Source organism: Massilia sp. NP310 (assembly GCF_019443485.1).
GTDB classification, from domain to species: Bacteria; Pseudomonadota; Gammaproteobacteria; order Burkholderiales; family Burkholderiaceae_D; genus Telluria; species Telluria timonae.
Window position 1 is genome coordinate 2,007,572 of sequence record NZ_CP080379.1, and the last position, 55,775, is coordinate 2,063,346.

General features: G+C 65.6%; 52 protein-coding genes and 5 tRNA genes (2 of these 57 running past the window's edge). 11 read left to right on the forward strand and 46 right to left on the reverse strand.

What is annotated here, in order from left to right:
* Window positions 1-566, reverse strand: partial view of a PHB depolymerase family esterase gene (locus KY496_RS08615; RefSeq protein WP_229520482.1) — the 5' portion only. The gene continues 301 nt to the left of window position 1, outside the view; only the first 566 of its 867 coding nucleotides appear in the window; it begins with the start codon at window positions 564-566; its stop codon lies beyond the left edge, outside the window.
* Window positions 567-666: 100 nt separating this feature from the next.
* Window positions 667-1,284 carry a TIGR01841 family phasin gene (phaP, locus tag KY496_RS08620; RefSeq protein ID WP_267877518.1) on the reverse strand — a complete coding sequence of 206 codons (618 nt, stop codon included), beginning with the start codon at window positions 1,282-1,284 and terminating at the stop codon, window positions 667-669.
* A 424-nt stretch (window positions 1,285-1,708) separates the two neighbouring features.
* Between phaP and KY496_RS08625 the strand changes: the two genes are divergently transcribed.
* On the forward strand, window positions 1,709-3,802 hold the full coding sequence (locus KY496_RS08625) for a bifunctional diguanylate cyclase/phosphodiesterase (protein ID WP_219864492.1): 2,094 nt from the start codon (window positions 1,709-1,711) through the stop codon (window positions 3,800-3,802).
* Between the two features lie 427 nt (window positions 3,803-4,229).
* Here the strand turns inward: KY496_RS08625 and KY496_RS08630 are convergent, their stop codons facing one another.
* Window positions 4,230-4,496, reverse strand: a complete 267-nt coding sequence (locus tag KY496_RS08630; RefSeq protein WP_157225561.1) for a transcriptional regulator — start codon at window positions 4,494-4,496, stop codon at window positions 4,230-4,232.
* Window positions 4,497-4,826: 330 nt separating this feature from the next.
* Between KY496_RS08630 and KY496_RS08635 the strand changes: the two genes are divergently transcribed.
* A complete protein-coding gene (locus KY496_RS08635) occupies window positions 4,827-5,846 on the forward strand; it encodes a chemotaxis protein CheB (RefSeq protein ID WP_005667008.1) in 1,020 nt (339 codons plus the stop codon).
* A gap of 214 nt (window positions 5,847-6,060) precedes the next feature.
* Here the strand turns inward: KY496_RS08635 and KY496_RS08640 are convergent, their stop codons facing one another.
* The gene (locus KY496_RS08640; protein WP_005667006.1) at window positions 6,061-6,432 is read right to left on the reverse strand and encodes a hypothetical protein; all 372 of its coding nucleotides are present in this window, start codon (window positions 6,430-6,432) and stop codon (window positions 6,061-6,063) included.
* Window positions 6,433-6,728: 296 nt separating this feature from the next.
* Between KY496_RS08640 and KY496_RS08645 the strand changes: the two genes are divergently transcribed.
* Together KY496_RS08645 and KY496_RS08650 are read left to right on the forward strand one after the other, a co-directional pair.
* Complete coding sequence (locus tag KY496_RS08645; protein WP_184238896.1) at window positions 6,729-7,037, forward strand: hypothetical protein; 309 nt, start codon at window positions 6,729-6,731, stop codon at window positions 7,035-7,037.
* 115 nt (window positions 7,038-7,152) lie between these two features.
* Window positions 7,153-8,121: an IS1595 family transposase gene (locus KY496_RS08650; RefSeq protein ID WP_005667005.1), complete on the forward strand. Its 969-nt coding sequence runs from the start codon at window positions 7,153-7,155 to the stop codon at window positions 8,119-8,121.
* Window positions 8,122-8,251: 130 nt separating this feature from the next.
* Here the strand turns inward: KY496_RS08650 and KY496_RS08655 are convergent.
* The 29 genes from KY496_RS08655 to KY496_RS08795 all read right to left on the reverse strand — a co-directional run bounded on the left by KY496_RS08655 (window position 8,252) and on the right by KY496_RS08795 (window position 29,273).
* Window positions 8,252-8,325 (reverse strand) — tRNA-Cys (locus KY496_RS08655).
* A 77-nt stretch (window positions 8,326-8,402) separates the two neighbouring features.
* Window positions 8,403-8,478, reverse strand: a tRNA-Gly gene (locus tag KY496_RS08660).
* Between the two features lie 31 nt (window positions 8,479-8,509).
* Window positions 8,510-8,585, reverse strand: a tRNA-Gly gene (locus KY496_RS08665).
* Window positions 8,586-8,632: 47 nt separating this feature from the next.
* Window positions 8,633-8,708 (reverse strand) — tRNA-Gly (locus tag KY496_RS08670).
* Window positions 8,709-8,775: 67 nt separating this feature from the next.
* Window positions 8,776-8,851 (reverse strand) — tRNA-Gly (locus KY496_RS08675).
* A gap of 87 nt (window positions 8,852-8,938) precedes the next feature.
* On the reverse strand, window positions 8,939-9,517 hold the full coding sequence (gene pgsA, locus KY496_RS08680; protein WP_071362188.1) for a CDP-diacylglycerol--glycerol-3-phosphate 3-phosphatidyltransferase: 579 nt from the start codon (window positions 9,515-9,517) through the stop codon (window positions 8,939-8,941).
* Window positions 9,518-9,757: 240 nt separating this feature from the next.
* Complete coding sequence (gene uvrC, locus KY496_RS08685; RefSeq protein ID WP_219865088.1) at window positions 9,758-11,632, reverse strand: excinuclease ABC subunit UvrC; 1,875 nt, start codon at window positions 11,630-11,632, stop codon at window positions 9,758-9,760.
* Window positions 11,633-11,736: 104 nt separating this feature from the next.
* The gene (gene acpS, locus KY496_RS08690) at window positions 11,737-12,156 is read right to left on the reverse strand and encodes a holo-ACP synthase (protein WP_219864493.1); all 420 of its coding nucleotides are present in this window, start codon (window positions 12,154-12,156) and stop codon (window positions 11,737-11,739) included.
* Window position 12,157: 1 nt separating this feature from the next.
* Window positions 12,158-12,937: a pyridoxine 5'-phosphate synthase gene (gene pdxJ, locus KY496_RS08695; RefSeq protein ID WP_219864494.1), complete on the reverse strand. Its 780-nt coding sequence runs from the start codon at window positions 12,935-12,937 to the stop codon at window positions 12,158-12,160.
* 10 nt (window positions 12,938-12,947) lie between these two features.
* Entirely contained in the window at window positions 12,948-13,742 is a 795-nt protein-coding gene (recO, locus tag KY496_RS08700; RefSeq protein ID WP_219864495.1) for a DNA repair protein RecO, read from the reverse strand.
* A 24-nt stretch (window positions 13,743-13,766) separates the two neighbouring features.
* Window positions 13,767-14,663, reverse strand: coding sequence for a GTPase Era (gene era, locus KY496_RS08705; protein WP_219864496.1), 897 nt, complete (start codon window positions 14,661-14,663; stop codon window positions 13,767-13,769).
* On the reverse strand, window positions 14,660-15,460 hold the full coding sequence (gene rnc / locus KY496_RS08710) for a ribonuclease III (protein ID WP_219864497.1): 801 nt from the start codon (window positions 15,458-15,460) through the stop codon (window positions 14,660-14,662). Before rnc ends, era begins: the two co-directional genes overlap by 4 nt.
* 50 nt (window positions 15,461-15,510) lie before the next feature.
* Entirely contained in the window at window positions 15,511-15,909 is a 399-nt protein-coding gene (locus tag KY496_RS08715) for a DUF4845 domain-containing protein (protein WP_219864498.1), read from the reverse strand.
* Between the two features lie 12 nt (window positions 15,910-15,921).
* A complete protein-coding gene (gene lepB / locus KY496_RS08720; RefSeq protein WP_005666821.1) occupies window positions 15,922-16,851 on the reverse strand; it encodes a signal peptidase I in 930 nt (309 codons plus the stop codon).
* Complete coding sequence (lepA, locus tag KY496_RS08725) at window positions 16,851-18,644, reverse strand: translation elongation factor 4 (RefSeq protein WP_005666820.1); 1,794 nt, start codon at window positions 18,642-18,644, stop codon at window positions 16,851-16,853. The genes lepB and lepA overlap by 1 nt, the downstream gene beginning before the upstream one ends.
* Window positions 18,644-18,817 (reverse strand): hypothetical protein, encoded by a 174-nt coding sequence (locus KY496_RS08730; protein WP_177185531.1) that lies wholly within the window; start codon window positions 18,815-18,817, stop codon window positions 18,644-18,646. The genes lepA and KY496_RS08730 overlap by 1 nt, the downstream gene beginning before the upstream one ends.
* Before the next feature lie 64 nt (window positions 18,818-18,881).
* Window positions 18,882-19,196, reverse strand: coding sequence for a glutaredoxin family protein (locus KY496_RS08735; protein ID WP_219864499.1), 315 nt, complete (start codon window positions 19,194-19,196; stop codon window positions 18,882-18,884).
* Window positions 19,193-20,647, reverse strand: a complete 1,455-nt coding sequence (locus KY496_RS08740; RefSeq protein ID WP_005666818.1) for a DegQ family serine endoprotease — start codon at window positions 20,645-20,647, stop codon at window positions 19,193-19,195. Before KY496_RS08740 ends, KY496_RS08735 begins: the two co-directional genes overlap by 4 nt.
* A 141-nt stretch (window positions 20,648-20,788) precedes the next feature.
* Window positions 20,789-21,088: a sigma-E factor negative regulatory protein gene (locus tag KY496_RS08745; protein WP_005666817.1), complete on the reverse strand. Its 300-nt coding sequence runs from the start codon at window positions 21,086-21,088 to the stop codon at window positions 20,789-20,791.
* A 60-nt stretch (window positions 21,089-21,148) separates the two neighbouring features.
* Entirely contained in the window at window positions 21,149-21,751 is a 603-nt protein-coding gene (rpoE, locus tag KY496_RS08750) for an RNA polymerase sigma factor RpoE (RefSeq protein WP_040776532.1), read from the reverse strand.
* 74 nt (window positions 21,752-21,825) lie between these two features.
* Window positions 21,826-22,521: a protein YgfX gene (locus tag KY496_RS08755; protein WP_219864500.1), complete on the reverse strand. Its 696-nt coding sequence runs from the start codon at window positions 22,519-22,521 to the stop codon at window positions 21,826-21,828.
* A gap of 79 nt (window positions 22,522-22,600) precedes the next feature.
* Entirely contained in the window at window positions 22,601-23,848 is a 1,248-nt protein-coding gene (fabF, locus tag KY496_RS08760; RefSeq protein WP_005666813.1) for a beta-ketoacyl-ACP synthase II, read from the reverse strand.
* Between the two features lie 31 nt (window positions 23,849-23,879).
* On the reverse strand, window positions 23,880-24,119 hold the full coding sequence (gene acpP / locus KY496_RS08765; RefSeq protein ID WP_005666812.1) for an acyl carrier protein: 240 nt from the start codon (window positions 24,117-24,119) through the stop codon (window positions 23,880-23,882).
* Window positions 24,120-24,312: 193 nt separating this feature from the next.
* On the reverse strand, window positions 24,313-25,050 hold the full coding sequence (fabG, locus tag KY496_RS08770) for a 3-oxoacyl-ACP reductase FabG (protein ID WP_005666811.1): 738 nt from the start codon (window positions 25,048-25,050) through the stop codon (window positions 24,313-24,315).
* A gap of 16 nt (window positions 25,051-25,066) precedes the next feature.
* Window positions 25,067-26,002, reverse strand: a complete 936-nt coding sequence (fabD, locus tag KY496_RS08775; RefSeq protein WP_005666810.1) for an ACP S-malonyltransferase — start codon at window positions 26,000-26,002, stop codon at window positions 25,067-25,069.
* A 43-nt stretch (window positions 26,003-26,045) separates the two neighbouring features.
* Complete coding sequence (locus KY496_RS08780) at window positions 26,046-27,032, reverse strand: beta-ketoacyl-ACP synthase III (protein ID WP_005666809.1); 987 nt, start codon at window positions 27,030-27,032, stop codon at window positions 26,046-26,048.
* Between the two features lie 20 nt (window positions 27,033-27,052).
* Entirely contained in the window at window positions 27,053-28,141 is a 1,089-nt protein-coding gene (gene plsX, locus KY496_RS08785; RefSeq protein ID WP_219864501.1) for a phosphate acyltransferase PlsX, read from the reverse strand.
* Window positions 28,142-28,345: 204 nt separating this feature from the next.
* Window positions 28,346-28,528, reverse strand: a complete 183-nt coding sequence (gene rpmF, locus KY496_RS08790; protein ID WP_005666806.1) for a 50S ribosomal protein L32 — start codon at window positions 28,526-28,528, stop codon at window positions 28,346-28,348.
* Between the two features lie 247 nt (window positions 28,529-28,775).
* Window positions 28,776-29,273, reverse strand: a complete 498-nt coding sequence (locus tag KY496_RS08795) for a DUF177 domain-containing protein (RefSeq protein ID WP_208277943.1) — start codon at window positions 29,271-29,273, stop codon at window positions 28,776-28,778.
* 96 nt (window positions 29,274-29,369) lie between these two features.
* On the opposite strand from KY496_RS08795, the gene KY496_RS08800 reads away from it, so the two are divergent.
* Together KY496_RS08800 and KY496_RS08805 are read left to right on the forward strand one after the other, a co-directional pair.
* Window positions 29,370-29,966, forward strand: coding sequence for a Maf-like protein (locus KY496_RS08800; protein ID WP_219864502.1), 597 nt, complete (start codon window positions 29,370-29,372; stop codon window positions 29,964-29,966).
* Window positions 29,967-29,984: 18 nt separating this feature from the next.
* On the forward strand, window positions 29,985-30,734 hold the full coding sequence (locus KY496_RS08805; protein ID WP_219864503.1) for an SAM-dependent methyltransferase: 750 nt from the start codon (window positions 29,985-29,987) through the stop codon (window positions 30,732-30,734).
* Between the two features lie 27 nt (window positions 30,735-30,761).
* Here KY496_RS08805 and KY496_RS08810 read toward each other — a convergent pair whose 3' ends face one another.
* The 4 genes from KY496_RS08810 to clpB all read right to left on the reverse strand — a co-directional run bounded on the left by KY496_RS08810 (window position 30,762) and on the right by clpB (window position 37,740).
* A complete protein-coding gene (locus tag KY496_RS08810; RefSeq protein ID WP_219864504.1) occupies window positions 30,762-32,054 on the reverse strand; it encodes an EAL and HDOD domain-containing protein in 1,293 nt (430 codons plus the stop codon).
* 132 nt (window positions 32,055-32,186) lie between these two features.
* A complete protein-coding gene (locus KY496_RS08815; protein WP_219864505.1) occupies window positions 32,187-33,362 on the reverse strand; it encodes a 23S rRNA (adenine(2030)-N(6))-methyltransferase RlmJ in 1,176 nt (391 codons plus the stop codon).
* A 168-nt stretch (window positions 33,363-33,530) separates the two neighbouring features.
* Complete coding sequence (gene aceA / locus KY496_RS08820) at window positions 33,531-34,829, reverse strand: isocitrate lyase (RefSeq protein WP_005666794.1); 1,299 nt, start codon at window positions 34,827-34,829, stop codon at window positions 33,531-33,533.
* Window positions 34,830-35,130: 301 nt separating this feature from the next.
* Window positions 35,131-37,740 carry an ATP-dependent chaperone ClpB gene (clpB, locus tag KY496_RS08825; protein ID WP_219864506.1) on the reverse strand — a complete coding sequence of 870 codons (2,610 nt, stop codon included), beginning with the start codon at window positions 37,738-37,740 and terminating at the stop codon, window positions 35,131-35,133.
* Between the two features lie 191 nt (window positions 37,741-37,931).
* Here clpB and KY496_RS08830 point away from each other — a divergent pair, with 191 nt between their 5' ends.
* From KY496_RS08830 to KY496_RS08840, 3 genes are all read left to right on the forward strand, one after another.
* Window positions 37,932-38,219 carry a hypothetical protein gene (locus KY496_RS08830; RefSeq protein WP_219864507.1) on the forward strand — a complete coding sequence of 96 codons (288 nt, stop codon included), beginning with the start codon at window positions 37,932-37,934 and terminating at the stop codon, window positions 38,217-38,219.
* Window positions 38,220-38,338: 119 nt separating this feature from the next.
* On the forward strand, window positions 38,339-40,054 hold the full coding sequence (locus KY496_RS08835; protein WP_219864508.1) for a diguanylate cyclase: 1,716 nt from the start codon (window positions 38,339-38,341) through the stop codon (window positions 40,052-40,054).
* Window positions 40,055-40,130: 76 nt separating this feature from the next.
* Window positions 40,131-40,340 (forward strand): hypothetical protein, encoded by a 210-nt coding sequence (locus KY496_RS08840; RefSeq protein ID WP_219864509.1) that lies wholly within the window; start codon window positions 40,131-40,133, stop codon window positions 40,338-40,340.
* Window positions 40,341-40,410: 70 nt separating this feature from the next.
* Here the strand turns inward: KY496_RS08840 and crcB are convergent, their stop codons facing one another.
* The 5 genes from crcB to KY496_RS08865 all read right to left on the reverse strand — a co-directional run bounded on the left by crcB (window position 40,411) and on the right by KY496_RS08865 (window position 45,987).
* Window positions 40,411-40,797, reverse strand: a complete 387-nt coding sequence (gene crcB, locus KY496_RS08845; protein ID WP_219864510.1) for a fluoride efflux transporter CrcB — start codon at window positions 40,795-40,797, stop codon at window positions 40,411-40,413.
* A complete protein-coding gene (locus KY496_RS08850; RefSeq protein WP_219864511.1) occupies window positions 40,782-41,240 on the reverse strand; it encodes a molybdenum cofactor biosynthesis protein MoaE in 459 nt (152 codons plus the stop codon). Before KY496_RS08850 ends, crcB begins: the two co-directional genes overlap by 16 nt.
* On the reverse strand, window positions 41,237-43,891 hold the full coding sequence (locus KY496_RS08855) for a DUF349 domain-containing protein (protein WP_219864512.1): 2,655 nt from the start codon (window positions 43,889-43,891) through the stop codon (window positions 41,237-41,239). The genes KY496_RS08850 and KY496_RS08855 overlap by 4 nt, the downstream gene beginning before the upstream one ends.
* Window positions 43,892-43,970: 79 nt before the next feature.
* Window positions 43,971-44,555, reverse strand: a complete 585-nt coding sequence (locus KY496_RS08860; RefSeq protein ID WP_219864513.1) for a hypothetical protein — start codon at window positions 44,553-44,555, stop codon at window positions 43,971-43,973.
* Between the two features lie 220 nt (window positions 44,556-44,775).
* A complete protein-coding gene (locus KY496_RS08865; protein WP_219864514.1) occupies window positions 44,776-45,987 on the reverse strand; it encodes a winged helix-turn-helix domain-containing protein in 1,212 nt (403 codons plus the stop codon).
* Between the two features lie 120 nt (window positions 45,988-46,107).
* Here KY496_RS08865 and KY496_RS08870 point away from each other — a divergent pair, with 120 nt between their 5' ends.
* Both KY496_RS08870 and KY496_RS08875 read left to right on the forward strand, forming a co-directional pair.
* Window positions 46,108-47,379 carry an exonuclease SbcCD subunit D C-terminal domain-containing protein gene (locus KY496_RS08870; protein WP_219864515.1) on the forward strand — a complete coding sequence of 424 codons (1,272 nt, stop codon included), beginning with the start codon at window positions 46,108-46,110 and terminating at the stop codon, window positions 47,377-47,379.
* Window positions 47,376-51,125, forward strand: coding sequence for an AAA family ATPase (locus KY496_RS08875; protein ID WP_219864516.1), 3,750 nt, complete (start codon window positions 47,376-47,378; stop codon window positions 51,123-51,125). The genes KY496_RS08870 and KY496_RS08875 overlap by 4 nt, the downstream gene beginning before the upstream one ends.
* Window positions 51,126-51,138: 13 nt before the next feature.
* On the opposite strand, the gene KY496_RS08880 is transcribed toward KY496_RS08875, so the two are convergent.
* The 4 genes in view from KY496_RS08880 to KY496_RS08895 are tightly spaced (at most 26 nt apart) and all read right to left on the reverse strand, a layout consistent with a single transcriptional unit that may run on beyond the window.
* Window positions 51,139-52,929 (reverse strand): IlvD/Edd family dehydratase, encoded by a 1,791-nt coding sequence (locus KY496_RS08880; protein ID WP_219864517.1) that lies wholly within the window; start codon window positions 52,927-52,929, stop codon window positions 51,139-51,141.
* 19 nt (window positions 52,930-52,948) lie between these two features.
* A complete protein-coding gene (locus tag KY496_RS08885; RefSeq protein ID WP_005666774.1) occupies window positions 52,949-53,821 on the reverse strand; it encodes an SMP-30/gluconolactonase/LRE family protein in 873 nt (290 codons plus the stop codon).
* Window positions 53,818-54,624, reverse strand: coding sequence for an SDR family NAD(P)-dependent oxidoreductase (locus KY496_RS08890; protein WP_219864518.1), 807 nt, complete (start codon window positions 54,622-54,624; stop codon window positions 53,818-53,820). The genes KY496_RS08885 and KY496_RS08890 overlap by 4 nt, the downstream gene beginning before the upstream one ends.
* Before the next feature lie 26 nt (window positions 54,625-54,650).
* A protein-coding gene (locus KY496_RS08895) for a fumarylacetoacetate hydrolase family protein (RefSeq protein ID WP_219864519.1) crosses the window boundary here: on the reverse strand, window positions 54,651-55,775 show its 3' portion. It continues 60 nt past the right edge of the window; the window shows 1,125 of its 1,185 coding nt (coding positions 61-1,185); its start codon lies beyond the right edge, outside the window; the stop codon is at window positions 54,651-54,653.

A 55,775-nucleotide genomic window follows, 5' to 3' on the forward strand; every position in this document is an offset into this window, starting at 1 on the left:
AGCAGCGCGTCGGCGTCACTGCTGGCGCTGCCATGCGCCAGTCCCGAGTGACAGCCGACCGCGCTGAACAGGTCGGGATAGGTACGTCCCAGAATGACTGCCATGGCGCCGCCAGCGGACAGGCCCGCGACCGCGACGCGTCCGGGATCGACAGCATGCTCGGCCATGATGCGATGGGTGAGTCCCGCGATCAGTGCCGGCTCGCCCTCGCCACGCCGGTGATGGGTCCGGTCATACCAGTTCCAGCACTTGTTCCAGTGCGCGCTGCACGACTGTTCCGGATACAGGACCAGGCAACCCTGCTCGTCGGCGAGCGCATTCATGCCGGTGCCCGCGGCGAAATCGGCGGCGTCCTGGCCGCAACCGTGCAGCATGACGACCATCGGCATGGGGCCCCGCTCGCCGCCGGGAATGAACAGGCGGTAGTGCAGCGCACGCTTACCGTCGTCGTGCAATCCGTGAACGAACCGGCTGCCGGAAACGCCCGGGACGGGCGCGCCGGTCCAGGGCAAGGCCATCGATGACCAGGCATCGAGAAAGGCGTTGAACATGGTTTGATTGCCCAATGAGGTGATCCAAAAAAGCCGTGCACATGCAAGCGGCGGCGCGACCGCATGGTCGGCGCCGCCGCAAGGCCTGCCCCCGGGGCCGGGGGAGGATGGGAGATCAGCGTGGCGGCGACTCCGCCATGTTGTCGGCCTGGCTGTTGCCGCCTTGCCCGTTGCCGGGGTTGCGCGGCGGGCCGGCCTGGCCATCGGGCGTCGCCCCTGCGGCTTCGCCCTGGAGCTGGTTCAGGTAATGGGCGCCGATGCTGGCGCCGCGCTGCGCCTCTTGCAAGAACGCGTCGCGCGAATTCTTGACGGTTTCCTCCTGCTGGCGCAGGCCCTTGTCGGCTTCCCCGGCCGACATGCGGGTAACTTCATCGGCCAGCGTGCGCGCGGTACGCGAGGTCTCCTGCACATGCTGCCCGCTCGCGCGGCTCAGGTCGACCTGGGTGGCGGCGGCAACTGGCGACAGTTGCTGCTGGTACGAGCGCAGCTTGTCGGTGGCGGGCTGGGCGTGCGAGGCCGCCGCCGACAGGGCGTCGGCGGGACGATCGACGCTCAGCATGCGCTGGGCCGCGCCAGTGGCCTCCTCGAGCAGGGTCTGGCCCAGCTGCATATTGAGCTGGAAGAGCTGCTGGAAAGAGCGCAGCACTGTTTGCGACAGCTCGTTCATGAATGCGGTCCGGGCCTCGATATGCGAACGCAGGGCGGGATTGACGGATTGGGGAAACGGATACATGGCGTACCTTTCAAGGCATGAAGATCGAATGGGATTGGATGCAAGCGCCGGACGCAATGCGTTGACAAGTCTGGCGGGAATGGCAGCGTGGCAGGTGCCCGCTGGGAGAGAACGATCAGGTCGGATCGCGTTTGACCTCCACACTATGCGCTCTTTTCTCGCGTCCATGTGGCCGATTCGCCCATGTATTTTCAGACCATGTCAGGCGGCAAGACCTTGCTCGGGAATACACCCGGAATGGATGGTCACATGCGGGCGCGGCAGCGCCGTTGACAGTCCCACGGAGTACTGCTGCGCTATTTATTTTTGTTAATTTGACAATAAAATGCCGGCCGCTATAATGTGTTTTGCTCCACATCGGCCCATGCGAAGCAGGTTGTAGGATGCGCGATGAGGTTACCCACCGATGCCAGCCGGAGACGCCATGTCTTATCGAGTGCTCATCCTCTCTCCCGATGCGAACGACGTCCGCATCCTGCGCCAGGCGCTGGGCAATGCACGCGATGGGCCCTTCGTACTGGAAGACGCCGCCACCCTGGCAGATGGACTGCGCCGCATCCAGGGCGGCCAGATCGATGCGATCCTGGTCGATCTGCTGCTCCCGGACAGCCAGGGCCTGGATTGCTTCGACCGCTTGTACGCAGCAGCACGTCATACACCGATCCTCACACTATGCGGACTCGACAACGAGGCCGATGCCGTCGAAGCGGTCCAGCGCGGGGCGCAGGGCTGGTTGTCAAAGGGTTTCTTCGACAATTATCTGGTGCCGCAGTCGCTGCGCAACATCATCGAACGCATGAAGGTGGAGCGGGGTTGGTACCTTGCCCAGGCACGTGCCGAAATCACGCTGAACTCGATCGGCGATGCCGTTGTCTCGGTCGACATGGCCGGGCGCGTGGATTACCTGAATGTTGCGGCCGAACTGGCCTGCGGCTGGTCGCGTGTAGAGGCACGCGGACGGCCCGTCGCGGAAGTGATCGATCTGGTCGACGCGGACAGCGGACGCACGATCACCAGCCCCGCCGACGCCATCTTGCATACCAACCAGCCCGCGAACCTGAGCGGCAACGCGATACTCGTTTCACGTCAGGGCCTGCGCATTCCGATCGAAGACTCCGCCGCACCCATCCACGACTGGGATCGGCAGCTCGTTGGCGCCGTGATGGTGTTCCGGAATATCTCCGAGGCCGTGGCACTGACGGCCAAGATGCGGCACCTGGCGCAGCACGATTTCCTCACCAACCTGCCCAACCGCGCCCTCCTGAACGACCGCATCACCCAGGCCATCGCCATGTCAAGGCGCAACGACACCTCACCGGTGCTGCTGTTCCTGGACCTGGACAAATTCAAGCACGTCAACGACTCCCTGGGACACTCGGTCGGCGACCGCTTGCTGCAGGCGGTATCGCAGCGCCTGGTCGCCTGCGTTCGTACGTCCGACACGGTCAGCCGCCATGGCGGAGACGAGTTCGTGATCCTTCTGGCAAATGAACGGCGTGCGCGCGATGCGGCGTCGGCGACCGACAAGATCCTGCTGGCACTGTCGGCGCCATTCGTGATCGGCGCGCACGAACTGCATACCTCGACCAGTATCGGCATCAGCACTTTTCCGCTCGACGGGACCGATGCCGCCACCCTGATCAAGAACGCCGACACCGCCATGTACCACGCCAAGGACCTGGGGCGCAATAACTACCAGTTTTTCCGCCAGGACATGAACACCCGCGCCGTCGAGCGGCAACTGATCGAGACCAGCTTGCGCCGGGCGCTGGAACGCGGCGAATTCACGCTGCACTACCAGCCCAAGATCGACCTGCAAACCGATTGCATAACCGGTGTCGAAGCCCTGCTGCGCTGGGAGCACCCGGAATGGGGACTGGTCATGCCGGAGCGTTTCGTATCGATTGCCGAGGAATGCGGCCTGATCGTTCCAATCGGACGCTGGGTATTGAGTGAAGCATGCGCGCAGCTGGTACGCTGGCGCGACATTGGAATCTCGAACATTTCGCTCGCGGTGAACATCTCTGCTGTGGAATTTCGCCATCGGGATTTTTTCGCTCACGCGCTCGCGATCTTCGATGCCACCGGCGTGGACCGGGCCCATATCCAGCTCGAACTGACCGAGAGCGTGCTGATGCACGATGTCGCCGCCAGCGCCCTCCTGCTGGCCAGGTTCAAGGCAATGGGCCTACAGATCGCGGTCGACGACTTCGGCACCGGGTACTCCAGCCTCAGTTACCTGCATGAATTCCCGATCGACGTACTGAAGATCGACCAGTCGTTCGTCAAGGCGATCGAGTCGGGAACGGGCGCGGGACGCAACGGCGCGATCGTCATCGCGGTCATCGACATGGGCAAGAACCTGAACCAGCGCGTGATCGCCGAGGGTGTCGAGGACGAGGCGCAGCTCGCTTTTCTCAAGGACCACAACTGCAACGAAGGCCAGGGCTACCTGTTCAGCCAACCGGTGAACGCGGTGCAGATGCAGGCAATGCTCGACAACGGAGGGTGTGGCTGAGCGCCCTGCACTGCGCCATGTCACGGTGTCGATGCCATGGCATCGTCCACTGCCGCCGGCAAGCGCGCAAACTCGTACCGGCGTTTTTGCAACCCCGAACGAGGTGCGCGGTTCTTGTCGAGGCAACCTCTACCGGCGATGATTTCGCCATAAGGTCTTATTGCTGGCGCAATTTCTCCGCTTTCTTTATTTTCTTGTCCGCCTTTTTTTCCTTTGGCGTCTTGGCAGGTTCTTTTTTGGTGGTTTTCTTTGCTTCCTGACTTTTGCTCATGATCTTCTCCGTTTGAATATGGCTATATCGCCATGTGTGATCGAACATTTAATGTCCGGGAATTCGGTCGGAAATCGCTGGCGAGTAAAACAAAGGTGCAGCCCAAGGTCAGGCAAGCAACGCATGGACACGCCACCATCGGCGCTTCGGCATCCATCAGGCCGACCGGACCTGGCCAAATCGTCCTGCAGCCAGATCGCGTTCGAACGTCTCAACCCATGCCGTGCCGTCCCCGGTCGGATATTGCCTGCGTTGCGCAGTCGAATTGCGACGGATGTCGACATAACCCTTGATAGGGTACAACTCGTCACTACACGGATCGGTGATATCCACTTCATGCAGTTCAAAACCTGCAGGGTCGCAAGACCATGCTCTCAGAACCTGCCCATATCGCACCATCTCGTCAGGCTCGATCAGTTCCATGGCAGATCCCCGATAGTGGTAACAATGAATCCCATGCTAGCACGATGCAGGAATCGCCGTCTGCGCCTGCGAGGCATGCGCCCGCAGCCGCCCTGGTCGCGAGCCTGATCGATGCGCGCAAGGGCCGGCGGCAGCCAGAGCCGCGCGGACCACGGAACAACAACGTGTCACGCCTGGGTGACCGGGGGATGCATCGGCTAGAATCGCGCCGCTGCCGGCTTTATCCGCGCGCGGTACGAGACGCCTGGAGACCGCCAGCCCAGGCACCATGGCCCGCGCCCTCTGCTGATATTTTCCGGTAGCTTTGTCGGTATCACTACTGGAGGAACGATGACGAAAATTGTTGTTATCGGCGGGTCAGCCGGCGCGCTCGACGCACTCAAAATCATTTTGCCTATGTTGCCGCATGACTTTCCTTCGGCCATTCTCATTGTCACGCACATCGGTTCGCAAAAAAGCATCATTCCTGACATTCTGGGTCGCTGTTGCGCAATGCCGGTTCGACATGCGACTGACGACGAGCCGATCATCCCCGGACGCGTGCTCGTCGCGCCGCCCGATGAACACCTCACTGTCGTGACCAGAGACGGCAGATCTTACGTTCGGCTCTTGCATGGTCCAAGGGAGAACCACTGCCGACCGGCGATTGATCCGCTTTTTCGCTCGGCAGCGACAGCATTTCTGGCCGACACGATCGGTGTCTTGCTAAGCGGCTACCTGGATGATGGGACAGTTGGCTTGCAGGCCGTAAAAGCCTGCGGCGGCACGGTGATCGTGCAAGATCCGCTCGAAGCCAAAGCCATGGATATGCCTGCCAGCGCCCTGCAACACGTCGATGTCGACCGGGTACTGCGCACGGCTGACATTGCTCCAGCGCTGGTCGGGCTGGCCACGGCGAGCGTGCGGCCGGGAATCCGCGGCCATGACACGGCCGTACCCGATGTTCCGAAGTGGATAGGTGTCGAAAATCGCATCATCAGCAGGGATAGCGCTATGGATGATCTCGAGCAAATTGGCGAACCCTCCTCGCTCACCTGCCCGGAGTGTTCCGGTGCCTTATGGGAGGTCGGCCCTCAGGCGCCGATACGCTACCGCTGCCACACAGGTCACGCTTTCAGCGCCAAAGTGCTGGAGACACTCCAACGCGACGCGGTGGAAGATGCAATTTGGGGTTCGGTGCGCGCTCTCCATGAGCAGGAGCGGCTATTCAGCAAGCTGAGCGAAAGAGAGCGCCAGACAGGGCAGATGGAGCGCGCGGCTGAATACCAAACGAAAGCCATGCAGGCCAGGGAGCATTCGCGCATTCTTCGGGAAGTGGTGGTGAAGCGCGCGTTGGTGGTCAAGACATAAGGCTTGCCATACTAATCCGGCTCCACGAAAGCTGGCACGGCCCAACATGGTACGTACAATCGATTCCGCCAGCACTCGCGATATTACCCTTCGGGGATGAGCATCTCATCTTGAAATGCTCGAGCGTGATCGGTCCCATACGTGCGCCCTTGGACAATGCCGATATCGACAAGCATTTGACGGTGCGCATCATCGCGACGCTCATTCTACAGTTTCATCCTTGCCGACAAGTATGCCGAAGGACTTTGATAAGTGCTTCACCTACAGATTCCAGTATAAATGGCTTTGGCACATAGGCATCCACGAGGGAGGCATTTTGCCCCCGATCGGCAAGAGAGGACGCGATGATTACCTTGATCTCTGGCTGGGCCGCCTTTGCCTCAGCAGCATAGGCAGGATCACCGTCCCAGCCGCCCTTCACCGAGAGGATAAGGGCGTCGAACCCAATCCCATTCGTTAGCATAAGCCTCAGGGCGCGCGCGAAAGTGCTAACGCCGAGCACCCGGTAGTCCAACGATTTGAGCATGTCGCAGATCGACGCGCGAGTGAGGCGGTCTTCTTCGACGAGCAGGATTAAGGCTCGCATGTGACTACCCTCGGTGGATGTTGTTCACTGATCTTACGACACCCGTGGCGCCAACAGTCCCCACCCAGAAAATACACGTTGAGAGTGCACACTTTGCTAGTGGTCCGCCGGTTGATCAACGAGGCATTGAACCTGCCGAGACAAAATCGGCACTCCTAGCATACAAACCAGTCTCCACGAAAGCCGGGGCGACGCACCTGGCAAGCGCGCCGTGCCTGTGCCTGTTGGTCGACGGCGCCTGGTGCTGGTCACGCTTCATCTGCCGCACCCATGCCTCGGCCCACTCATAGTTCAGCATGCTGGTCGAGACCGTGGCGACGCTGGTTGGCAGCGTGTCGAGCAGCCTCTGGTCAGACAGTCGGGCCGGGTTGTGGCGGCCGTACTCAGCCACGCAGCGATGCGCCGTCCAAACCTCGCCCTTCGAGCTTTTCTTCTCCAGCGAGGACGCGGGGACGATGGGCCAGCAGGATTTCGACCTACCGTCCATACTGCTCGGCAGCCTCGTCGTCATCGAAGGTTATCCAGAGTCGCTTTGGAAGAAGCTTGCGGGCAACGCAAAGTTGATATCCGTAGGGTCGCTTGATGATGTTCGCCATGATGCCTGAACAATAGGATCCGACAGCGAAAATAAAGGCGCTGTAACCGTTAGATGTGGATGAGCATTGAACTGCTGAGCTGACCCGCGGTCCAATCCCAGTCCCCATCGATCGGGAGCGCGCCATGAAAGCACCGAAGTTTGCGAAGCTGTTCGCCCAGCTACCGCAACTGAATCAGCCGCAGCGCCAGCAGGTACTCGCCGCCCTGCATCCGGCAGCCGGGCTTGACCGGGTGATTGCCCTCATCGGCGAGATCCGGTCAGAGGGGCGGCGTTGTCCGGATTGCGCCTGCGAGCGATGCCACCGCCATGGCCAGGCCAACAACCTGCAACGCTATCGCTGCTGCGCATGCGGGCGCACTTTCAACGACCTGACCGGCACGCCGCTGGCGCGGCTCAGGCACAAGGGCAAGTGGCTCGAGTATCTGGAAACGGTGCTCGATTCGCGCACAGTCCGCCCTGCGGCCAAGCGTATCGGCGTGCACCGTAATACCGCGTTTCGCTGGCGTCATCGCTTTCTCGACCGGGTCAAGGACGACCGGCCAACCCGTCTTTCCGGCATCGTCGAGGCTGACGAAATGTTCCTGCTCGAATCGCAGAAGGGGTCACGCAAGCTCGATCGCCCGCCCCGCAAGCGCGGCGGCAGGGCTGCGCTGCGTGGCATCTCGCATCATCTCGACTGCATCCTGGTGGCGCGCGACCGCAGCGGCCAGACCATCGACGCCGTCACCGGACGCGGCGCCCTGAAAGTGGCCCAGCTGGTGAAACACCTGCTGCCGAAACTCGATCGGCAAGCGTTGCTGGTCACGGACGCCAACGCCGCCTATCCCGCCTTCGCCCGTGCCCATGGCATCGCGCACCAGGCCGTCAATGTCAGCGCCGGCGAACGGGTCCGCACCGGTGTCGAGGGCGCCATCCATATTCAAAATGTGAACGCCTACCATCGCCGTTTCAAGGAATGGCTGGTGCGTTTCCATGGCGTGGCGTCGCGCCGTCTGCCTAACTACCTGGGCTGGCATCGGGCGCTCGATGGCGGGCGGGTCGCTTCTGTCGAGCAATTGCTGCGTATTGCATTCGGGGTCATCAACAGATAACGAGTACAGCGCCAAAATAAACGGCCAGGCGACGGCCATTTGGCCGTTATCAAGTGCGGTGTCCCGCTCAAAATGAACGGTGTTGAACCCAATGCAAACGGGCCCCGATGGGGCCCGTACTATGAGGATCTGGAGGCGAGGACGGGAGTCGAACCCGTCTAGACGGCTTTGCAGGCCGCTGCATAACCGCTTTGCTACCTCGCCAGAGGATATAGTGCGCTTGATCGATGCGAACGGTTATGAAGCGCATCAATAAGGGAAGAAGGTGTCTTCCTGAATTCTGGAGCGGGAGAAGAGTCTCGAACTCTCGACCTCAACCTTGGCAAGGTTGCGCTCTACCAACTGAGCTACTCCCGCTTAGGAGTGTTGCCACTTAACTCGTAAAACCTGGAGCGGGAGAAGAGTCTCGAACTCTCGACCTCAACCTTGGCAAGGTTGCGCTCTACCAACTGAGCTACTCCCGCATGGAGCCTTACAATTTACTACCAACTACAGCGCCAGTCTTGACAACTGGAGCGGGAGAAGAGTCTCGAACTCTCGACCTCAACCTTGGCAAGGTTGCGCTCTACCAACTGAGCTACTCCCGCGTACAGAACAACGATTATGACAGAACTTTGACGTTTTTCCAAGATCGCTTTACAGCTTTGCAAGCTTTGGAGCGGGAGAAGAGTCTCGAACTCTCGACCTCAACCTTGGCAAGGTTGCGCTCTACCAACTGAGCTACTCCCGCTTTGTCTTTCATTCTGTTGCGTTGTTGTCGCAACAGGCAGGCATTATAGAGATTCTATTCTGTACGTCAAGGATGCCACCAAACAAATTAAATCGCCCCCGCCTTCTCCTTGATCAGGGGCCAGGCGCGGCGCAGATAATAGAACATCGACCACACCGTCAGCACGCCCGCCACCCACAGCAAGTACTCGCCCCAGAAGTGGATGTCGATGCCGAACAGGCGGTCATGGAACAGCAGCATCGGGATCGCCGTCATCTGGGCCGCGGTCTTGATCTTGCCGATCGAGCTGACCGCCACCGAGCGGGTGGCGCCGATCTGGGCCATCCATTCGCGCAGCGCCGAGATGGTGATCTCGCGGCCGATGATGATGCCGGCGATGATCGCGTCCACCCGGTCCAGCTGGACCAGCACCAGCAGCGCGCCGGCCACCATCAGCTTGTCCGCGACCGGGTCGAGGAAGGCGCCGAAGGCCGAGGTTTCGTTCCAGCGGCGGGCCAGGAAACCGTCGAACCAGTCGGTGACGGCGGCGATGATGAAGACGGCGGTCGCCGCGAGATTGCGCTCGGGGAGCGTCATCCAGTCAACCGGCAAGTAGAACAATCCGACTACGAGGGGAATGAGCGCGACGCGTAACCAGGTCAGGAGAATCGGTATATTGAAGGGCATGAGAGAGCTGATTACCGTGGAAAAATGCTTGGCCGTTAGTCTACATGGGTATGCTGGTTTGGGCCAGTTGACTCATCTGTATGGGGAGGCGCGGCGCCTGGCGGCTCAACGGTTGGCGGTTGTTTCGGGTTGACTGCATGGAAATATTGATGCCGAACGGGTAGTTCGCATGCTGGTTGAACGCGTAGACGGCAAGCCGCCCACCCCACCGTTGATTGAACGTAGGGTGGACGGGGTCATTCAATGCAGCTGCCTGTAAATCTCTTCCGCCAACGCGCTCGAAATGCCCTCCACCGTCATCAGGTCTTCGACACTCGCGTCGATCACGCCGCGCAGGCCGCCGAAGCGCGCCAGCAAGCGCTGGCGGCGCTTGGCGCCGATGCCTTCGATCTCTTCCAGGCGCGAGGCCTGGCGCGCCTTGGCGCGCTTGGCGCGCATGCCGGTGATGGCGAAGCGGTGCGCCTCGTCGCGGATCAGGGCCACCAGCATCAGCGCCGCCGATTCCTTGCCCAGCTCCTGGGCCGGGCGGCCGTCGGCGAAGATCAGGGTCTCCAGGCCCACGCGCCGCCCTTCTCCCTTGGCCACGCCGACGATCATCGAGATGTCCAGCCCCAGCTCGGTAAACACCTGGCGCGCCATCTCCACTTGCCCCTTGCCGCCGTCGACCAGCACGATGTCGGGCATCACGCCCTCCCCGCCCGCCACTTTCTCATACCGGCGCATCAAGACCTGGCGCATGGCGGCATAGTCGTCGCCCGGGGTGATGCCGTTGATGTTGAAACGGCGATACTCGCCGTTCTGCATCTGGTGGTGGTGGAACACCACGCACGAGGCCTGGGTCGCCTCGCCCGCCGTGTGGCTGATGTCGAAGCATTCGATGCGCAGGGCATCCAGGTCTTCGCTGTCGAGCTGCAAGGTATCGGCCAGCGCGCGCGTGCGCGCCTGTTGCGAGCCCTGCTCGGACAGCAGCCGCGCCAGCGCGATTTCTCCGCCCTTGCACGCCATCTCGAGCCACTGGCGGCGCTGGCCGCCCGGCTGCAGCACCAGGCTGATGCGGTGGCCGCACTGCTCCTGCAAGGCCATGATCAGTTCGGGCTGGTCGAATTCGACGTTCAGGATCAGGGTGCCCGGGATGAACTGGCCCGCATAGTGCTGGGCCAGGAAGGCGCACAGCACCTCGACCTCGATCGGGCATTCTCCCAGCGATTCGCCCACGTGGCTCGGGAAGTAGGCGCGGTCGCCCAGGTGGCGTCCGCCACGCACCATGGCCAGGTTGACGCAGGCGCGTCCGCCCTGCACCACCACCGCGATGACGTCCACGTCGGCGTCGCCCGTCGTCTCCATGCTCTGCGCATGCAGCACCTTCGACAGCGCCTGGATCTGGTTGCGCACCGACGCCGCCTGCTCGAACTTGAGCTCCATCGCGTAATCCTGCATCTTCTGCTCGAGGTCGGCCATCACCTCGCTCTGGCGTCCGCGCAGGAAGCGCGCCGCGTTCTCGACGTCGAGTTTGTATTCCTCCGGCGCGATCAGTTTTACACATGGCGCGCTGCAGCGGCCGATCTGGTGCAGCAGGCAGGGCCGCGTGCGGTTGGCGTAGACGCTGTCTTCGCAGGTGCGCAGCTTGAACACGCGCTGCAGCAGCTGGATCGATTCCTTGGCCGCCCAGGCGCTGGGGAAAGGACCGAAGTACTGGTTCCTCTTGTCCAGCGCGCCGCGGTAATACGCCATGCGTGGCGCCTCGCCGCCCGTGATCTTGATGTAGGGGTAAGACTTATCGTCGCGGAACAGGATGTTGTAGCGCGGCTTGAGCGTCTTGATCAGGTTGTTTTCCAGGATCAGCGCTTCGGCTTCGCTGCTCACCACGGTCGTTTCCAGGCGCGCGATCTGCGACACCATCATCGCGATGCGCGGGCTCGACAGGTTTTTCTGGAAGTAGCTCGAGACGCGGTTCTTGAGATTGCGCGCCTTGCCGACGTAGAGCACGTTGTCGGCCGCATCGAAGTAGCGGTACACGCCAGGCAGCCCCGGCAGGCGGTTGACGACGGCCAGCACTTGCGCGCGCACCTCAAGCTCCACCTTCGGGCTCAGTTCGCGGTTTGCTTCGGCGCGCATTTCCTCGCGCGCCTCCGACAGGCGCTCGCGGCCGAGCCGCGCGGCCAGTTCGGGGGTGAGTTCGACGGATGGGTTGCCAGCTGCTGCGGGTTTTGCTTCGGACATTACTCTGCCAATGATGATGATGCCAACGGCGCCTGGGTCACGATCACGAAGGCGACGCCGTAGTCGGCCTCGTCGCTGATTGTCACCTGGGCGCTGAGCCGGTGCTCGCGCATGAAGTCGCCAAGGGCGCCGCTGCAGACGATGACCGGTTTACCGCTCGGGTCATTCAGCATCTGGGCGGAACGCCAGGTCATGGGCATGCGCATGCCGAGACCAATGGCTTTCGAGAACGCCTCCTTGGCCGAGAAACGGGTGGCCAGGAAGCGCAGGCCGCGCACCGCGTTCTTGGCGCTGCGGGCATGGTATTTTTCCAGCTCTTGCGGGCCGAGGATTTTCTCGGCGAAGCGCGGGCCGCTGCGCGCGAGGGCAGCCTCGACACGCGAGATCTGGACGATGTCGGTGCCGATGCCGTAGATCATCTCAGGCCCCGGCTTTCGCGGTGTAAGTCACGCCCAGGCGCGCCGCGACCATGATCGCCTTCATCTCGCGCACCGCGTTTTCCCAGCCGGCGAACAGCGCATGCGCCACGATCGCGTGGCCGATGTTCAGCTCGTGCAGGTCCGGAATCGCCGCGATCGGTTGCACATTGGTGTAGTGCAGGCCATGGCCGGCATTCACGCGCAGGCCGCGTTTCGCGCCCTCATGCACGCCCAGCTTGATGCGTTCCAGCTCGTGCGCCACTTCAGCGCCTTCGGCCTCGGCATAACGGCCCGTGTGCAATTCGATCACGGTGGCGCCGACCGCGGCCGCCGCCTCGATCTGGCGCGCATCGGCATCGATGAACAGCGAGACGCGGATGCCCTCTTCCTTCAGCTGCTTCACGGCCGCCTCGACCTCGTTGCAGTAGCGCACCACATCCAGGCCGCCCTCGGTCGTGACTTCCTCGCGCCGCTCCGGCACCAGGCACACGTCCTGCGGTTTCACCTGGCAGGCGAAGTCGATCATCTCGCGGGTGACGGCCGCTTCCAGGTTCATGCGCGTGGCCAGCAGTGGACGCAGGGCCAGCACGTCGGCATCCTTGATGTGGCGCCGGTCTTCGCGCAGGTGCAGCGTGATCAGGTCGGCGCCCGCCTGCTCGGCCAGCAGCGCGGCGCGCAGCGGGTCCGGATACGTCGTGCCGCGCGCATTGCGCACGGTGGCGATGTGGTCGATGTTCACGCCCAGGTCGATCACCTGGCCGGCGGGTTGCAGGAAGCTCATAGTGTTCTTTTTACAGTTGCATCAAATCGATCAAAATCTGGCGCGTATTGAGCGGCTGTCCGCCCAGGTGGTGCGCCAGCAGGAAGCGCATCAATTGCTTGCTCTGCGCCTGGGTCGTCGGATCAGTATAGTCCTCGCGCTCCATATCGAGCAGGGTCTTGCCCAACACGACGGGCCAGACTTCGCCCGCGCCCGCCGCGCGCGCGCCGCGCTCCGGATCGACCACGTAATCGCGGCCAGGCTCGACCGGGGCGCGGCTGTTCGTGCAGCGGCCGAGATCGGCTGCCACGCCCGTTTCCTTAAGTAAGGCTCTTTCGAATTTTCGCAAGACGATTTGCGCCGGTTCGCCGTGGGCGAGCTGGTTCAGGGTCGAGACGTAGTGGTCGAACAGGGCCGGATGGCGGTCGTCGCGCGCCAGCAATTTGACGAGCAGTTCGTTCAGGTAGAAGCCGCACAGCAGCGCCGTGCGTTCCAGCGGCAGCATGCCGCCCACCCACTCGGCATCGATCAGGGTGCGCAGCTCGGACTTGCCACTCCAGGATACCGAGAGGGGCTGGAAGGTCTGCAGCACGCCGCGCAGCTTGGAAAACGGGCGCTTGGCGCCCTTCGCCACCACCCCCACCCGGCCATGGTCGCGGGTGAACATGTCGATGATGAGGCTGGTTTCTTTATACGGGTAGCTGTGCAGCACGAAACCGGGCTGGCCGACGATGCGACTATCGCGGCCCGGCGCGCGCGGGCGCTTGCCCGCGGCCGGCGTGCCCTGCTCCGGCAGGTCGTCGATGAATTGGTCGTGGCTGGACATGCGCGCGGCTAGCGTCCCTCGCCCTTACTCGTAACCGTAAGCGCGCAGGCCTGCTTCGTTGTCGGCCCAGCCGGATTTGACCTTGACCCAGATTTCCAGATAGATCGGGCCGCCGAACAGTTTCTCCATATCGAGGCGCGATTGGGTCGAAATCTCTTTCAGGCGCGCACCCTTGTTACCGATGATCATAGATTTATGGGTGTCGCGCTCGACCAGGATCGCGGCGAAGATCCGGCGCAGATTGCCTTCCTGTTCGAACTGTTCGATCAGGACGGTGCTGGTGTACGGCAGTTCGTCGCCCAGCAGGCGGAACACTTTTTCGCGCACGATCTCGGCCGCCAGGAATTTCTCGCTGCGGTCGGTGATGTCGTCCGGGCCGAAGACCGGCGGATTTTCAGGCAGGTGGCGCTTGATCTCGGTTTCCAGCGCATCGACCTGGAAGCGCAGCTTGGCCGAGACCGGCACGATGGCGGCGAAGTTGAACAGGGCCGAGATCTTTTGCGCGAACGGCATCAGGACCGCCTTGTCCTTCACGCGGTCCGATTTATTGATGACCAGGATCACCGGGACATTCTTTGGCAGCATGTCCAGCACTTGCTGGTCGGCCGGGCCGAAGGTGCCGGCTTCGACCAGGAACAGGATCGCGTCCGACGACGTCAGCGTGTTCGAGACGGTCTTGTTCAGCGTCTTGTTCAGCGCGTTGGCGTGGCGGGTCTGGAAGCCCGGGGTGTCGACGTAGATGTATTGCGCGTCGTCGCGGGTCTGGATGCCGGTGATGCGGTGGCGCGTGGTCTGGGCCTTGCGCGACGTGATCGACACCTTGGTGCCGATCAGGACGTTCATCAGGGTCGACTTGCCGACGTTCGGGCGGCCGACGATGGCGATATAGCCGCAACGGAAATTGTCGGGAGTGGCGTTCATGCTTTTTCTGTTCCTGGTTGTTCTGCTTGGGCGGCCGGTGCGGCGTCGCCCTGATTGGTGCCGATGCCGGCCAGTTTCAACTGGGCCGAGCGCTGGCGTGGCTTGCGCGCGCCGGGCGTCTTGGTCAGCGCCTTCTGGGCCGCGTCGAGCGCCAGGCTGGCGGCGGCCTGCTCGGCCGCGCGGCGGCTACCGCCGCGGCCGAACACCTGCACGTTCAGCTTCGGCACCAGGCATTCGACTTCGAATTCCTGGCTGTGGGCGGCGCCGTGGGTGGCCACCACATTATAGGTTGGCAGCGCAATACGCTTGGCCTGCAGGAATTCCTGCAGCAGGGTCTTGGCGTCCTTGCCGAGCGTGGCCGGGTCGACCGTCTCCAGCAGCGGAATATAAAACGCGCGGATCACGTCGCGCGCGCTGTCGAAGCCGCTGTCGAGGAAGATCGCGCCGAGCAGCGCTTCCAGGGTGTCGGCCAGGATCGAGGGCCGGCGGAAGCCCCCGGACTTGAGCTCGCCCTCGCCCAGGCGCAGGAATTGCGACAGGTCGAGCTTCTGGGCGATCTCGAACAGCGCCTGCTGCTTGACCAGGTTGGCGCGCAGGCGCGACAGGTCGCCCTCGTCGAGCGTGCCGAAACGTTCGTACAGCACCGAAGCGACGACGCAGTTGAGGACCGAATCGCCCAGGAATTCCAGGCGCTCGTTATGCAGACTGCTATGGCTACGGTGGGTCAGGGCTTGCTGCAGCAGCCCGATGTCCCGGAACGTATACCCTAAGCGCGTTTGCAATAACTGAAGATTCATTGTCGATGTCGTGTGCGTGGCCGGGCAGGCCACGGTGTGTCTATAAAGGCTCAGGGAGCGGTGCTGTCGGCCTCGGCCACCACGCCGCTGGGGTCGGTGGTGCCGGCGAAGTCGATCAGCAGGCTGACGTTGCCCATCAGCGGCAGCCGCTTTTCGTAGGCAAAGCTGATCTGCGTTTCTTCACCAGTGCGGGTGAAGACCAGGTCCTGGCCGCGTACGGCCTCGACGTCGTTGACGCTGGTATGGCGGTTGAAGGCTTGCTGCATCTCGCGGATGCTGCCGCCGCTGTCCTTGACCTTGGCGATCGCCGACTTGATCGCGTTGTACTCGATATAGGCCGGGACCATGCGCATGGCGAAGATGCCGGCCACGCCGATGACGACCAGCGCCCCGATCAGGCCGGACAGGGAAAGACCGTCTTGTTTATTAGCTATCTTCCTGCGATCCATGCGCGCCCCTTGTTATTGGATACCGCCGACACGTTTCGGATTGCTGAAGTTCATCCAGACCACGAAGGCCTTGCCGACGATATTGCGATCAGGCACGAAACCCCAGTAACGGCTGTCCGCGCTATTGTCGCGATTATCGCCCATCATGAAATACTGCCCTTCCGGCACCACGCAGGTGAACTTGTCGTAGGTGTATTCGCAGTTTTCGCGCAGCGGGAAATTGTCCACGCTGCCCAGGTCGATATTGCGCTTGTCGGCCGTGTTCAGGATGCGGTGCTGGGTCAAGCCGCCCGGGCTCGGCAGTTTCTCGACGAACTGCTTGTGGTAGATCGGATGCTGATCGTCCAGGTAGTCGTCCAGCGCCGTGTACTCGACCGGCTTGCCGTTGACCGTCAGGCGCTTGTCCTCGTACGTGATTTTATCACCCGGCACGCCAATGACGCGCTTGATGTAATCCTGGTTCATGTCTTTTGGATACTTGAACACCATCACGTCGCCGCGCTGGGGATTATTGATCTGGATGATTTTTTTGTTAATGATCGGCAGACGGATGCCATAGGTGTACTTGTTCACCAGGATGAAGTCGCCCACCAGCAGGGTCGGCACCATCGACGACGATGGGATCTTGAACGGCTCCCACAGGAACGAGCGCAGGATGAACACCAGCGCGATCACCGGGAAGAAGCTGCCCGAATACTCGATCCAGGTCGGCTGGCGCAGGTGGGCCTGCTCGATCGCCGCGCGGTTGCCGTTGTGGTCGACCTTGATCCCATCCGCGACCAGCTTGGCGTTGCGCGTATCGTACTCGCGCAGGGCGGCATCGGCGGCGCGGCGCCGCTGTTTCGCCAAATAGAATGTGTCCAGGCACCAGATGATGCCCGTGATCACCATCAAGACGAACAGGATCAGGGCAAAATTGCCCAGGATGGGTTGCAGGTTCATTATTTATCTTCCACCTGGAGAATGGCCAGGAAGGCTTCTTGTGGAATCTCCACCGAGCCGACCTGCTTCATGCGCTTCTTGCCGGCCTTTTGCTTCTCCAGCAGCTTTTTCTTACGCGAGATGTCGCCGCCATAGCACTTGGCCAGGACGTTCTTGCGCAGCGCCTTCACGTTTTCGCGCGAGATGATGGTGGCGCCGATGGCGGCCTGGATCGCCACGTCGAACATCTGGCGCGGGATCAGTTCACGCATCTTGGCCGCCACCTGGCGTCCGCGATACGGCGCGTTGGCGCGGTGGACGATGATGGCCAGGGCGTCGACCTTTTCGCTGTTGATCAGCATGTCGACCTTGACCACGTCGGCCGCGCGATTTTCCTTGAACTCGTAGTCCATCGAGGCATAGCCGCGCGAGGTCGACTTGAGGCGGTCGAAGAAGTCCAGCACGATCTCGGCCATCGGGATCTCGTAGTGCAGCTTGACCTGGCGGCCGTGGTAGGCCATGTCCATCTGGATGCCGCGCTTGCCGTTACACAAGGTCATCACCGAACCCACGTACTCTTGCGGCATGTACAGGTTGACGTCGACGATCGGCTCGCGCACTTCATTGATCTTCGACGGTTCCGGCATCTTCGACGGATTGTCGACGCGGATGATGCTGCCGTCCTTCATCTCGACCTCGTACACCACGGTCGGCGCCGTCGTGATCAGGTCCATGTCGAATTCGCGCTCCAGGCGCTCCTGCACGATTTCCATGTGCAGCAGGCCCAGGAAGCCGCAGCGGAAGCCGAAGCCCAGCGCCTGCGAGACTTCCGGCTCGTACATCAGGGCGGCGTCGTTGAGCTTGAGCTTCTCGAGCGAGTCGCGCAGCGCATCGTACTGGTTCGCCTCGACCGGGAACAGGCCGGCGAACACCTGTGGCTGCACTTCCTTGAAGCCCGGCAGCGGCTCGGGCGCCGGACGGCTGGCCAGGGTCACGGTGTCGCCCACGCGGGCGGCGGTCAGTTCCTTGATGCCGGCGATGATGAAGCCCACCTGGCCGGCGGTCAGCTGTGGCAGCGACACCGAACGCGGGGTGAACACGCCGATGTTTTCCACCAGGTTGACCGACTCGGTGGCCATCAGGCGGATTTTATCTTTTGGACGCAGGGTGCCGTTGACCACGCGCACCAGCATCACGACGCCGACGTACGGGTCGTACCAGGAGTCGACGATCAGGGCCTGCAGCGGCGCGTCCGGGTCACCTTTTGGTGGCGGCACTTTCGCGATCAGGGTTTCCAGCACGTCTTCCACGCCCAGCCCGGTCTTGGCCGAGCACACGGTGGCGTCGGACGCGTCGATGCCGATCACGTCCTCGATTTCTTTCTTGGCGTTGTCCGGGTCGGCGTGCGGCAGGTCGATCTTGTTCAGGATCGGCACCACTTCCACGCCCAGGTCGAGCGCGGTGTAGCAGTTGGCGACCGTCTGCGCTTCCACGCCCTGCGAGGCGTCGACCACCAGCAGCGCGCCTTCGCAGGCCGACAGCGAGCGGCTGACTTCGTACGAGAAGTCGACGTGGCCCGGGGTGTCGATCAGGTTCAGGTTGTAGACCTGGCCGTCGCGCGCCTTGTACTGCAGCGCCGCGGTCTGGGCCTTGATGGTGATGCCGCGCTCGCGTTCCAGGTCCATCGAATCGAGCACCTGGGCGTCCATTTCGCGGTCCGACAGGCCACCGCACAGCTGGATGATGCGGTCGGCCAGGGTCGATTTGCCATGGTCGATGTGGGCGATGATGGAGAAGTTACGTATGTTGTTCATTAACAAAGCTCAAAACCAAAAAGGCCGCGAAAGGCGGCGACTACGACGATATAAGGCGTACTGCCGTGCAGCACGAATTGGCTGCGCAATACGAAAAAGCGCTGCGTCGGGGGCCGTGCCGGTCCCCAGGCGAGCGCCTTGGCAAAGCAGGAAATTCTTTGGAAGGTGTGCAATCACCGCTCCGACCCGGCATTTTACCGGATTTCGAGGCAGAAAGGCCGGTTTCCAGAGGGTGGCTCAGGACGCGGCCCGCGTGGTGGCGCAGGCGGCCAGGTAGGCCCGCACCGCCGCCTCGTCCAGGAAGTAGTGGCAGAGCTCGGGCTGGCCGGGATCGCCATACAGCACCGGCACCAGCTCGTCGAAGCGCGCCACGAGCGCCGGGTCGGCGTCGACGTCCAGCACGGCGACGTCGAACGGCTGCCCGGGCGGCTCGAGCGCGCGCAGCGCCGCCAGCATGTCCTCGCACAGGTGGCACCAGCTGCGCGAATACAGGACGAAGCTTGGGCCGAACTGCGTCGGCGCAGGCGCGTGCTCGCCTCCCTGGTGCGTCACTGGCGCGGCTTGAGCGTGATGTACTGCGTGGTGTCCTCGCGCTGCACCAGCAACGCCACCGCCTTCGACTTGTCGTGCTTGGCCAGCAAGCCCTTGAACTGCTCGACGCTGGTGATCGGCGTATTGTTCCACTGCAAGATCACATCGCCCGGCTGGATGCCGGCGCTGGCGGCCGGCCCCTGCGCCTCCTCGACCAGCAGGCCGTGGTCGATCCCCAGCTCCTTGCGGTCGCTTGGGGAAATATTCGACATGTGCAGGCCCAGCGCGTCCGGCGCGGCGCCCGGCGCCGGTTTCTTCGGCTGCTGGCGGCCCGGGGTCGGACGCTCCTCTTGCAGTTCGACGATGGTGACCGGCACCTCGACCTGGGCCCCTCGGCGCCACACGGTGACGCTGGCGCGGCTGCCGACCTTGGAGGCGCCCACCAGGCGCGGCAGGTCGGTGGTCGACTGGATCGGCTGCTTGTTGAAGGCCAGGATGATGTCGCCGACCTTGATGCCCGCCTTCTCGGCCGGGCCGCCCGGCTCGACCATCGAGACTTCGGCGCCGCGCGCCTTGCCCAGGCCCAGCGACTCGGCCACGTCGCGCGTGACTTCGCTGATCTGCACGCCCAGGCGGCCACGGGTGACCTTGCCGGTGGTCTTGAGCTGGTCGGACACGCGGATGACCTCGTCGATCGGCACCGCGAACGAGATGCCGTTATAGGCGCCCGACAAGGTCGCGATCTGCGAGTTGATGCCGATGACTTCGCCGCGCAGATTGATCAACGGACCGCCCGAGTTGCCGGGATTGACCGCGACGTCGCTCTGGATCAAGGGCAGGTATTCGCCGGTATCGCGCGACTTGGCCGAGATGATGCCGGCGGTCACGGTATTCTCGAGGCCGAACGGTGACCCGATGGCCAGCACCCACTCGCCGACCCGGATCTTGCTGGAGTCGCCGGTGCGCAGGTAAGGCAGGTTGGTCGCGTCGAGCTTGAGCAGCGCGACGTCGGAGCGGCGGTCGGCGCCCAGCACCTTGGCCTTGAACTCGCGCCGGTCGGAGAGCGTCACCGTGACCTCGTCGGCGCCCTCGACCACGTGGGCATTGGTCAGGACGAAACCGTCGCTTGATATGATGAAGCCGGAGCCGACGCCGCGCTGCACTTCGCGTTCTTCTTCTTGCGGCTGGCCGCGCCGGCCGCCGCCGCGCGGGACCATCTGGCCGCCGAAGAAGCGGCGCAGGAATTCCTGCATTTCTTCTTCGCCCGGTGCGCCGCCGCGGGTGCGCACCCTTTCGGTGGTGCGGATATTGACGACGGCCGGCCCCACCTTGTCGATGACGTCGGTGAAGTCGGGCAGGCCGGTGACGGTCGGGGTGGGTACGGGGGCGGCGGCGTGGACGGGCTGGATGAAGGCCGTGGCGCCGGACACGAGCAGTGCCGACAGGAGCAGGCTGGCAGTTTTACTGGTCATGGATTCGCTATCGAATGGCTAAGATTGACTGAATGGTAAGCCAAATTGCGCGCTTTGTCGCGCCACGCCCGCCGCGCGCCGCCCACGACCGGGCAGTGAGAGAAGGAATTTAAGCCTGGGATAAGGAAGGCTGGCGGGAAGTCAGGAAGAAGCGGTCTTGGCGAGCACCGCCGCCAGGCCGGTGGACTCGGCCGCGACGGCCGCGCGGCGCAGTGGCGGCGGCTCGCCGGCGAGGCGTTCGGCCAGGCGCGCGTTGAATGCCGGCGACAGCGCCGGCGCGGCCGTGTCGCGCAGCGTGTCGCCGATCAGGTGATACAGATCCCAGGCCTGGCGGCCGTCGCTGCCCTGCAGTGCGGCTAATGCCAGCTCCAGGTCGGCGTCGAGCAAGGCGCCATCCTTCAGGGCGGATATCTGCTCGCGTAATTTTCTATTGGTGTCCATCGGCGGTTCCATCGACGTCGGTAGTGTTCAATATATGCTGTGTTCGTACGATCCCGCTACCTACCGACGTTTGTCAACCGGGAAATCGAGTAAAGGGCGTAATTTCTCGGCAATGACTTCGCGCGCGCGGAAAATCCGGCTGCGCACCGTACCTATTGGACAGGCCATCACTTCGGAGATTTCCTCATAGCTGAGTCCTTCGATTTCGCGCAGGACGATCGCCGTACGCAGCTCGAGCGGCAATGCTTCCATGGCCGCGTTGACGGTATGGGCGATTTGTTTGCTGGCGAGCATGGATTCAGGCGTGTTAATGTCGCGCAAGCTGTCTGCATCATCGAATCCTTCGGCGCGTTCGGCGTCCGTCTCGGTCGAGGTCGGTGCGCGCCTTCCCTGGGTTACTAAAAAATTCTTGGCCGTGTTGATTCCTATTCGATAAAGCCACGTATAAAAAGCCGAATCCCCGCGAAAATGGCGCAGGGCCCGGTATGCTTTGATGAAGGTCTCTTGCACCACGTCTTCGGCTTCGGCCGGATCGTGGACGAGACGCGACACCAGGCGCATCAGGCGACGTTGGTACTTGGAGACAAGCAAATCAAAAGCCCCCTGGTCCCCGGCCTGGACGCGCTCTACCAGCAACTGATCACACTCGCGTTCTGTCGTCACGGACCATGCCCCATTGGCGACCCTCTCGCGAGGAGGCACCGACTGATGCGTACAGCGCAAAAATCGGTACATCCTTAAGAGTTGGCCCCCTGCAATAAGTTCACACTGTTTTGTATCGGTATTGTTGCAGCGCCATTGGCCAGCGCACGCACGGCGACCGCCAGCGCGCGGTACTGGCCGGCGCCCACGGCGTCTGGCAGCAGCACCAGCGGCCAGGTCGCGCCGTCCTCGGCGCGCAGGCGCAGCAAGATGCAGCAGGGCCAGACCGTGGCGCCGGGCAGCAGCGTCATGGGTGAGCCCGGCTCCGGTTTCCCGGCCGCCGGCCCGCGTTTCCCCAACTCCTGTTGTACCGTCAGGCGTATCTGCCCAACTCCAGAAATATCAATCCGGCGCACCGTTGCAATCGCGTGCAAAATCGCGCTGGAATGTGTGGGGCGGTGGGCGCCTGCGGCGCCCCCATCGACGCGCCAAAGGCGGCGCGGCCAGCCGGCCACGGCGGAAAAAAGTGGGCGCGCCAGCGACAGCGCGGCCAGCAGCGGCGCGCATGCGACAGCGCCGCCGAATGCGAAGCGTTCAGGCAGCAGCAGGCCCACGGCCAGGGCAGCCGCGCACAGCGACGCGCAGAAGGCGGCGAGCAGGCAGCGCAGGCGACGCGACGGCGCGATGACGGCGGACACCGCAAGCGACATGTGGCACAGGATGAATCGAGGGAAGGACCTGCCGGCGGGCAGGATGGCGGGCGGAGGAAGCTCGTCCTCTACCGCCAGCACCGACCAGCCGCCAGGAACGGGCGGCAGGCCGGGCTGTTGGAAGCGCCCATCCCGTTAGACCGGGACGGGGCGAAGTGGTTCAGACTTTGGCGAAGATCAGCGTACCGTTGGTGCCGCCGAAACCGAAGGAGTTCTTCACCGCATAGTCGATCTGCATCTCGCGCGCCGTGTTGGCGCAGAAGTCCAGGTCGCACTCCGGATCCTGGTTGAAGATGTTGATCGTCGGTGGCGACACCTGGTTGTGGATCGCCAGCACGGTGAACACCGATTCCAGGCCGCCGGCGCCACCGAGCAGGTGACCGGTCATCGACTTGGTCGAGTTCACGACCAGGCTCTTGGCATGGTCGCCGAACACGCGCTTGATGCCGCGCACTTCGGCCACGTCGCCCAGCGGCGTCGAGGTGCCGTGCGCATTCACGTACTGCACCTGGTCGACGTTGATGCCGGCGTTGTTGAACGCATTGACCATGCAACGCGCCGCGCCACTGCCATCCTCGACCGGCGAGGTGATGTGGTTGGCGTCCGCGCTCATGCCGAAGCCGATGACTTCAGCATAGATCTTGGCGCCACGCGCGACGGCGTGTTCATATTCTTCGAGCACCATGACACCGGCGCCCTCGCCCAGCACGAAGCCGTCGCGGTCGCGGTCCCATGGACGCGAGGCGGTCGACGGGTCGTCGTTACGGGTCGACAGCGCGCGCGCCGAGGCGAAACCGCCCAGGCCCAGCGGCGACACGGTGGATTCGGCGCCGCCCGCGATCATCACGTCGGCATCGCCGTACTCGATCAGGCGCGCTGCCGCGCCGATGCTGTGCAGGCCGGTGGTGCAGGCGGTGACGATGGACAGGTTCGGACCACGCAGGCCGAACTTGATCGAGAGATCGCCCGAGATCATGTTGATGATCGATGCCGGCACGAAGAACGGCGAGATGCGGCGTGCGCCGCGGTTCGCGTATTCTTCCTTGGTCGCTTCGATCATCGGCAGGCCGCCGATGCCCGAACCGATCACCACGCCGATGCGGTCCGCGTTCTCTTCGGTGACTTCCAGGCCCGAATCCTTCAGGGCCTGGATGCCGGCTGCCATGCCGAAATGGATAAAGGTATCCATGTGGCGGCCTTCCTTGCCCGGCAGGTAGTCTTCGACGTTGAAGTTCTTGACCTCACCAGCAAAGTGGGTCGTGAATGGCGCTGCATCAAACTTGGTGATGTTGGCAATGCCCGACTTGCCGGCCAGTGCCGCATCCCACGCTTCGGCAACGGTGTTGCCGATCGGTGAAATGCAGCCCAGGCCGGTGACGACGACACGGCGGTTGCGTGAACGACTCAAGCGATTCTCCCAAAAACTGTAAAGCGACTACTCAGGCCTTGACGTGCGCGGTTGCGTAGTCGATGGCTTGCTTGACGGTGGTGATCTTCTCAGCCTGCTCGTCAGGGATTTCCATTTCGAACTCGTCTTCCAGTGCCATCACCAGTTCCACGGTGTCCAGCGAGTCTGCACCGAGGTCGTCAACGAACGAGGAATCGATTTTGATGTCTGCTTCGGCAACGCCCAGTTGCTCAGCGACGATTTTTTTAACGCGTTGTTCGATATCCGACATGTTTTGGCTCCATTAAGGTATGTGTTGCGGAAAGTGCGCGCATTTTATCAGGTTTGCGACCCGAAAAACTATTTTCGGCGACTGCGGCTATTTCGCCGGAAAGTCCTGCTAAAAGTCGAGATTGCGTCCCAATCGGGACCGGCTCGCCGGGGGCGATTGGAACGCGGTCTTTATCAATTTGTTACTTTACTGATTAATTCATGTACATGCCGCCATTCACGTGCAGCTCGGTGCCCGTGATGTAGGCGGCCGTTGGCCCGGCCAGGAAGGCCACCGCATGGGCGATGTCTTCCGGCTGGCCCAGGCGGCCCAGCGGAATCTGGGTCAGCAGGGCTTCGTGCTGGCCTTCGCCCAGGGCCTTGGTCATGTCGGTGTCGATGAAGCCCGGGGCCACGCAGTTGACGGTGATGTTGCGGCTGCCGATCTCGCGCGCCAGCGCACGGGTCATGCCGGCCACGCCGGCCTTGGCGGCCGCGTAGTTCATCTGGCCCGGGTTGCCGGCCGCGCCGACCACCGAGGTGATGCTGATGATGCGACCGGCCTTGGCTTTCATCATGCCCCGCAGCACCAGGCGCGACAGGCGGCCGACGGCGGTGAGATTGGTGGCGATCACGTTGTCGAACTCGTCGTCCTTCATGCGCATGGCCAGGTTGTCCTGGGTGATGCCGGCATTGTTGACCAGGATCGACAGGCTGCCGAAGCCCTTTTGCACTTCGTCCACGACTTCCGCGCAGCGGGCCGCGTCGAGCACGTTCAGGACCACGCCCTTGCCGCCGAATTCGGCCAGGTAATCGGAAATCGCCTGGGCGCCCGATTCGCTGGTGGCGGTGCCGACGACCTTGGCGCCCTGGCGCGCCAGTTCCAGCGCGATGGCCTTGCCGATGCCGCGCGATGCGCCGGTGACGAGGGCGACTTGGTTCTGCAGATTCATAGGTTTCCTTTATCGTTTATTCGGAGATCGACGCCAGCACGCGCTCCAGCGCGGCCTGGTCGACCAGCGCTTCGCCGACCAGGTTCGCGTCGATGCGCTTGGCCATGCCGATCAGGGTCTTGCTGGGCGCGCATTCGATGACCTGGGTCACGCCGTCAGCCGCCATCTTCTGCATGGTCTCGACCCAGCGCACCGGACCGGCGGCCTGGCGCACCAGTGCGTCCTTGATCTGCTCGGGATCGTTCAGCACGGCGACGTCGACGTTGTTGATGACGTCAATTTGTGGAGCCGCAAACTTCAGCTCCGCCATATAGGTACGCAGGCGGTCGGATGCCGGCTTCAGGAGCGACGAGTGGAATGGCGCCGACACCGCCAGCTTCATGGCGCGCTTGGCGCCCCTGGCCTTGGCGATCTCGCAGGCGCGCTCGACCGCGGCGGTATGGCCGGCGATCACGATCTGGGTCGGTTCGTTGAAGTTCACGGCTTCCACGACCTCGCCCTGCGCCGCCTCAAGACAGACGGCGCGCACGTCGTCGGCCGACAGGCCCAGGATGACGGCCATGCCGCCCTGCCCGACCGGCACCGCGTCCTGCATCGATTGCGCACGGAAGCGCACCAGCGGCACCGCGTCGGCGAACGGGATCACGCCGGCCGCCACCAGGGCCGAATATTCTCCCAGGCTATGGCCCGCGACCACGTTCGGCACCGGGCCACCGGCCGCGATCCAGGCGCGGTAGACGGCGACCGCGGCGGTCAGCATGACCGGCTGGGTATTGGTGGTCAGGTCCAGGTCTTCTTTCGGACCCTCGGCGATCAGGCGCTTGAGGTCGAAGCCCAGGGCGTCGGACGCTTCTTGCACCGTTTGATCGACGACCGGGTTACCGGTGTAGCCGTTCAGCATGCCCACTGCCTGGGCGCCTTGTCCGGTGAACAGGAATGCGAATTTGCTCATCGTTGTTTTCCGTAGTTGTTGTTCTTGGAGGCCGGGCTGGCGCTTACATGCGCGCCAGCACCGCGCCCCAGGTGAAGCCGCCGCCCACGCCTTCCATCAGGACGTTCTGGCCCGGCTTGATGCGGCCGTCGCGCACCGCCTGGTCGAGCGCCAGCGGGATCGAGGCAGCCGAGGTATTGCCATGTTCGTTGACGGTGACGACCATCTTCTCGAGCGGCAGGCCGAGTTTCTTGGCGGTGCCGTTCATGATGCGGATATTGGCCTGGTGCGGCACCAGCCAGTCGATCTGGTCGGCGGCCACGCCGGCGTGGTCGAGCACCTCGTGCGCGACTTTTTCGAGCACCGACACCGCGAGCTTGAACACCGCCGGGCCATCCATGTGCAGGAAGCCGCTGCCGGCGACCGCGCCATTGGCCAGGTTGCCGGGGATCGACAGGATGTCGGCGTGGCTGCCGTCGGCATGCAAGCGGGCAGCCAGGATGCCCGGCTCGTTCGATGCCTCGAGCAGCACGGCGCCGGCGCCGTCGCCGAACAGCACGCAGGTGGTGCGGTCGTTGAAGTCGACGATGCGCGAAAACACTTCGGCGCCGATCACGAGCACCCGCTTGTGGTTGCCGGCGCGGATGAAGGCGTCGGCGGTCGACATCGCATACACGAAGCCGCTGCACACGGCCGCCACGTCGAAGGCGGCGCTGCCGTTGGCCATGCCCAGCTTCTGCTGCACGATGCAGGCCGTGCTGGGGAAGCTGCCGTGGAAGTCGGGGGTGGAACTGGCGACGATCACCAGGTCGACGTCGCCCGGCGCCTTGCCGGCCATCTCGAGCGCGCGGCGCGCGGCGTGCACGGCCAGGTCGGACGACAGTTCGTCGGCCGCGGCGAAGTGGCGCGCCTCGATGCCGCTGCGGGTGACGATCCACTCGTGCGAGGTCTCGACGCCCTTCTCCGCCAGCTGGGCCGCCAGCTGTTCGTTGGTAACACGGTTGGCCGGCAGGTAGCTGCCGGTGCCGGTGATTTTGCTATACAAGGTCATTGCTTCACCATCCTGCTGGGTTATTGCGCCTGGCGCTGGCCGTCGAGCGCTGGCGCCGGCGTAACTGCGGGCGCGGCGGCTGAAGCCGTTAGCGGGGCCGTTACCGGAGAGCTCGGCATCAGTTCGGCGATCAGGGCCGACAGGTGCTCTTGCACATTATTGTGTGCGGCATCGTAGGCGCGCTTGATCGCCCACTCGAAGGCATAGGCATTGGCGCCGCCGTGGCTCTTGAAGACCAGGCCTTTCAGGCCCAGCAGGCCGGCGCCGTTGTAGCGTTCCGGATTGAGCTTCTTGAGCGCCTTGCGCGCGAACACCGCGCCCAGCATCGACATGACGCTTTCCTTGAACGTGGCCTTCATGAAGCGCGACAGGCCTTCGATCGCCTTGAGCATGACGTTGCCGACGAAACCGTCGCACACGACGACGTCGACCGTGCCCTTGAAGATGTCATTGCCTTCGACATTGCCGAAAAAGTTCAGTTTGCCACGTTCGGCGTCGGCGCGCAGCAGCACGCCGGTGGCTTTCACCGCCTCGTTGCCCTTGATGTCTTCGGTGCCGACATTGAGCAGGCCAATGGTCGGGCGTGGGATGCCCTCGATCGCCGAGCACAGCACCGAGCCCATGATGGCGAACTGGTGCAGGTGGTCCGGCTCGCAGTCGACGTTGGCGCCGAGGTCGAGGATATAGGTCGGGCCGCCCTTCTGGTTCGGCATGATCGAGCAGATCGCCGGGCGGTCGACGCCGGCCATGGTCTTGAGCACGTAGCGCGAGACGGCCATCAGGGCGCCGGTATTGCCGGCCGAGACGCAGGCGTGGGCGCTGCCATCCTTGACGGCCTCGATCGCCACCCGCATCGACGAATCCTTCTTGCGGCGCAGGGCCACTTCGACCGGATCTTCCATCGTGACGATTTCGGAGGCGTGCTTGACGGTCAGGCGCGGGTTATTGTCCGCGTGATGCTTCTTGAGTTCTGCGCGCAGCACATCTTCGACGCCCACGAGCACGAGCTCGGCGTCAGCTTGCTTTTTGAGAAAGGAGATGGCTGCCGGAATGGTAACTGAGGGGCCGTGATCGCCGCCCATGCAGTCAATGGATATTTTAATTGTCATTTGTTGGAGATGCCGCGGCTCACACAGGACGGGCGGCCAGAGGGGATCGGTTCGTGGCGCGCATGCGCACGGGATCCAGGCTGTTCAACATGACGGCGGTGCTAGGGATGCAGCCGGTTACTGAGCAGATGCCAAAGAAAAAGCGGCGCCACGCAGATAACATACGTTGCGCCGCTTTCATGATGCTAAAAGCCAGAACGTCGATTACTCGTCGTTCTTGGTCTTCAGGACCTTGCGACCACGGTAGAAGCCGTTTGGCGAGATGTGGTGACGCAGGTGGGTTTCGCCGGTGGTCGGCTCGACTGCCAGGTTAGGGGCGGTCAGGAAATCGTGCGAACGGTGCATGCCGCGCTTCGATGGGGATTTCTTATTCTGTTGAACTGCCATGATAACTCCTAGTACAAAGTTCTAAAATTTTAACACATTCGATATGCAAACCAGATGCAAATCGAGTATCTCGGCGGCAAGCTTTTGACGGCTGCCGACATGTTGAACGCTGCTACAACTACCGCGAATGCCATACTCGATTGCACGCGTTTGACACGTTTTGTTGCAGATTTTGGGCGACATTGTTTCTACGCTGCCGCCACCGTACTGCGAAACCTGTAATGCTGATTGTTACTACTAGCTCTTCTTAGTCCGCCTTCAGGTTCTTGAGGGCGGCGAAAGGCGATACTTTATCGGTTTTCAGGCTATCGAGCAAGCCCGTATCCGGACAAACGTCATGTCGCGGCGACTGCGGCAAGGCCAGCAGGGCCTCGTCCTCGAGCAACTCGCGGATGTCGCAGGTGCGGCTGCCGACGATCACGTCGATGCTTTCGTCGTCGAGGATTTCCTCGATCGCGTCGGCATCCTCGTCGTTCTCGCCCAGCACCAGCATGGTCGACGAATCGATCTCGTAATCCATAGGCTGCAGGCAACGCTGGCAGACCAGCTTCACATGCCCGGCGACCGCGAGGGTCAGCGAAGGATAGCCCTGACGGGTCTGGCCGCCCTGGATGGACCAGCGGATATCGCCGCTCTTGTCCGTGCTCTCGGCGGCGAGACGGGTCATCTCGACCAGGGGCGTAGAGCCTTCACGATGGCCGTCGTTCTTGCAAAACTCGAAGGCGTCGATGACAAAAGCGCTCATTTAGAAAGTTACCCCGGAAAACCTGCGATAATAGCAGGCTTTTCGCGCCAGCGTCAAAAAACCGTCGTATTCCTGCCAAACCGCGCCATGACACCAATGCCTCCACTCATCCTCGCATCGAGCTCCGCCTACCGCCGCGAACTGTTGCAGCGCCTGGGCCTGCCCTTCGAGGCGATCGCGCCCGACATCGACGAGACGGCGCTGGATGGCGAAACACCGCAAGCCACCGCCCTGCGCCTGGCGCGCGAAAAAGCGCAGGCCGTAGCAACCCTGCATCCCGGCGCGCTGGTGATCGGCTCCGACCAGGTCGCCACGCTGGACGGGCTGCAGATCGGCAAACCCGGCGACCACGCACGCGCCCTGGCCCAGTTGCAGCTGATGCGCGGACGCGAAGTCGTGTTCCATACCGCCCTGTGCCTGTGGGATGGCCGCGTCGCCGACCCGAGCCAGGCCGCCCAGCTCGAGAACGTGCAGGTGCGCGTCGCATTCCGCGACCTGCCGGACCACGAGCTCGACGCCTACCTGCGCATCGAGCAGCCGTATGACTGCGCCGGCAGCGCCAAGAACGAAGGGCTGGGCATCGCCCTGCTCGAAAGCATCCAGTCGAACGACCCGACCGCCCTCACCGGCCTGCCGCTGATTGCCCTGACCGGGATGCTGCGCAAGGTCGGCGTACGGTTCTTCGGCGCCTGAACCACTATTGATCTCACCATGCCTGGCACCCTGTACCTGATCCCCAATACCCTCGGCCCGACCGACGCCAACTCCGGCGCCCTGAACGCCCTGCTCCCGACCCAGGTGCAGGCGCTGACCAGCAAGCTCGATTACTTCGTGGCCGAAAACGCCAAGACCGCGCGCGCCTTCCTGAAACTGATCGCGATCGACCATCCATTGGCCAAGCCGCTGCAGGAAATCGAGATCGCTGAATTGAACGTGAACACGCCGCCGGCGGCGCTGGCGCAACTGCTGGCGCCGCTGCTGGCGGGACGCGACGCCGGCCTGGTGTCGGAAGCCGGCGTGCCGGCCGTGGCCGACCCCGGCGCCGACCTGGTGCGCCTGGCCCACCAGCACGGCATCGCGGTGCGTCCGCTGGTGGGGCCGTCGTCGCTGCTGCTGGCCGTCATGGCCAGCGGCCTGAACGGCCAGAGCTTCGCCTTCAACGGCTACCTGCCGACTGACGCGGCGCAGCGCACCAAGCGCATCGTCGAGCTGGAGAAACGTTCGCGCGCCGAGCGCCAGACCCAGTTGCTGATCGAGACGCCGTATCGCAACGGCGCCATGCTGGAAGCGTTGGCGGCGAGCTGCCAGCCGGGCACCCTGATCTGCGTGGCGACCGACCTGACGCTGGCGACCGAGTCGGTGCGCACCTTGACGGCGGCCAAGTGGAAGGCCGCGCTGGCGGCGAACAAAGGGCCGGATTTTCACAAGAAGCCGACCGTGTTCCTGTTGCTGGGGCAGTAAGCCGGCCGCGGGCCGGCTTCAGGATCGCTACTGCAGTGACTGCTGCACTGGCGCCTGGGCATCGTTGGTCAATTCGCGCACCCAGTCGAACGCCGCCAGCTCGATCTCGCGCACCTCGGGCACGGTCAGGCCGATCTTCTTGAGCGCGCAGGCCAGCTTGCCGCCGCCCTCGGCCGCCTCGAGCAATTCGGCGATGCGCAGCATGGTGCCGAAGTCGCCCTCGCGCTCGAGCAGGGCCTCGCGCACATCGTGCGCGATGTCGACATGGGCCAGGATGTCGGCCATCGGCACCGAGAACAGGGCTTCGGCCAGCGACATGATGCCGACCGTGAAGGCGCGGTCGGCGCTGGCGGTGTCGCCCGGACGCACGCGCAGCGTCATCAGTTCGAGCAGCTTGCCGCGCGTCGTGGCCAGCTGCAGCAGCGGCGACTTGAGTTCGACCCGGGCGCCGGCCGCGGTGTACAGCAGGATCTGCAGCCAGCGCCCCAGCTGGCGCCGGCCGAGCTGGACCAGGGCCTGCGACAGCGATTCGATGCGCGGCCCCGGCACCGCGCGGCTATTCACCAGGCGCAGAAGGTTCAGGCTAATCAGGGCGTCGCGCTTGACGGCGGTCTCGATCGCCTGGCTGTCGGCGTTCGAGTTGACCAGTTCCAGCAGGCGCAGGATGGTGATCTCGGACGGGGTGATCTTGCGTCCGCTCAGGATCGCGGGACGCGCAAAATAATAGCCCTGGAAATATTCGAAGCCGAGTTCCATGCACAGCTTGAACTCGTCGATGGTCTCGACCTTCTCGGCCAGCAGGCGCTTGCCGGTGCGGCGCAGCGAATCGACCAACTGCGCCAGCTCGTTCGGGGCGACGCCCTTGACGTCGACCTTGATGATGTCGACCAGCTGCACCAGCTTGTCGAGCTCGCTCGAGTGCTCGACCACGTCGTCGACCGCGAACTTGAAGCCCAGTTCCTTGAGCTCGGCCACCCGCGCCAGCAATTCCGGCGTCGGCTTCACGGTCTCGAGGATTTCCAGGATCACCTTGTGGGATGGCAAGAAGCGCACGAAGTCGCTCATCAGCACCACTTCGTCGACGTTGACGAAGGCCAGCTGCTCGCCCACCACCTGTTCCATGCCGAGCTGCGAGGCATGCGAGATGACGGCGGCGGTGGCCGCCGCGCCGTCGGTCAGCTTGGCGTCGTCGTCCTCGCCGGCCGCACGGAACAGCAGCTCGAACGCCACCAGATGCTGGTCGCGCCCGAGGATGGGCTGACGCGCAAGAAAGAAATCATCGGACGGCACGGAGACCGCTGCCGTTGCATCGGCATGCATCGAAAAATACTCCTGGAAACAGTCACGGCAGCGCGCCGCGCCTGGTGGGCGGCACGCGCCATCCACCTGTGCCGACTATACTACAAAAATGCTAATCTTAGCATTTCGACATCGAATCGAACGGGGCGCGGATCAGCCGCGGCCGCCGCCACCCTGGCGGGTTCGCCCGTTGCGTGGGGCGCCCGGCGCCGCCGGTCGCGCCGCGCTGGTGCGCGCGCTGCGCGGCGCGCCGTCGCGCGGCGCGGCGTTGCGTGGACCACCCGCGCGCGCCGGCTTGGCCGGGGCGGCCGGCGCTTCGTCGGCGCGCGGCATGCTCTGGCCCGGCAGGCGCAGGCTACCCTTGCCCGACAGCGGACTGGCGCGGCGCGCATTGCCCACCGGCGCGCGCGGCGCGTCGCCCACCAGGCGGCCGGCGGCGGCGCCCGTCACCTGCGTGCCCTTCTCGATCGTGAAGCGGGCGCCGGCATCCTTGCCCAGCACGCGCACCAGGTAGGGCATGACTTCGCGCAGGATCGGCTCCAGCGTGTACGGCGGATTCAGGATGAACATGCCGCTGCTGTGCAGGCCGGTGCCGTCCGGGGTCGGGGTATTGGTGGTGAGCGTGACGTTGAGCCATTCCTTGGCCGGCAGGCGCTTGAGGCGGTCGGCGAACTGGCGCGACTCCATGCGCTGCAGCACCGGATACCAGATGGCGTAGGTGCCACTTGGGAACTTGCCCAGCGCCTCGTCGAGCGCGTCGCGCACGCGCTTGTAGTCGTCCTTGATCTCGTAGGGCGGATCGATCAGCACCAGCGCGCGGCGCGACGGCGGCGGCAGCAGCGCCTTCATGCTGTGGAAGCCGTCGCCATGCTCGATGATCACGCGTCGGCCGCGCGAGCGCTCGCCCTGCTCGGCCTTGTGTGCGTCGAGCTTGCGGAAGTTATCGGCCAGGATCTTGCAATCGGCGGGGTGCAATTCGAACAGGCGCAGGCGATCCTGCTCGCGCGACATCTGCTCGGCCACCCAGGGCGAGCCCGGGTAGTAGCGCATCTTGCCGCTCGGATTCATGCCCTTGATGAGGTCGAGGTATTCCTTCAGCGGGGCCGGGACGTCGCTGCAGTTCCACAGCGGGCCGATGCCGGTATCGAACTCGGCGGTCTTGGTCGCCTGGAAACTGTCGAGCGCATACACGCCGGCGCCCGAGTGGGTGTCGATATAGGTGTAGGCGGCGTCCTTCTGGTTCATGTACAGGTGCAGCTGCACCTGGACGAAATGCTTGAGGACATCGGCGTGGTTACCCGCGTGGAAGGCGTGGCGGTAGCTCAACATAAGCTGGAATTCCTAAAAGAGGTTTGCCGCAAGAAAGTTGGCGGCAGAATTAGGCGCCATTATCCACTACAACCGCCCGGGGCTGGAAATGCCTTGCGCCACGCAAAAAGCCGCAGCCCTTGTGAGGCTGCGGCCGGCAAGAAAAGCGGCGCGGAAGGTGTTACCGGTTCAGGCGACTTTCTTCGCTTCGAAGAACTGTTCATCCTCCGTCGAGCCATGCAACGCGGTGGTCGAGCTCTGGCCCTGCTGGATGGCCTGGGTCACGGCGTCGAAGTAGCCGGTGCCGACTTCGCGCTGGTGCTTGACGGCGGTGAAGCCCTTCTCGGCCGCCGCGAATTCCGCCTCTTGCAGTTCGACGAAGGCCGACATGCCGCTGCGGGCATAGCCGTGGGCGAGATTGAACATGCCATAGTTGAGCGCATGGAAGCCGGCCAGGGTGATGAACTGGAATTTATAGCCCATGGCGCCCAGTTCTCGCTGGAATTTGGCGATGGTGGCGTCGTCCAGGTTCTTTTTCCAGTTGAACGAGGGCGAGCAGTTATAGGCCAGCATCTTGCCCGGGAATTTCGCGTGGATGGCGTCGGCGAAGCGGCGCGCGAACTCGAGGTCGGGCTTGCCGGTCTCGCACCACACCAGGTCGGCATACGGCGCATAGGCCAGGCCGCGCGAGATCGCCTGCTCGATGCCCGGCTTGACCCGGAAGAAGCCCTCCACCGTGCGCTCGCCGGTGCAGAATTCCTTGTCGTTGGCGTCGACGTCCGAGGTGAGCAGGTCGGCGGCCTCGGCGTCGGTGCGGGCGATCACCAGGGTCGAGGTGCCCATCACGTCGGCCGCCAGGCGCGCGGCGTTGAGCTTCTCGACCGCCTCGCGGGTGGGTACCAGCACCTTGCCGCCCATGTGGCCGCATTTCTTGACCGAGGCCAGCTGGTCTTCGAAGTGCACGCCGGCGGCGCCCGCCTCGATCATCGACTTCATGAGCTCGTAGGCATTGAGCACGCCGCCAAAACCGGCTTCGGCATCGGCCACGATCGGCGCGAAGTAATCGATGTCGTCCTTGCCCTCAGACCATTGAATCTGGTCGGCGCGCTGGAAGGTGTTGTTGATGCGGCGCACGACCAGCGGCACCGAGTTGGCCGGATACAGCGACTGGTCGGGATACATCTCGCCGGCGGCATTGGCGTCGCCCGCCACCTGCCAGCCCGACAGGTAGATGGCCTTCAGGCCGGCCTTCACCTGCTGCATGGCCTGGTTGCCGGTCAGGGCGCCGAGGGCGTTGACGTAGGGCTCGTCGTGCACCAGCTTCCACAGCTTGTCGGCGCCGCGCTTGGCCAGGGTGTGCTCGATCGGGAGCGAGCCGCGCAGGCGGACGACGTCGGCCGCGGTGTAGTTGCGGACCACGCCTTTCCAGCGCGGGTTGCTGTCCCATTCTTGCTGCAGTTCGGCGATTTGCTGTTCACGGCTGGTCATGATGCTCTCCTGAAGTCAAAGACATGATTGAAGGTAGTGCGAATCCGTTGACATCATCTTAGCCCGGTTTGTGCGCAGCACAATCACTCTTATATAAGACAGAAAAGTAAAATTTATTCCTTTATATTCATATAGTTGCGCTCACCAATCCATAATATGAAATAAAATTTCTTACCATGAGAGCACAGCCGCATGCGGATTTGCTGCGCATCCCGCATCGCGGGACCATGATTTCGCATCATGAAAAACGACGAAGGGCGCGGCAAAAGCCGCGCCCTTCGTTACCGGAACAACCGTTCAGTTACTTGGCCAGGTCGACCGTCTCCTCGCCGAACGCCAGTTCGCCATGGCGCACCCGCACCGGGATCGTGTCCTTCGGCCCGAAGCGTCCCGCCAGGATCGCCTTGGACAGCGGGTTCTCGATCTGCTGCTGGATCGCGCGCTTGAGCGGGCGCGCGCCATACACCGGATCGTAGCCGGCCTCTGCGATTTTCTGCAGCGACTCGTCGTCGATGTCGAGCGTCATCTCCATCTTGGCCAGGCGCGCTTCCAGGTTGTGCAGCTGGATGCGGGCGATGGCGCCGATGTTCTTCTCGTCGAGCGCGTGGAACACCACGATCTCGTCGATCCGGTTGATGAACTCCGGGCGGAAGTGGCCGCGCACCTCGGCCATCACCGCCAGCTTGACCACGGCCGGCTCGTCGGTGTCCATCGACTGGATCCGGTGCGAACCGAGGTTCGAAGTCATCACGATCACCGTGTTCTTGAAGTCCACGGTGCGGCCCTGGCCATCGGTCATGCGGCCGTCGTCCAGCGCCTGCAGCAGCACGTTGAACACGTCCGGGTGCGCCTTCTCGATCTCGTCGAGCAGGATCACGCTGTAGGGCTTGCGGCGCACCGCCTCGGTGAGGTAACCGCCCTCTTCGTAGCCGACGTAGCCCGGCGGCGCGCCGATCAGGCGGGCGACCGAATGCTTCTCCATGAATTCGCTCATGTCGATGCGGATCAGCGCATCCTCGGTGTCGAACAGGAAGGCCGCCAGCGCTTTACACAGCTCGGTCTTGCCGACCCCGGTCGGGCCCAGGAACATGAACGAGCCGTACGGACGGTTCGGATCCGACAGGCCGGCGCGCGAGCGGCGGATGGCGTCGGACACCGCCTCGATCGCCTCGTCCTGGCCCACCACGCGCTTGTGCAGCTCGTCCTCGATGTGCAGCAGCTTGTCGCGCTCGCCCTGCATCATGCGCGCCACCGGGATGCCGGTCGCGCGCGAGACCACCTCGGCGATCTCCTCGGCGCCCACCTGCGTGCGCAGCAGCTTCGGCTTGACGTTGTCGGCTTCGGCGCGGGCCGTGGCGTCCTCGGCCTGGCGCAGCTGCGCCTCCAGCTCCGGCAGGCGGCCATACTGCAGTTCCGAGGCCAGCTGCCAGTTGCTCTGGCGCCGCGCTTCCTCCATCTGGTAGCGGATGCGCTCGATCTCTTCCCTGATATGGGTCGTGCCCTGCACCGCGGCCTTCTCGGCCTTCAGCACTTCTTCGTAGTCGTTGTACTCGCGTTCCAGGCGCGCGATCTCTTCGCCCAGCAGCTCCAGGCGGCGCTGCGAGGCCTCGTCGGTTTCCTTGCGCACCGCCTCGCGTTCGATCTTCAGCTGGATCATGCGCCGCTCGAGGCGGTCCATGACTTCGGGCTTGGAGTCGATCTCGATCTTGATCTTGGCCGCCGCCTCGTCGATCAGGTCGATCGCCTTGTCGGGCAGGAAGCGGTCCGTGATATACCGGTGCGACAGCTCGGCCGCGGCGATGATCGCCGGGTCGGTGATGTCCACCTGGTGGTGCAGCTCGTATTTTTCCTGCAGGCCGCGCAGGATGGCGATGGTGGCCTCCACGCTCGGCTCGTCGACGATGATCTTCTGGAAGCGGCGCTCGAGGGCGGCGTCCTTCTCGACGTACTTGCGGTACTCGTCGAGCGTGGTCGCGCCGACGCAGTGCAGCTCGCCGCGCGCCAGCGCGGGCTTCAGCATATTGCCGGCGTCCATGGCGCCTTCGGCCTTGCCGGCGCCGACCATGGTGTGGATCTCGTCGATGAAGACGATGGTCTGGCCTTCATCCTGCGCAAGTTCCTTCAATACGCTCTTCAGCCGTTCCTCGAATTCGCCGCGGAACTTGGCGCCGGCCAGCAGCGCCGCCATGTCGAGCGACAGCACGCGCTTGCCCTTGAGCGAATCGGGCACTTCGCCGTTGACGATGCGCTGGGCCAGGCCTTCGACGATGGCGGTCTTGCCGACGCCGGGTTCGCCGATCAGCACCGGATTGTTCTTGCTGCGTCGCTGCAGCACCTGGATCGCGCGCCGGATCTCGTCGTCGCGGCCGATCACCGGGTCGAGCTTGCCGGCGCGGGCGCGCTCGGTCAGGTCGAGCGTGTATTTTTTGAGGGCTTCGCGCTGGCCTTCGGCCTCGGGCGAATTCACCGTTTCGCCGCCGCGCACGGCCGAGATGGCCGACTCGAGCGACTTGCGCGCCAGGCCGTTCTCGCGCGCCAGGCGGCCGGCGTCGGACTTGTCCTCGGTCAGCGCCAGCAGCACCATCTCGGACGAGAGGAACTGGTCGCCGCGTTTCTGCGCCTCGCGATCGGACAGGTTCAGGAGCGCCATCAGGTCGCGCCCGACCTGGACGTTGCCGCCGGCGCCGGTCACCTTGGGTTGGCGCTCGAGCGCCGCCTTCAAGGCATTGGTCAGCCCGCCGACATTGACGCCGGCGCGCTGCAGCAGCGAGCGCGCGCTGCCGTCGTCCTGGTTCAGCAGGGCGAGCAGGAGATGGACTGTTTCGATGTATTGGTTATCGTTGCCGACCGCCAGGCTCTGGGCATCCGCCAGGGCTTCCTGGAGCTTGGTCGTCAATTTATCTTGCCGCATGGTGTTGCTCCCTAGAGGTTTGTTATTAGCTGGAGAGCAAGATAGGGGTGAGTGGCGACATTTCAAGATGTTGGCGGGCTGTGCTCTCCTGCCATCCCGTACAATGCGCACACGACGCTTTTCGTCCCTGCAAATGAATTTATTCAGCATTCTCATCACCGACCAGGCCCACGCCGGCCAGGCGTGCGAACGTGCCGGCCTACCCGGCACTGGCGCGCAGCGAAGATACGGCCGTGATGCACGCCATGCTGGCGCGCGGGCGGGTGCTGCTGCTCGATGCGCCGTGGGCGTCCACCTATGCAGACCGGGGTGAATACCTGGGCTGCGGAGCACTTCGCGGCGATCTGGACGGCAGCCAGTTTCGAGCAGGCGGAAACGGGGTACGACGCAGCATTGGCCGCCTTGGGAACGTATGGGCCGCGTGCGGCATATGCGACGGCGCTGACGCCGGCCACCTGACATATCGCCTCGCGGCGTAACCCGCGCCTATGGCGCCGGCGCCGGTTATCAGAACTGAAGCGGAAGTCGCCGGCTTTTCCATGCATCGCTCATACCCGACCAGCGCTATGATTCATCAAATACATTATTTCTCAGAAGCATGTTTTCGCGACTCGACTCCAGCCTGAAGATTTTCGGCGCCCTGATCATCGTCATCCTTGCCTGTCTTGCCACGCTGCCGATCCTCAGCAGTTCCCAGGCCAACGCCACCCTTGAAGCGCTGAAGGAAGGGGCGGCCAAGGAACGTGCCTACAATCTGATGCTCGACCTGCTGCAGGATGCCGAAACCGGACAGCGCGGCTTCCTGATCGGCAGCGACGAGAGTTTCCTGGCCCCGTACAATGCCGGCGTGGCGGGCATTCCCGCCGCACTCGAGCATCTGCAGCGGCACGCCAGTTCGGAAGCGGAGCGCACGCAGGTGGCGCGTATCGCCGAACTGAGCCAGGCGAAGCTGCTTGAAATGGACCGCACCATCCGCCTCAAGAAAGCCGGGAATGCGAAGGCGGCCATGGACATGGTGGCCAGCCAGAACGGCAAGATCATCATGGACGAGTTGCGCACCCTGCTCGGCCGCCAGCAAAAAGCGCTGGCCGACCATCGCAACGGCTTACGCGACGAGCTGACCGCGACCCTGCGCTACAACTCGGCACTGGGCATCGGCGCCAGCCTGGCCAGCCTGGTCCTGATTGGGGCGACCATCTACATCGTGACCCGGAGCCTGAACGAACAGGCGGAATCGGCGCGCCAGTCAAAGTCGCTCGCGGAGAGCAACGCACAGCTGGCGCAACAGTCGGCCATGCGCGCCGAACGTTTGTCGATCACGGCCAATATGCTGCAGGCGCTCGACAGCGTGAAGACACTGTCCGAGCTGGAGCAGGTGTTACCGGTATTCCTGCGCAAATTGTTGCCGGACACATCTGGCGCGGTCTATCTCTATCGTAATTCGCGTGACGTGCTCGAGCTGAAGGCAAGCTGGGGTCAGGTAGAGGAGACGCCGCCCACGGTAGCGCCAGGCGAATGCTGGGGCCTGCGCTTGGGCAAAGTCCATCTCGCCACGCGAAAACACGACCTGTGCTGCGACCACGGCGCCGTCTGGCTCAGTGCCCACGAGACCCAGGCCTGCGTGCCGATGATTTCCCAGGGCGATGTGATCGGGATGCTGGTGATCGCCGGCGACTGGCACGACGGAAATCCGGTCGACAACGCGCACATTGTCACGCTGGCCGAACAGCTCAGCCTGGCAGTCAGCAACGTCTTGCTGCGCAATACGCTGCGCTACCAGTCGACCGTCGATCCGCTGACTGGCCTGTACAACCGGCGATTCTTCGACGAATCGCTCAAGCGCGAACTGGCGCGCACCCAGCGCAGCCGCAGCGTCTGCTCGGTCGTGATGATCGACCTCGACCATTTCAAGCGCATCAACGACACCTATGGCCACGATGGCGGCGATCTCGTGCTGCAGTCGGCCAGCCGCGTGCTGTTGCAGCGGGTGCGCGCCAGCGACGTGGCGTGCCGTTACGGCGGCGAGGAATTGGTGCTGATGCTGCCCGATTGCGACGCCGAAGAAGCCGCGAAGTGTGCCGAAGCGATACGCCTGACCCTGACCGGGATGGTCATCCAGCACCAGGGCGCGACGATCTCGGGCATCTCGGCGTCGTTCGGCGTGGCCGAGTGGCGTGGCGATGGCGGGCAGGAGGCCGATCCGCTGCAGGCGGCCGACCGCGCCCTGTACGCGGCGAAGAAGGCCGGGCGTAACCGGGTAGTGGTCGCCGCCACCCCCCTCTCGCTGAACGGCGAGGCAGCCGCGCCAAGCTGAATCGGGGCCGACCAGCGCTAACTGCTCGACTCGGCCTTGTCCACCGCGTCGTACACCACGCCGCGCACGACCACAGATGCACGAGATGCAGCAGCTGCAGCTTGTCGATCGCCAGCCCGCTCGGCCGCACGAAACCGCCGAAGCGCTCGGCGTAGTTGCCGCGGCCAAGGCCGACGCTCTCGATCTCGTCACGCATCATTCGCGGCCGGTGTTGCCGTCGGCGTACACCGAATACGAGAACGCCCACTTCTTGCCCTCGATCGCGGCCAGCACCCGGGCGCAATGATCGTCCTCGAACCAGTCGTCGTCGTCGATGGCCAGCTCGGGCAGCCATCGGCGCCGATGGGTAGGAGGGTTCAGCCACGCAGGGCGCGCCAGGTCGCGAAGCCGGCCGCGCACAGCAGCAGCGAACCGAACAGGTGCAAGGCCGTGTGCGCCAGCGCCCAGCCGACCTCCCCGCGCTGCAGCAGGGTCACCGACTCGCCCGAGAAGCTGGAAAAGGTGGTCAGGCCGCCGAGAAAGCCGGTGATGGCGAACAGGCGCCACTCCGGCGCCAGACCGGGCTGGCCGGCGAAGAAGCCCAGCGCGATACCGATCAGGTAGCCGCCGACCAGGTTGGCCGCCAGCGTTCCGACCTGCACGAAGCCGTGCAGGCCGCCCAGCCACAGGCTTAAGGCCCAGCGCAGCCAGGCGCCGAGCGCGGCGCCCAGGCCGACCGCGGCAAAGCTCAGGGAGCTTCCCACTTGGCCTTCGCGCTGTCGTCGGTGACGCGGGCGTCGACCCAGCGCGCGCCGTCCGGCGTCTGCTCCTTCTTCCAGAACGGCGCCTCGGTCTTGAGGTAGTCCATGATGAACTCGCAGGCCGCGAAGGCATCGCCCCGATGGGCGGCGCTGCAGGCGACCAGCACGATCTGGTCCAGCGGGGCCAATGGGCCGACGCGGTGGATGACCAGGGTGCCGTACAGGGGCCAGCGCTCGCAGGCGCGCGCCGCGATCGCTTCCAACGACTTTTCTGTCATGCCCGGATAGTGTTCCAGCTCCATCTCGGAGACCTTCGCGCCATCGTTCAGGTCACGCACGGTGCCGACAAACGACACCACGGCGCCGATGCGCGCATCGTTCGCGCGCAGGCGCGCCACTTCGTGGCCGAGGTCGAAATCCCCGGCCTGCACCCGTACTTCATTCATGGATTGTCCTTCGGCTGGCGCAGCAGCAGGTGTTCGATGCGGGTCTCGAGGCGCACGTCGAGCAGCGCCGGCAGCGCCAGCAGCGCGCGCAGCTCGGCCGCCTGCGCGCCAGGCTTCTGGCCCGACTTGAGGGAGCTTTGCAGCACCTCGACCTGCAGGCGCAGGCGCTCGCGCGCGTATTCGGGGCCGCTGTCGATGCCGGCCGCGATTTCCAGGCGCAGCAAGTCGTTCAGCAGCCGCCCGCGGTTGTCTTCCATCGTGCGCACGTAAGCGGCGCGCTCGACCTCGGTCGCGTCCAGGGCCGCCAGCGCGGCGTCGAAGCGCGCACGCAGGATCGGCTCGTAGCCGCCCTCGAGCGCCAGCATGGCGTCCCAGCGCCCGCGCCAGTCCGAATCATGGGTATGGGCCGCGGGATTGGCCAGCGCGTTCTCGAGCGCCTGCACCAGGCGCAGCTTGTCGCGCACGGCGCCGGCCAGGACCGTATCCTGGGCGCGGCGGGCGGCGTCGGCATGCTGCTGCACCTTGGCGACGGCGGCGTGATAGCGCTTGTCGATGCGCGCCTCGTGGGCGCGCGGCACCGGGCCGATCGCATTCCATTCGGCCGCCGCCTCGCGCAGCAGCTTGCCGACGTTGGCAGGCGTGGCGTCCGGCGCGGCGGCCTCCAGGCGTTCACACAGCGCTTCCTTGGCCGCCTCGTGGGCGCGGCGCTCGCTGTCGGCCGCGTGCGCCTGCTCCTTGCGCGCGGCGAACAGCGCGTCGCAGGCGCCGCGGAAGCGCTGCCACAGCGCCTGCTCGGCCTTGCGCTCGAGCGGCAGCGCGCGCGCGTGCTCTTGCCAGCGCGCCTGCAGCTCGCGCAGCATGTCCACCGCATGGCGCTCGTGCGGGTCGAGCTTGCGCACTTCTTCGATCAACTGCTCGCGCACCGCGATCTCGACCTTGCGCTGGTCTTCGAGCGGACGTTGCAAGGTGGTCAGCGCGTCGGCGAACAGCGCGTCCAGGCGCTTCTTTTCCTTGCGGTCGACCGCGCCCAGGTGGCTCCAGGCGGTGCGCAGGCGCTGCACGGTGCCGGACACGTGTTTCCAGTCGGCCTCGCCCGATTGCAGGCGTCCGATCTCGGCCTGGGCTTCCTCGACCAGGGCCTGGCCGCGCGCCGCGTTGGCGTGGCGTTCGTCGGCCAGCTGCCTGAAGTGGGCCGCGGCCGGCGCATAGGCGGCGCTGCAGGCGGCGTCGAAGCGCTCCCACAGGCTGCGCGGCGCGGGGCCGGACAGGCTGTCCAGGGCTTTCCAGCGATCGCGCATGCTGCCCACCTTCTTGGCCAGCTCGGCCATCGCCAGGCCCTGGGTCGGCAGCGCTTCGACGGTCTTGATCAGTTCTTCGCGCGAGACGTTGCCGCCCCAGCGCGCCCAGTCCGACAGCCGCTTGAGCTCGGCGCGCAGATGGGCCAGGTGGTCGGCCTGCGGCGCGGAAAGGCGCATGCCCTTGTCCTTGGCTTCCTTCAGCGCCTTGTCGAGCTCGGCGGCAGTGCCGAGGGAGCCCTGCTGCAAGGCGGCTTCGAGCGCATCCAGCTTGTCGAGGAAGGCCTGGTCGGCGCCGCGCGCGGCCGGCCTGGCGCCCTCTTTGCCGCCCTCTTTCGCTCCGTCCTTCGCGGCCGGCGCCGGCTTGGGCGGACGTGCTTCCTGCGGCAGGCTTGCGAGCAGCGCGTCGAAACGCGCCTGCAGGGCGGCGCCGGCGGCGTTCGCCGGCAGGGCCGGCAGGCGCTGCCATTCCCTGCGCAAGGTCTCGTGCTTGAGTTCGGCCGAGGCCTGGTCTTGCCATGCGCCCAGCGCCGCCTCGCGCGCGGCCAGCGCGGCCTGGTCTTGCGCGATCGTCGCCAGGCTGGCGGTCAGGCGCGCGTGTTCGGTCGCGAATTCGGCCACCAGGGCGCGCGGCAGCGAGGCGTGGCCGGGATCGACCAGGGCCGCCTCTTGCTCCTGCTGCAGCCCGGCCAGGCGCGCGGCCAGCGCGGCCGCGTCCAGCCCGCCCGCCTCGAGGCCGCGCAAGACGGCCAGGCGGTCGATCATGGCGCGCTGCAGCGCCACCTGCGCTGCGAGGCGACGGCCGAGCTCGGCGCGCACCGTGTCGAAGTCGGCGGCCAGCTCGGGCGCGCGGATGACCGACCATTTGCGGTCCAGCTCGGCCACGTGGTTCGGGGTCAGGAGCGCATCGTTCAGCAGCGACCTGGCCTGGGCCAGCGTCTCTTCGCCACGGCGCAGCTCGGATTCGTGGTGGCGGATCGCGTCCAGCCTGCCCTGCACCAGCTTGGCCACGCGGCGATCGACGTTTCGCATCGCCGCATGCACGCGCTCGAGGTGCTCGCGTCCATGGACCAGCTCGGCCGCGGCGAGACGCAGTTCGGAGAATTCGGATTGGAGGATGAAATCGACGGCGGCCGCTTCGTCGGCGCCCAATTGCTTGAGCCGTTCGGCCTGGCGCGCGCGGGCATCGGCGAGCGCAGCGCGGGCATCAGGGGCAGCCGCTGGGGGGGACCCCGCACTGCCCGACTTGCCGGCGCCGGCCGCCGCGGAAGCCTTCGCCGCGGCAGGCCTGGCCTCCGGCTTGTCGCCGGACGTGGCCGATTTCCCGCCCTGCCGCTTGAATAGGAATTCGAACATGATGAAATCGCACTTCCAAAACTCCCATCATAGCAAAGAACCCCGGTATCGTTCGGCATGTCCGGCCCGGCTACGCTCCTCAGTTTACCAGCGGCAAGGCGTGCTTTTGCCTCGGAGAAAGCTCAGATGGCGGCACAGCCCGCATCGCGCCGATGTCGGCGCCGCGGGTTTCACCCCGGCTTTCGCTCTGGTGCGTATCGTGCGCCAGCATCTGGTTGGCGATGGCGAACCAGGCCTCGCCCGGGATCATGGTGCGCGCCATCGGCAGCAGTTCGCGCTCTTCGCGCTCGAGCCGTTCGAGCAGCAGCTGGCAGCAGCGTTCGAGCGCCGCCAGGCAGCCGGGATCGCCGTCGACAGCGGCGGCCTGCGCCGCCTGGCGCGCATCGAGCGCCTGCCGGCTCAACCCATCCAGCTCGGCCACCAGGCGGCCGGCGTCCTCGCCGCAGCGGCGCAGCGCCGGCAGCACGAACTTGTCGAGCTTGCGCCAGTGACAGGCCTCGCACACCTGGCGCAGTGCATCGCACGCCTGTTGGTACTGGCGCATCGCGGGCGGTTCACCCCACCAGGCGCAAGGTCGCCAGCGTTCGAGCAACGCCTGCACCTCGATCCGCGCGCGTGCCTGCTCGACGGACAAGGCGACCAGCGTATAGGTTGATGTCAGCATGGTGTCTACTCTCAATTTGCTCCTCCGGCGCGCGTGGAAAATCCACGCCTGGGGCGGTCGGGGATGCTTTATAGGGGTAGCCGGCAGTGGTTTGCGTTCCTGGCTTGTCATGCGCCGGCCGACAGGAACTTCGTAGTGTAGAGAGAAGAAGGTCAGTAGGTTTGACATTGCTCAAACCCGATTTCACAATGCGAGCGAGGTCAGTCGGGGTGAATTTCCTCTACAAAATATCTTCCAACATGTTACCGAAAGCGGCCGGGTCGCTGCCCGCCACCGCGATCCGTGGGCAGCCGTGCCAGCCGGCGCAGCGGGCCACGGCCCCGGCGACGTCGCGCGCCAGGCTGGCGCTTGGGCGCACGCCGGGCTCCAGCGCCACGCTGCGCAGTTCGAACACGCCCTGCTTGCGGTGCGCCTTGGCGTCGATGCGGCCGACCAGGGCGCCGCGGCGCAGGATCGGCAGGGTGAAGTAGCCGTAGCGGCGCTTGGGCGCCGGGGTGTAGCACTCGAGCCGGTAGTCGAAGCCGAACAGCTCGAGCGCGCGGCGGCGGTCCCACACCACCGGGTCGAACGGGGACAGCAAGGTGGTCAGGCTCGAGGCCAACGTGCCGTCCGCCGCCTGGCGCGCCAGCGCCAGGTGCTCGGGGTGGATGTAGACCGGATCGCGCCAGCCCTCGACCCGGGCCGCGACTAGCAAGCCCTCGTGGGCCAGCCGCGCCGGATCGACGTGCGGCCGGCGCGTGCGGTGGTAGTCCGGGATCCACGCCGCCCGCGCCAGGCCGAGCGCGTGCACGGTGCGCAGCGCGAATTCGCGCCGCACCGTGTCCAGCGCCGGCATCCGGTCGTCGTGCCAGGTCGGATGGACGCGCTCGGCCAGGTCGTACACGCGCTGGAAGTTGTGGCGGCGCGCGATCATCAGGGCGCCGGCCGTGAACAGGACCTCGAGCGAGCGCTTCTCGGGCTTCCACTCCCACCAGCCGCCCGACTTGCCGTCCTGGCGCGCGAAGTCGGCGGCCCGCACCGGCCCGCCGGCGCGGATATGCTCGACCAGCCGCGCCACCTCGTCGGCGCGCTCGCGCATCCAGCGCGCCGAATACTTCCAGCCCATCGCCTCCGGATCCAGCATGCGGTGCCGGTACAGGCCATAGTCCTCGATCGGCAGGAAGCAGGCTTCGTGGGCCCAGTATTCGAACAGGTGGCCTTCGGCCAGCAGCTCGTCGAGCCAGGCCGGATCGTAGTCGCCCAGCCGGCTCCACAGCACCAGGTAGGGACTGCGCGCGACCACGCTGATGGTGTCGATCTGCAGCATGCGCATGCGCCGGATCGCGGCCAGCACGTCGTCCTTGCCGGCGCGGCGGCGGCGCGCCGTCGCCAGTCCCTGGGCCGCCAGGTGCAGTGCGCGCGCGGCGCCGATCGACAAGGTCAGTTCGCTCATCCAACCATTCTGACCGTTTGGGCAACATTGCGTCAACCGTCCCGGCATTCTCCAGCAGACGAGCGCTCGGCTGCGTTATAGTAGGCGCCGATTTGTCGATCCACCTTTCTCGAGTCTCTCATGCGGCTGCTGCACACCTCCGACTGGCACCTCGGCCAGACCCTGCACAATCACGACCGGACCTACGAACACCAGTGCTTCCTCGACTGGCTGGCCGACACGCTGGTGGAGGAGCGCATCGACGTGCTCCTGATCGCGGGCGACATCTTCGACACCGCCAATCCTTCCTCGAGCGCCCAGCGCCAGCTGTACCGCTTCCTGCAGCAGGCGCGCGCCCGCGTGCCGCACCTGCAGGTGGTGGTCATCGCCGGCAACCACGATTCGCCGGGCCGGCTGGAGGCGCCGACGCCGCTGCTCGAAGCCCATGGCACGATCGTGGTCGGCAATGTCCTGCGCCGCGGCGACGGCGAGATCGACCTGGAGCGCCTGCTGGTGCCGCTGCGCGACCGCGACGGCCAGACCGCGGCCTGGTGCCTGGCCGTGCCCTTCCTGCGTCCCGGCGACCTGCCGCGCCTGCGCGCGGCCGAAGGCGTCGACCCGGCCGAGGCCGCGCCAAACGATCCCTATCTGCACGGCGCCGCCCTGCTCTACCGCCAGGCGCATGCGCTGGCGCGCGAACGGGCCGCCGCGGGCCAGGCCATCGTCGCCATGGGCCACTGCCATATGGCGAAAAGCCAGCCGTCCGAAGACTCCGAACGCCGCATCGTGATCGGCGGCAGCGAAGCCCTGCCGGTCAGCATGTTCGACGCCAGCATCGCCTATGCGGCGCTGGGCCACCTGCACCTGGCCCAGCGCGTCGGCGGCCTCGAACACGTGCGCTATTGCGGCAGCCCGCTGCCGCTGTCGTTTTCCGAAGTCGGCTACCGGCACCAGGTGCTGCGCATCGATCTCGACGGCGCCAGGGCCGCCGCAGTGGAACCTTTATATGTGCCGCGTCCGGTGCAGCTGCTGCGCGTGCCGGCCCTGCCTGCCCCGCTCGAAGAGGCGCTGGCGGCGCTGGAAGCATTGGAACTCGACGCGGATCTGCCGCAGCAGGCCTGGCCCTATCTCGAAGTGCGGGTGCTGCTGGACGGCCCCGAGCCGGGACTGCGCGCCCGCATCGAGGCGGTCCTGGCGGGCAAACCCGTGAAGCTGGCCAAGATCGAGCCGACGCGCAAGCTGGTCGCAGCAAGCGACGAGGCCGAAGCGCTGAGCCTGGACCAGTTGGCGCAGCTGCAGCCGGACGATATCTTCCGCCGCCTGTGGCGGCAAAAATATGGCGATGAGGCGCCGCCGGAACAGATCGAATCGTTCGCCGAACTGTTCCACGCCGTCGAAGGAGAGCCGCGATGAAGATCCTTCGCATCAGCGGCAAGAACCTGGCTTCGCTGGCGGGCGAATTCGCGGTCGACTTCGAATCCGGACCGCTGGCCAGCAGCGGCCTGTTCGCCATCAGCGGCCCCACCGGCGCCGGAAAAAGCACCCTGCTCGACGCCCTGTGCCTGGCGCTGTACGACGCCACGCCGCGCATGCTCAAGCGCGCCGGCAGCCAGTTGCCGGACGTGGGCGGCGACACCGTCTCGGCGCTCGATCCGCGCACCCTGCTGCGGCGCGGCGCGGCCGAGGCCTGGGCCGAAGTCGACTTCGTCGGCAGCGACGACGGACGCTACCGCGCGCGCTGGAGCGTGCGCCGCTCTTACAACAAGCCGGGCGGCGCGCTGCAGCCGGCCAAGATGAGCCTGCACCGCCTGCCGGAACTCGCGCCGATCGGCGGCACCAAGACCGAAGTGGCGGCGGAGATCGTGCAGCGCATCGGCCTGTCGTTCGAGCAGTTCACACGCGCCGTGCTGCTGGCCCAGAACGAGTTCTCGGCATTCTTGAAGACCGACGAGAACGAACGCGGCGAGCTGCTCGAGACCCTGACCGGCACCACGGTCTACAGCGAGATCTCGCGCCGCGCCTTCGAGCGCTACAAGCTCGAACAGCAGCGCACCCAGGCGCTGCAGGCCAAGCTGGCCAATGTGGCGCCGCTGGCGCCAGGCGAACGCGCCCAACTCGACCTCGAGCGCGGCGCCGCCGACGCCGCGCGTGAGGCGCTCGACAGCCGCCACGCCCTGCTGGAACAGCAGCTGCGCTGGCACCAGGAGCTCGACAAGCTCGGGCGCGCCCAGGCCCAGGCCGAGGAAGCGCTGGCCGCCGCCAACAGCGAGCGCGCCGCGGCCGCCGAACGGCGCCAGCGCCTGGCCACGCTGGAAGCGGTGCAGCCGGCACGGCCGCTGGCGACCGAGGTCCAGCGCCTGGAAACCGAACGGCGCCAGGCACATTCTTCGGTCGCGAAGCTCGAAGCCGAGCTGGCGGCGGCGCTCGAAGCGCGCCGCGTGAGCAATGCCGACGTCGACGCCGCCATCGCGCGCCTCGACGCCTTCGAAGAGCAGCTGCGCGCCGCCGCCCCGCAACTGGACCAGGCCAAGGCCCTGGATGCGGCGCTCGAGACGCTCGCTCCCGGCCATGCCCAGGCCAAGACTGCGCTGGAAGCGGCGCGCCAGCAGGCGCGAGAGGCGCGGGTCCAGCACGCGGCGAAATCCGAAGAACTCGCGCGCGCGCGTGGCCTTGTGGAGGCCGCCGCCGCGTGGCTGGCGGCCCAGTCGCGGCACGAAGGCGTGGCCACCGCTTGGGCCCAGTGGGAACGCCTGCTGCGCCAGGCCGGCCAGGCGCAAACTGCGCTCGCTGCGGGCGCAGCGGCGCTGGCGGCCACCCGCACCGCGGCCGACCAGGCGGCAGGGCGCGACGCCCAGGCGGCCGGCGCGCTGGCGCAGGCCATCGAACGTCTCGACCTCCTGGAGGCGAACCGGCGCGCGGCGATGGCGGCGCTCGGGGAGTTCGACGCCGAGGCAATCGGCGCCGAACGCCGGCAGCTGGAAGGACGCCGCGAACGGCTGGCGGCGGCCGAACGTACCTGGCTCGACCTGTCGGCGGCGCGCGACACGCTGGCCGGACTCGCGCGCGAAGCGGACCGCGCCGCGAGCGCCGCGGCAGGCGCCGAACGCGCCCTGCAGGAGGCGCGCGCCGCCGCGCCGGCACTGGAAGCGGCGATGGCGCAGGCCGAACGCTCGCTGAGCGCGGCCGAACTAGCGTGCGCCGCCAATGTGGAGCAACTGCGCGCGAACCTGGTGGACGACGCCCCCTGCCCCGTGTGCGGCGCCCTCGACCACCCCTACGCCCACCAGGATGCGACGCTGAACGCGATGCTGACGGGCCTGCGGGCCGAAGTCGACGGCTGCCGCCTGCGCGTGCGCGAGAATGGCGCGCTGCAGGCGACCCACGGCGCCGCGCTCGTCGCCGCCCAGGAACGTCTGGATGCGCTTGCCAACGATCGCGCGGCGGTCGATCTCCAGATCGCCGGCCTGGCCGGGGCCTGGGATGCCGATCCACTGGCGGCCGAGGCGCCGGGCGAACAGGAACGCAGCGACTGGTTCGGCGCTCAACGCGGCGCCTTGCGCGACGCCCTCGATGCGCTGGCGCGACGCGAACAGGCCCTGCGCGCCGCCGCCAGCGCACGCGACGCGGCCCAGCGCGACGTCGACGGCGCGCAGTCGGTGCTGGCGCGGCTGCGCGGCAATGCCGAGGCCGAGCGCGAAACGGCGACCCGCCTGCAGAGCGAACTGAAAACGCTGGACGCCGGCCAGCAGGCGACAGCCACGCAACTGGGCGCCCTGCTGGCCGAACTCGACCCCGCCATGGCCGCCGCCCACGGCGACGGCTGGCAGACGGCCTGGCGCCACGATCCCGTCGCCTGGAGCCAGGCCCGCGCCGCCGAAGCCGCCGGGTGGCGCGAGCAGACCGAGGCCCAGGCGCGCGGCGCCGCCGCGAGCGCGACCATCGAAGTCGAGGTGAATGCGCTCCAGGCGCGCATCGCCGAAATCGACGCGGCCGGCGCCCGGCTGGCCTTCGAGTTCGAACGCATCGACGGCGAATTGGGCGCGAAACGCGCGGCGCGCGCCGCCTTGTGGCAAGGGCGCGCGGCGGCCGAAGTCGAACGCGAACTGAGCGCCGCCGTGAGCGCGGCGCGCGCGCAGGTAACGGCGCGCCAGCAAGCCGCCAATGAGGCCGCGCAGGCCGAGACCCGGGCCCGCACCGCGCAGGCCCAACTCATCGAGCGCATCGCGGAACTCGACGGGGCTGGCGCCACGGCCAGCGCGCAACTGGCCGAATGGCTGGAAGACTACCGGCGCCAGGCCGACGGCCTGGACGACATCGGGGACACCGACGAACTGGCGCGCCTGCTGCAGGTCGGCGCCGCCTGGCTGGCGCAGGAGCGCAGCGCGCTGAACGCCATCGAGAGCGCGGTCGCCAATGCCAGCGCGATCCTGAACGAGCGCCGCGCCCAGCGCGCGGCCCACCTCGAGTCCAGTCCTCCGGACGGTCAATTGTTCGAGGCGGTGCAGGCCACCTTCGACGCGCTGGCCGTCGAACGCCAGGCAGCGATCGAGGCGGCGACCGCGCTGCGCCTGCGCGTGATGCAGGACGACGAGCGGCGCCGCCAGGCCGAATCGAGCCTGGCCGAGATCGAGCGCCAGCAGGCGCTCGAGCAGCGCTGGGGCAAGCTGTCGGAGCTGATCGGCTCCAGCGACGGCAAGAAGTTCCGCAACTACGCCCAGCAATTCACGCTCGACGTGCTGCTCGGCTATGCCAACGAGCACCTGAAGCAGCTGGCCCGGCGCTACCGCCTGGAGCGCGTCAGCTACCAGGGCATGCCGTCGCTGGCGCTGATGGTGCGCGACCAGGACATGGGCGGCGAAGTGCGCTCGGTGAACTCGCTGTCGGGCGGCGAATCGTTCCTGGTGTCGCTGGCGCTGGCGCTGGGCCTGGCCTCGCTGTCCTCGAACCGGGTGCGGGTCGAATCGCTGTTCATCGACGAGGGCTTCGGCAGCCTCGACAGCGAAACGCTGGGGGTGGCGATGGACGCCCTGGACGCGCTGCAGTCGATGGGCCGCAAGGTCGGCGTGATCTCGCACGTGCAGGAGATGACCGAGCGGATCGCGACCAAGGTGCTGGTGCGACCCGCCGGTGGAGGCAGCAGCGCGATCGTGGTGGAGTGACCGCGCAGTTGGATCAGTGGTTGTGGCGCGGCATGTCGTGCCCCACGCCGCGATACGGCAGGGCGAGTTCCATGCACGCGCCCTTGTGCAGCTGGCCCACCGTGGCGCGGTAGATCTCCTGCCACGGGGTCTGGCTGGCGGGGATCGGCGGCGGCGCGTCGCTCCGGCGCGCTTCCAGGTCCTCGTCCGACAGCAGCACGTCGCAGCGGCCGTGGTTCAGGTCGACCCGGATCACGTCGCCCGTGCGCAGCAGCGCCAGGTTGCCGCCGGCCGCGCTCTCGGGCGAGGCGTTCAGGATCGACGGGCTGTCCGAGGTGCCCGACTGGCGGCCGTCGCCCAGGGTCGGCAGGTTGTTGATGCCTTCCTTGATCAGGTGATCGGGCGGCTGCATATTGACCACCTCGGCCGAACCGGGCCAGCCCACCGGGCCCGCGCCGCGGATCACCAGCATCGTGTTCTCGTCGATGCCCAGGCTCGGATCGTTGATCCGGTGATGATAGTCGTCCGAGCCGTCGAATACGACAACCTTGCACTCGAAGCAGTTCTCGTGCCCCGGATTGGCGAGATAACGCGCGCGGAAGGCCGGCGAGATCACGCTGGTCTTCATGATCGCGAAGTCGAACAGATTGCCCTTCAGGACCAGGAAGCCCGCCGTTTCCTTGAGCGGCTCGGCGAACGGCTTGATCATCTCGCGGTCGTCGGTCTCGCGGTCGTAGACGTTCTCGGCCATGGTCTTGCCGGTGACGGTGGGACGCTGCGAGCGCAGCTTGCCCGCCTGCTCCAGCTCCCACATCACGGCCGGCACGCCGCCGGCGCGGTGGAAGCGCTCGCCCAGGTATTTGCCGGCCGGCTGCATGTTCAGCAGCAGCGGCACGTCGTAGCCGTACTCCATCCAGTCCTCGGGCGTGATCTCCACGCCCGCATGGCGCGCCATGGCCACGATGTGCGGCTGGGCGTTGCTCGAGCCGCCGATCGCGGCGTTGACCACGATCGCGTCGAGGAAGGCTTCGCGCGTCATGATCTGCGAGGGGCGCACGTCGTCCTTCGCCAGTTCGACGATGCGGCGGCCGGTTTCATAGGCCATCTGGCCGCGCTCGCGGTAAGGCGCGGGAATCGCCGAGCAGCCGGTGAGCGACATGCCCAGCGCCTCGGCCACGGCATTCATGGTCGAGGCAGTGCCCATGGTGTTGCAGTGCCCGGCGGATGGCGCCGATGCGGTGGCGATGTCGACGAACTTCTTTTCGTCGATGGCGCCGGCCGCCAGCTGGCGGCGCGCCTTCCAGATGGCGGCGCCGGAGCCCACCAGCTCACCCTCGAACCAGCCGTCGAGCATCGGCCCGCCCGACAGCACGATGGCCGGAATGTCGACCGTGGCCGCGGCCATCAGCTGGGCCGGCACGGTCTTGTCGCAGCCGGTGGTGAGCACCACGGCGTCGATCGGATAGCCGTGCAGGATCTCGACCAGGCCGAGATAGGCCAGGTTGCGGTCCAGGGCCGCGGTCGGACGGCGGCAGTTCTCGAAGATCGGATGCAGCGGGAATTCCATCGGAATGCCGCCGGCGTCGCGGATGCCGTCGCGCACCCGCTTGACGGTCTCCAGGTGGATGCGGTTGCACGGCGTGATGTCGCTGCCGCTCTGGGCGATGCCGATGATCGGTTTGCCGCAGCGCAGCTCTTCGGGCGTGATCCCGTAGTTCATGAAGCGCTCGAGGTAGAGCGCGGTCATGTCGATGCGCTCGGGATTGTCGAACCAGTCCTGGGACCGGTAGCGACGCTTGGCGCTGTTATTCACGTTGTTGCTCATTGTGTCGGATATTCCATGGTTAATCCTGCAGCCGCAACGCATGCTGCGGCAGTCCCGGCACGTCGGCGCGGAAGGTGAACAGCCCGCCCGCGAGTGGCTGCGCGTCGAGCTGGGCGGCCGACAGGCCCTTGCGCGCGGTCGTGGCATACACGGTGCGCAGGTCGTCGCCGCCGAAGGCGAGCTTGGTGATGTTGGCGCACGGGAAGCGCACTTCGCCCACCTTGCGTCCCTGCGGGTCGAAGCGGTCGATGCGCCAGCCGCCGAAGGTGGCCACCCACAGGCAGCCCTCGGCATCGACCGCCATGCCGTCCGGATAGCCGCCGTCGGCCAGCTCGGCGAACAGGCGCTTGCGCGCGACCAGGCCGTCCTGGCCCAGGTCGAAGGCGTAGATGCGCCTGGCCAGCGTGTCGGTGTGGTACAGCGTGCGCCCATCGGGGCTGATGGCCGGGCCGTTGGTGATCACGTAGCCGTCGTCCACGCGGCTCGCCGCGCGTCCGTCGAAACGGTACAGCGCGCCGCTGGCCTGGTCCTCGGCATCGTCCATCGAACCGAACCACAGGCTGCCGGCGGCGTCGACGTGGCCGTCGTTGAAGCGGTTGCCCGGCTGGTCGGCCTCGACCTTCAGCAAGGGGGTGAACTCGCCGCTCGCCTCGTGGAAGCGGTACAGGCCGTCCTCCAGCGCACAGACGAAACCACCGCCCGCGACCGGCACCACGAAACTCACCTGCCCCGGCGCGTCCCAGCTGCGTTTTTCGCCATTGCCGGCGCCATAGCAATGCAGGCGCCGGCCCTTGATGTCGACGAACCACACCTGGCCCGCCGCGCCATGCCACAGCGCGCCTTCGCCAAGCGTGGCGCCCACCTCCCACAGGCAGTGCGGCGCGTTGTTCATGCGCCGTACCAGCCCGCGTCGACGAAGTATTCGCGGCCGCTGCAGCGACGCGCATTGTTGGAGGCCAGGAACAGCGACAGCGCCGCCACGTCCTGCATCTCCACGCGCTCCTGCAGGCACTGGCCGTTGAGGATGCGCGCTTCCTCGTGCGGCGTGTGCCACAGCGCTTCCTGGCGCGGGGTGCGCACCGCGCCCGGCACCACGGCCACGGTGCGGATGCCGTGCGGCCCGAGCTCGCGCGCCATCGCGCGCGTCATGCCCTCGACGCCGGCCTTGGCCGTCATGTACAGGGCCAGCTCGGTATGCGGCAGGTGCCACGAGATCGAGCCGAAATTCTGGATCACGCCGTGGCCCTGCTCCCGCATGCCGGGAATGACGGCCTGGGAACAGAAGAACTGGTGGCGCAGGTTGACGTTCATCCGGCTTTCCCAGTAGGCCGGGGTGACGTCGCCGATGCTGTGACGGTCATCGTTGGCCGCGTTGTTGAGCAGGATGTCGACCGCGCCGGCGTCCTGCACGATGCCGTCGAAGGCGCGCTTGAGCGCATCGAGGTCGGTCAGGTCGCAATGGACGAAGCGCGGTGCGTGGGTCGCGCCGTCCAGCGACTCGGCCAGGGCGCGTCCTGCGCCCTCGGCGATGTCGAGGAACCAGACCCGGGCGCCCTGCCCGACGAAGGCGGTGACCAGCTCGGCGCCGATGCCGCTGCCGCCGCCGGTGATGACGACGCGCTTGCCGTTCAGGTCCGGATAAGTTGCGTATACAAAGGCTGCGCTGTTAAAGCCCGATTGATTGTTGTCAGACATGGGGGTTTTCGTATTAAGGGCTGTTTTTATTCCTGGACCAGCAGGCCGCGCCGCGCCAGGTTGGCGTACAGCGCGCGCACGCCGAAGGTCCAGGGCGTGATCGCGTCGCTGCGTTGCACGGTGTTGACCAGGGTGCCGAGCGATGGGGTCGAGATGCCGACCTTGTCGCCCAGGTGGTGGGTAAAGCCGCCGCCTTCGGCGTCGCGGTCCTTGATCGGCGAGAACATCGTGCCGAGGAACAGCATGAAGCCGTCCGGGTACTGGTGGTGCGGGCCGCAGGTCTGGGCCACCAGGTCGAGCGGGTCGCGGCTGATCTCGCGCATGCGGCTGCTGCCTTCCAGGATGAAGCCGTCGTCCACGCCTTCGATCAGCATGTTCACCTCGCACGCGCGCAGGGTGTCGAGCGAATAGGTGTCGTCGAACAGGCGGATGAAGGGGCCGATGGCGCAGGAAGCGTTGTTGTCCTTGGCCTTGCCCAGCAACAGGGCGCTGCGGCCTTCGATGTCGCGCAGGTTGACGTCGTTGCCCAGGGTGGCGCCGACGATCTCGGCGCGGCTGTTCACCGCCAGCACGATCTCGGGTTCGGGATTGTTCCAGTGCGAGGTCGGATGCAGGCCGATGTCGGCGCCGTGGCCCACCGCCGACATCGGCTGCGACTTGGTGAAGACTTCGGCGTCCGGGCCGATGCCCACTTCCATGTACTGCGACCACAGGCCGCGCGCCGACAGTTCGGTCTTCAGGCGCTGCGCGGCCTCCGAGCCCGGCACGATGTCCGACAGGTCGGTGCCGATCGTCGCCTGCAGCTGCGCGCGCAGCGCCTCGGCGCGCGACGGGTCGCCCTTGGCCTGCTCTTCGATCACGCGTTCCAGCAGGCTGACGGCAAACGTCACGCCGGCGGCCTTGATCGCCTGCAGGTCGCATGGCGCCAGCAGGCGCATGCCGTTGGCGCCGGCCTCGCCGCGCAGCGCGGCGTCCATCAGCGCGCGCACCTCGCCGAGGTCTTCGCCCTCGGCGCCGCCCGCGATGGCCAGCAGGTCGCGGCGCTCGAACAGGTCGGCCACGGTCGGCGCATGGCGGGTGATGTCGACCAGGCGGCCGCCGCGCACGGCGACCACGGCTGGACCTTCGTTGGCGCCGGTGCGCCAGACCCG

What these genes read in the sequence shown, in the direction of transcription:
- phaP (WP_267877518.1), bottom strand. Translation starts at nt 1,284, where the DNA reads ATGTATCCGTTTCCCCAATCCGTCAATCCCGCCCTGCGTTCGCATATC.
- KY496_RS08625 (WP_219864492.1), top strand. Translation starts at nt 1,709, where the DNA reads ATGTCTTATCGAGTGCTCATCCTCTCTCCCGATGCGAACGACGTCCGC.
- KY496_RS08630 (WP_157225561.1), bottom strand. Translation starts at nt 4,496, where the DNA reads ATGGAACTGATCGAGCCTGACGAGATGGTGCGATATGGGCAGGTTCTG.
- KY496_RS08635 (WP_005667008.1), top strand. Translation starts at nt 4,827, where the DNA reads ATGACGAAAATTGTTGTTATCGGCGGGTCAGCCGGCGCGCTCGACGCA.
- KY496_RS08640 (WP_005667006.1), bottom strand. Translation starts at nt 6,432, where the DNA reads ATGCGAGCCTTAATCCTGCTCGTCGAAGAAGACCGCCTCACTCGCGCG.
- KY496_RS08645 (WP_184238896.1), top strand. Translation starts at nt 6,729, where the DNA reads ATGCTGGTCGAGACCGTGGCGACGCTGGTTGGCAGCGTGTCGAGCAGC.
- KY496_RS08650 (WP_005667005.1), top strand. Translation starts at nt 7,153, where the DNA reads ATGAAAGCACCGAAGTTTGCGAAGCTGTTCGCCCAGCTACCGCAACTG.
- pgsA (WP_071362188.1), bottom strand. Translation starts at nt 9,517, where the DNA reads ATGCCCTTCAATATACCGATTCTCCTGACCTGGTTACGCGTCGCGCTC.
- uvrC (WP_219865088.1), bottom strand. Translation starts at nt 11,632, where the DNA reads ATGCGCGCCGAAGCAAACCGCGAACTGAGCCCGAAGGTGGAGCTTGAG.
- acpS (WP_219864493.1), bottom strand. Translation starts at nt 12,156, where the DNA reads ATGATCTACGGCATCGGCACCGACATCGTCCAGATCTCGCGTGTCGAG.
- pdxJ (WP_219864494.1), bottom strand. Translation starts at nt 12,937, where the DNA reads ATGAGCTTCCTGCAACCCGCCGGCCAGGTGATCGACCTGGGCGTGAAC.
- recO (WP_219864495.1), bottom strand. Translation starts at nt 13,742, where the DNA reads ATGTCCAGCCACGACCAATTCATCGACGACCTGCCGGAGCAGGGCACG.
- era (WP_219864496.1), bottom strand. Translation starts at nt 14,663, where the DNA reads ATGAACGCCACTCCCGACAATTTCCGTTGCGGCTATATCGCCATCGTC.
- rnc (WP_219864497.1), bottom strand. Translation starts at nt 15,460, where the DNA reads ATGAATCTTCAGTTATTGCAAACGCGCTTAGGGTATACGTTCCGGGAC.
- KY496_RS08715 (WP_219864498.1), bottom strand. Translation starts at nt 15,909, where the DNA reads ATGGATCGCAGGAAGATAGCTAATAAACAAGACGGTCTTTCCCTGTCC.
- lepB (WP_005666821.1), bottom strand. Translation starts at nt 16,851, where the DNA reads ATGAACCTGCAACCCATCCTGGGCAATTTTGCCCTGATCCTGTTCGTC.
- lepA (WP_005666820.1), bottom strand. Translation starts at nt 18,644, where the DNA reads ATGAACAACATACGTAACTTCTCCATCATCGCCCACATCGACCATGGC.
- KY496_RS08740 (WP_005666818.1), bottom strand. Translation starts at nt 20,647, where the DNA reads ATGACCAGTAAAACTGCCAGCCTGCTCCTGTCGGCACTGCTCGTGTCC.
- KY496_RS08745 (WP_005666817.1), bottom strand. Translation starts at nt 21,088, where the DNA reads ATGGACACCAATAGAAAATTACGCGAGCAGATATCCGCCCTGAAGGAT.
- acpP (WP_005666812.1), bottom strand. Translation starts at nt 24,119, where the DNA reads ATGTCGGATATCGAACAACGCGTTAAAAAAATCGTCGCTGAGCAACTG.
- fabG (WP_005666811.1), bottom strand. Translation starts at nt 25,050, where the DNA reads ATGAATCTGCAGAACCAAGTCGCCCTCGTCACCGGCGCATCGCGCGGC.
- fabD (WP_005666810.1), bottom strand. Translation starts at nt 26,002, where the DNA reads ATGAGCAAATTCGCATTCCTGTTCACCGGACAAGGCGCCCAGGCAGTG.
- KY496_RS08780 (WP_005666809.1), bottom strand. Translation starts at nt 27,032, where the DNA reads ATGACCTTGTATAGCAAAATCACCGGCACCGGCAGCTACCTGCCGGCC.
- plsX (WP_219864501.1), bottom strand. Translation starts at nt 28,141, where the DNA reads ATGACAATTAAAATATCCATTGACTGCATGGGCGGCGATCACGGCCCC.
- rpmF (WP_005666806.1), bottom strand. Translation starts at nt 28,528, where the DNA reads ATGGCAGTTCAACAGAATAAGAAATCCCCATCGAAGCGCGGCATGCAC.
- KY496_RS08795 (WP_208277943.1), bottom strand. Translation starts at nt 29,273, where the DNA reads ATGAGCGCTTTTGTCATCGACGCCTTCGAGTTTTGCAAGAACGACGGC.
- KY496_RS08800 (WP_219864502.1), top strand. Translation starts at nt 29,370, where the DNA reads ATGCCTCCACTCATCCTCGCATCGAGCTCCGCCTACCGCCGCGAACTG.
- KY496_RS08805 (WP_219864503.1), top strand. Translation starts at nt 29,985, where the DNA reads ATGCCTGGCACCCTGTACCTGATCCCCAATACCCTCGGCCCGACCGAC.
- KY496_RS08810 (WP_219864504.1), bottom strand. Translation starts at nt 32,054, where the DNA reads ATGCATGCCGATGCAACGGCAGCGGTCTCCGTGCCGTCCGATGATTTC.
- KY496_RS08815 (WP_219864505.1), bottom strand. Translation starts at nt 33,362, where the DNA reads ATGTTGAGCTACCGCCACGCCTTCCACGCGGGTAACCACGCCGATGTC.
- aceA (WP_005666794.1), bottom strand. Translation starts at nt 34,829, where the DNA reads ATGACCAGCCGTGAACAGCAAATCGCCGAACTGCAGCAAGAATGGGAC.
- clpB (WP_219864506.1), bottom strand. Translation starts at nt 37,740, where the DNA reads ATGCGGCAAGATAAATTGACGACCAAGCTCCAGGAAGCCCTGGCGGAT.
- KY496_RS08835 (WP_219864508.1), top strand. Translation starts at nt 38,339, where the DNA reads ATGTTTTCGCGACTCGACTCCAGCCTGAAGATTTTCGGCGCCCTGATC.
- KY496_RS08840 (WP_219864509.1), top strand. Translation starts at nt 40,131, where the DNA reads ATGCACGAGATGCAGCAGCTGCAGCTTGTCGATCGCCAGCCCGCTCGG.
- KY496_RS08850 (WP_219864511.1), bottom strand. Translation starts at nt 41,240, where the DNA reads ATGAATGAAGTACGGGTGCAGGCCGGGGATTTCGACCTCGGCCACGAA.
- KY496_RS08855 (WP_219864512.1), bottom strand. Translation starts at nt 43,891, where the DNA reads ATGTTCGAATTCCTATTCAAGCGGCAGGGCGGGAAATCGGCCACGTCC.
- KY496_RS08860 (WP_219864513.1), bottom strand. Translation starts at nt 44,555, where the DNA reads ATGCTGACATCAACCTATACGCTGGTCGCCTTGTCCGTCGAGCAGGCA.
- KY496_RS08865 (WP_219864514.1), bottom strand. Translation starts at nt 45,987, where the DNA reads ATGAGCGAACTGACCTTGTCGATCGGCGCCGCGCGCGCACTGCACCTG.
- KY496_RS08870 (WP_219864515.1), top strand. Translation starts at nt 46,108, where the DNA reads ATGCGGCTGCTGCACACCTCCGACTGGCACCTCGGCCAGACCCTGCAC.
- KY496_RS08875 (WP_219864516.1), top strand. Translation starts at nt 47,376, where the DNA reads ATGAAGATCCTTCGCATCAGCGGCAAGAACCTGGCTTCGCTGGCGGGC.
- KY496_RS08880 (WP_219864517.1), bottom strand. Translation starts at nt 52,929, where the DNA reads ATGAGCAACAACGTGAATAACAGCGCCAAGCGTCGCTACCGGTCCCAG.
- KY496_RS08885 (WP_005666774.1), bottom strand. Translation starts at nt 53,821, where the DNA reads ATGAACAACGCGCCGCACTGCCTGTGGGAGGTGGGCGCCACGCTTGGC.
- KY496_RS08890 (WP_219864518.1), bottom strand. Translation starts at nt 54,624, where the DNA reads ATGTCTGACAACAATCAATCGGGCTTTAACAGCGCAGCCTTTGTATAC.